The sequence below is a fragment of the Gordonia sp. AC31 genome, assembly GCF_031844505.1.
GTDB lineage: Bacteria > Actinomycetota > Actinomycetes > Mycobacteriales > Mycobacteriaceae > Gordonia > Gordonia hongkongensis.
In genome coordinates this window covers 1-57,671 of sequence record NZ_JAUZVK010000011.1, presented here as the reverse complement: position 1 = coordinate 57,671, position 57,671 = coordinate 1, and the positions used below count along the sequence as shown (strand labels likewise).

The following is a 57,671-nucleotide window of genomic DNA, read 5'->3' as shown; positions in this document are numbered from 1 at the left end:
GGCTCGGTAATCTACTCGCGACGCAGGACGCCCGAACAGCAGGGCGACCGAACAGACCGGGGACGCCATGCCGACGGTGATCGCGACCATCAGTCTCAAGGGCGGGGTCGGGAAAACCACGCTCACGGGAGGCCTCGCCGACTTCCTCGCCGACTTCCTCGCCGGCGTCTTCGGCAAGAAGGTGCTGCTCGTCGACCTGGACGCCCAGACCAACCTGACGACGATGATGATCGGGCAGGAACACTGGCTGACGTGCAACGCCCGGCGGCACACCGTCGCGACACTCTTCACCGACCTGCTCGACGGTACGGAATCGTTCGACCTCGAGGGCAGCGTGCAGCGCGATGTCTCGACCGTGGCCGGGCTCACCGGGATCGACCTGCTGCCGTCGTCCCTGGACCTCATCGAACTGGCCGAGGAGCTCAGTGCTCACCGGGTTGCTGCGGACGACCATCTGGCGGCCGTGGAGGTACTGACGAACGCGTTGGCCCCGATCGCCGGGCAATACGACTACATCCTCGTCGACTGCCCGCCCAACGTCGGACCGTTCAGCCTCAACGGGCTGGCGATGGCCGCCGCATATCTGATCCCGACCATCCCGGATGTCCTGTCCACATATGCGATTCCGCACATCCAGCGTCAGGTCGCCGATTTCGGCACCGAATTGGGGCGGGAAATCGTCGAATTGGGGGTCGTGATCACCAAGTACCGGGCGGCGTCGACCCTCCATCAGGACACGGTGCGACGACTGAGACGGGACACCTCGATCCAGAACGTCCTCCCGACCTACCTGCACGAGGGCAACGCGATCGGTGCCGCCGCCGACTTCGCAACCTGGCCGAGCCTGCATGCGAAGTACGGCTACCACGGCCACTACGAACAGTTCCGCGATCTGACCCGCGCCGTGATGGTCGAGGCCGACGCCAAACTCGCTCGGGCCGAACTCGCTCGGGCCGAACTCTCGGGGGCGGTTCCGAGTTCCCGCGGCCCATTCGATCGACCGACGCCGAACCGCAGCTCAGGCGTCTAAGTTCATCTCAGCCGCCGACCGGTGGCGCCTCGTTCGACTCCTCAGGAGCTCCCATCATGCGCAAAGTGCACATCACCTCGGTTCTCGGCGCCGCAGCACTGGCCGTCGCCCTCACGGCGTGCGGTTCCGATGACTCGGCGTCGGGTGGCACCGACGCGGAGGCCACCGTGACCGTCGACGGTCAGGAACTGGAACTGGCGGACAAGACGGTCGGGTGCACCGACGCCGCGGGCAAGGTGACCATCGGGATCGGATCGGGTGGGGGCTCGGGTATCGGCGTCGTCCTGACGTCGGGTGACTCGCCCGAGGTGGAGTCTGTGGGGCTGGGCTCGCTCGACGGTGTGGTGCTGGCCTATCAGAAGGGTGCCGGCGGCGGCAGCGGCGAGGTCACCAAGGACGGGGACACCTACACGGTCACCGGTGACGCATCCGGGATCGATCCCGCCAATCCGACCGAGCCCGTGACCAAGTCCTACGAGATCAAGGTGACCTGCCCCTGATCCCGTTTCCCCGCTTGGTCTCGGTCCGGTGACCGGTCCGGTCTCGATGTGTACACATTTTCCGCGGACACTGTTTGACGCTCTGTCGGTCTGGGTGCGTTCCGATTCGTAGCGATTCGAGAGGTCTTCGCGATCTCTAACGATTTGCACAACGGATCACGACGACCATAGGAGGCAGACATGCTGGGAATTGGCATCATCGCGTGGATCATCATCGGCGGCCTGGCCGGCTGGATCGCCAGCAAGATCATGAAGACAGATGCGCAGCAGGGCATCATCCTCAACATCGTGGTCGGAGTGATCGGCGGCCTCATCGGTGGCTGGCTGCTCTCGCTGGTCACAAATCCTGAAGGCTTTGGGCTGATCCTCAGCTTCATCACCTGTGTCGCGGGCGCGTGCATCCTGCTGTTCCTCGTGAAGCTGGTGACCGGCCGCGGTCGTACCCGCGTCTGAGGTCCACCGGATTCGTCCGACTCAACTCCGCCCCGGCTCGACGTTCGCATCGAACGTCGGGCCGGGGCGGAGTCGTGTCTCGGCCGTGTCCGGTGCGCGCATGTGCGTACGTTGGATTGGGTACGAGAGTGGCGACCGCACAAGTGAGCAACCGAAAGTGAGCATCCAGTGACTCGAGTGGCGATCATCGGCGGACACGGCAAGATAGCGCTGCGGCTGGCGCGGATTCTGTCGGAACGCGGCGACGAGGTGACCTCGATCATCCGCAATCCCGAACACGCCGAAGACGTCGCGGACACCGGGGCCGTTCCCGTGGTCGCCGACGTCGAGACCCTCGACACCACCGGCATCGCCACCGCGATCTCCGGCCACGACGCGGTGGTGTGGACCGCGGGGGCCGGCGGCGGCGATCCGAAGCGGACGTACGCCGTGGACCGCGATGCCGCGATCCGGTCCATGGACGCCGCCGTGCGGGCCGGAGTCCGCAGGTACGTGATGGTGTCCTACTTCGGCGCCGGACCCGATCACGGTGTGCCCGAGGACAACTCTTTCCACGCCTACGCCGAGGCCAAGGCGGCTGCGGACACGTACCTGAAGTCCACGGAACTCGACTGGACGATCCTCGGACCCAGCAAGCTGACCGACGAGAACGGCACCGGCAGCATCACGCTCGGCGGCGACCGGGTCGAGGGTGACCAGGTCAGCCGGGACAACGTCGCCCAGGTCGCGGCGGCCGTTCTCGACCATCCGGCGTCGGTGCACGAGGTGATCGAGTTCAACGACGGCGACACCCCGATCCTCGATGCCTTCCCACGGTCCTGAGGAGCCGGATTCCCCTCTTGCCGCCGTTATCGCGGCTTGTCGCGCGATCGTCGGCGACGCGCATGTCCTCACCGACCCGGACGCCACGGCAGGGTTCCTGACGGACTGGACCGGGCGGTATCGCGGAGCGGCGGAGGCGGTGGTCCGGCCCCGCACCACCGACGAGGTCTCGCGCGTGCTCACCGAATGCGACCGGTCGGGCATCCGGGTCTGCGCGCAGGGCGGCAACACCGGACTCGTCGGCGGCTCGGTGCCACCGGCCGCCGCCGTCGGCGAGCGCTGGATCGTGCTGTCGACGGTGCGGATGACCGACATCGACGAGGTGGACACCGTCGGTCGTTGTGTCGGCGCCCAGGCCGGCGCGACCGTCGAATCCATCGACCTCCGCGCCGCGGCGCACGGCCTGTCGTTCGGTATCGACCTCGCCTCCCGCCAGAGCGCGACCGCGGGCGGGGTCGTGTCGACCAATGCCGGTGGGACGCGGATGATCCGGCGGGGCAACGCGAGGTCGCAGATCGCGGGGATCGAGGCCGTCCTGGCCGACGGCCGGGTCCTCCGCCGGTGGACATCCCTCGTCAAAGACAATGTGGGATACGACCTTCCAGCTCTCCTGGCCGGCAGCGAGGGAACCCTCGCGGTGATCACCCGGGTCCTGTTCCGGCTCGTCGCGCCGCCCTCGGCCGCCACCGTCGCGGTCGCCTCGATCGAGCGCGTCGAGGACGCCGTCGGGCTGATCGGCGCCGCATCGGCGGCGGGACTGACCGTCGAGGCCGCCGAATTGATGACCGAGGCCGGGGTCGCGCTCGTCGCCGACTACGGGCACCGGCGCCCGACGGCGACGCCGGGACCGTTCTACGTCCTTCTCGAGGTGTCGGGGACCGGGGACATCGAGACCGCGACCGCCGAGCTGCTCGGCGATGCGACCGGGATCATCGACGCCGTGCTCGCACGGGCGCCGGCTCGCGCCCTGTGGTCCGGTCGCGAGGGCCACACCGAGGCCATCGCCCGGTCGAGCGCGACGCCGGTCGTCAAGCTCGACATCTCGGTTCCGATCCGGGCACTGCCCGAGGCATTCGCCGAACTGTCCCGTGTGGGTGTCGAAAACGAATTTTCCTGTCGGCCAATTCTTTTCGGACACGTCGGTGACGGCAACATCCACGTCAACCTGCTCGACGTCCCGCCTGCGCAGGCCGGCGCGGTCACCGACCACGTGTTCGGGATCGTGGCCGCCAACGGCGGGAGCATCAGTGCCGAGCACGGTATCGGCCGCGCGAAGTCGGCGTGGACGCACCTCGGCCGCGACGCCACCGACCTTGCGACCATGCGCGCGATCAAGGACGCGCTGGACCCGCGGGGAACCCTGAACCCGGGGGTGATCTTTCCGTGAGGACCGAACCGGTGGACCGAACCCGGCGGCGCGGGCGGCGGGCGCACGGAAATCCTGCGATCATGCACGGGTGGCTGATGTGAACCTCGATGGGTTGACCGCACTGGCGGATCGCTACGGCGTCGCTTCCAGCTATGTCGGCTGGGGTGACGAGCGGCACGAGGTGGACCAGGACACATTGGTCGCGGTGCTCCGGGCGCTCGACGTCCCCGCAGGTTCGCCCGAGGAGATCGAGAACTCGATTCGCGAGATCGACGAACAACCGTGGCGTGAGTTCGTCCCCGCCGTGACCGTCGTGACCGAGGGCTCGGGAGCCACGTTCGCCGTGCATGTTCCGCACGGGCACCTGGTGAAGGTGTGGGTGGTCAGCGAAACCGGTGACGACGTCGCGGCCCCCCAACTCGATGTCTGGGTCGAGCCGCGCGAGGTCGACGGCGTGCTGATCGGCCGTGCGACGTTCGCCGTGCCCGACGACCTCCCCACCGGATATCACCAGATCAAGGCGATCGATCTCGACGATTCATCGGCCTCGAGCGCGCCCCTGATCGTGACGCCGCGCCGACTGCACACCGCCGACCGGCTGATCGGCCGGAAGCGATGGGGACTCGCCGCGCAGCTGTACTCGATCCGATCGGCTGACTCGTGGGGCGTGGGCGACTTCGCCGATCTCGCCGGGATCTGCGAGGTGGCCGCCAGCGCGTACGGCGCCGACTTCGTCCAGGTCAATCCACTTCACGCCGCCCAGCCGAAGGCGCCGATCGAGGCGTCGCCGTACCTGCCGGTGACGAGACGATTCGTCAATCCGCTCTACATCCGGATCACCGACATCCCCGAGCTGGACGGGCTGTCGAAGTCGCAGCGCAAGTGGGTCAAGGCGTTGAAGCGCAGCTTCCTCGACGAGAACACCGCGACCGACAAGATCCGGCGCAACAAGGCATTCCGAGCCAAGCTGGAAGCGCTCGAACTCATCTACGGCGTCCCGCTCGCCCCGGCTCGTGCGCACGCCTACCGCGCATTCCGGCGCCGGGAGGGGAAGGGCCTCAAGCGTTTCGCGACGTGGTGCGCGCTGGCCGAGCGGTACGACGCCGACGACCCGCGCTGGCAGGGCAAGTTCGCAGACCCCGCGTACATGAAGAAGAAGCGTCGGAAGATGGCCCGACGCATCGACTTCCACATGTGGCTGCAGTGGATCTGCGACGAACAACTGGCCACCGCCGCGCACGCGGCGCGATCGGCCGGCATGGAGATCGGTGTGATGGCCGATCTCGCGGTCGGGGTCGCACGGCACAGCGCCGATGCGTGGGCCCTCGGTGACGTGCTCGCCACAGGCGCGACGGTGGGGGCGCCGCCCGACGGTTTCAACCAGCAGGGTCAGGACTGGGACCAACCGCCGTGGCATCCACGACGCCTCGCCGAGGCCGGTTACGAGCCCTACCGCGACATGATCCGCACCGTCCTCCGACACGCGGGCGGTGTGCGCGTCGATCACATCCTGGGATTGTTCCGGCTCTGGTGGATACCCGACGGCAGCAGCCCGGCCCAGGGCACCTACGTGCACTACGACAGCGAGGCGCTGATCGGCATCCTGGCGCTCGAGGCGCAGCGCGCCGACGCGGTGGTCGTCGGCGAGGATCTCGGGGTGTTCGAACCGTCGGTGCAGGACTCACTCCGCGAACGCGGAATCCTTGGCACGTCGATCCTGTGGTTCGAACAGGGGCCCGACGCCGCGACCCCGCCCGAGGACTACCGCGAGCTGTGTCTGACCTCGGTGACAACCCACGATCTGCCCCCGACCGTGGGATATCTGGCGGGCGACCACATCACGCTGCGATCGCGGCTGGGACTGCTCGCCTCCGGGGAGGACGCGGAGCGGGCGCGCGATGCGCGTGAACGCGACGCCGTCCTCGAACTCGCCTACGAACGCGGCCTGCTGTCCCGGGATACCCCGCTGACCGACCCGAAGGTCGTCGATGCGTTGTATGCGGTGATCGCCCGCAGCCCGTCGGTACTGCTGAGCGTGGCCCTCGTGGATGCGGTGGGGGAGCGGCGAATCCAGAACCAGCCGGGTACCGACAGCAGTCAGTACCCGAACTGGTGTGTCCCGCTGGCCAATTCGGAGGGCGACGTCGTGCTCGTCGAGGACCTCGTCAGCAGCGTGCGCTTCCGCCGCCTCATCTCGGTGCTCAACGAGTCGGGCGTGCCAGGTTCCTGACCGAGACGATGGTCAGTACGAGTGCGATGAGGGCCAGCACGGCGACCCCGATGTTGAAGGCGATCCCGGCGGGCCGGAGACCCCAGTGCTGCGCGGTGATTCCCTGGCCGACGATCGGGATCGAGATCGCGACGTAGGCGACGACGAAGTAGGTCGAGGTGACCTCGGCCTTGCGTCCCGCCGGGGTCGCCGCCACCACCGACGCCAGTCCCTTGCTGAACGACATGCCCTGCCCCACACCGCAGATCACCGCTCCGCCGAGCAACGCCGGGGTCGATGCGGCGACCAGTCCCAGGATCGACAGGCCGGTCCCGAGGATGAGGATGGCGCAGCCGGCGATCAGGGCCGGTTCGGTCGGCATCCGGCGCACGACGATCTGGGTGACCGCCGAGGACGCGAACAGTACGAACACCAGGAAACCGGTGAATGCGTGGTCGTCGATGCCGAGGATGTTCGTGACGAAAGACGGCATCACGCCGGTGAAGGTGCCCATCACCGCGAACCCCGCGAAGGCCGCGATCGACGCCCGGACGAACACGCCGCGGATGTCGGCGGGGACCGACAGTCGCTGGATGCTCAACCGGGCGCCGGGGACGACCTCGACCGTCTCGGGCAGCCGCCAGATGCCGATGAAGACCAGCACCAGTAGCGCCAGATCGAATACGAACGGGGTGTGCAGCGGGGACGGGGCGTACTCCGCGAGAAGCCCGGCGATCAGCGGTCCGAGCCCCAGGCCGCCGATGTTGGCCGCGGTCGCCACGGCCGGAGCGCGTCCCCGCCACGACGCGGGGGCCAGTTCGATGACCGCGGTGGTGGCGGCGCCGGCGTAGATACCCGCGGACAGACCCGACAGCACCCGGCCCAGCAGCAACTGCCAGACCGGGCCCGCCGTGAGGAAGACGACGGCGCTGACCGCCGACAGGATCGCGCCGGCGATGAGCATCTTGCGCCGGCCGATGACGTCGGACCAGCGTCCGAAGCCGATCAGCGCGGCGATGACGCCGGCCGCGTACACGGCGAAGATCACGGTCGTGGTGGTCACGCCGAAACCGAGTTCCTCGCCGTAGATCGCGTAGAGCGGTGTGGGCAGCGTGGTGCCCAGCATGATCACGGCGAAGGCGTAGACCGCCGCGGCGAAGGATGCGCCGGTCGGCGCAGGGGAGGCGGGGGTATGCGAACGGTCAGACATGGCAGCTGACACGCTACCGCCGCGTCCGGGAGGGTTCGGCCCTGGTCTCCCGGCTGTGTGCTGGGTTACGGTAACTGTCGGTAACGGTAATTCAGGGTGAGCGAAGAGGGGGGTGTCGGATGCAACCAGAACTCGACGTCGTGATCGTGGGTGCCGGCTTCGGCGGGATGGGTGCCGCGATCGAACTGAAGCGACAGGGCTTGGACAACATCGCGATCCTCGAGCGGGAGGACGACCTGGGCGGGACGTGGCACGTGAACCACTACCCGGGACTCGCCGTCGACATCGCGTCGGTCACCTACTCCTATTCCTTCGAGCCCAACCCGTACTGGTCCCGGCTGTTCGCCCCCGGAGCAGAGCTGAAGCGTTACGCCCACCACGTCGCCGACAAGTACGACCTCAAGCGGCACATGGAATTCGGAACGGTCGTCGAGTCCGCGACCTGGGACCCCGACGAGCAGCTGTGGCGCGTCCGCACCGCGTCCGGCACCGAACGCACGGCGCGTTATCTGGTGACCGCGACCGGGTTCCTGTCCCAGCCGCACGTCCCGGAGTTCCCGGGCATCAAGAACTTCGCGGGCACGATCCTGCACACCGCGGACTGGCAGGACGGGTTCGACTTCACCGGTAAGAAGGTCGCCGTGATCGGTACCGGTGCGACCGCGGTGCAGCTCATCCCCGAGATCGCCGCCCGCGCCGAGGCCCTGACCGTCTTCCAGCGCACCGCGATCTGGGTGGTGCCCAAGATCGACTTCGCGATCCCGCCGCTCGTCCAGCAACTGTTCGGCCGGTTCCCGCTCACCCAGCGTGCTGCGCGACTGGTGAACTCGTCGCTTCTCGAACTGCTGATGGTGTTCGGCGTCCTGCACTACAAGCAGGTGAAGCCCGGCAACAAACTCGCCGCCCGACTGGCCCAGGCGCACCTGCGGCGCCAGATCGCCGACCCGGAACTACGGCGGAAGCTCACCCCGGACTACGACTTCGGCTGCAAACGCCCCACCTTCTCCAACACCTACTTCGCCAGCTTCGCCCAGCCGAACGTGACCCTGCAGACCAGTGGCATCGCCCGCCTCGAAGCCGGTGCGATCCTCGCCGCGGACGGCACCCGGACCGAGATCGACACCCTCGTTCTCGCCACCGGGTTCAACCTCTGGGACACCAACTTCCCGGCCTTCGACATCGTCGGCCGGGACGGGCGCAACCTCGGCGAGTTCTGGCGCGAGAACCGCTTCCAGGCCTACGAGGGCGTCACCGTCCCGAAGTTCCCGAACCTGTTGTCCCTCAACAGTCCTTACTCCTACAGCGGCCTGTCGTACTTCACGACCATCGAAGGGCAGATGAAGCACATCGCCCGCCTCTTCGGAGAACTGCGCCGCCGCGGGCAACGGACGTTCGAGGTGACCGAGGAGGCCAACGACGCCTTCCTCGACGAGGTGACCGATCGTCTGCAGTCCTCGGTGTTCTACAACGGGGACTGCGCGACGTCACGCAGTTACTACTTCAACCAGCACGGCGAGGCGACGCTGCTCCGCCCGGCCTCGACGCTGCGAACTCTCCGCGAGATGGACTCGTTCCCGTTGCGCGACTACGAGTTCAGCTGAGTGGCCGCCCTCGCCGATCGCTGATCTGAAAGCCCGACACAACACTGCTCCCTGAGGTGCGAGGAGCGATAGCGACGAGCCTCGAAGGGTCCCGGCGACCGAGGTTGCGAAGACCCTTCGTGACGCTCGCAAGCTCGCTCCTCAGGGAGCAGGGTGCGAGCGTTGCCTCTCTGCTCCCTGAGGAGCGCCCGGAGCTTGCGGAAGGCGCGCCCTCACCCCTTGCTCCCTGAGGAGCGCCCGGAGCTTGCGGAAGGCGCGTCACGAAGGGTTCAGCAACTCCGGCCCGTTGTTGGCGACGCGGTTGACCAGCGGGGCGACCTCGCGGATCGCGATCGCATCGACCAGCGACTCGGCGGGTGGGGCGAACAGCTCATCGGGTGCCCGGCCGTCCGGGTCGAGCCAGGCATCCCAGTGCTCGTACGGCATGATCAGCGGCATCCGGTCGTGGACGTCGCGCAGCTCCCCGACCGCGTCGGTGGTGAGGATGGAACAACTGAGCAGCGGCTGGGCGGCCTTCTCGGACGACTCGGGGTCGGTCTTGGGGTGCCAGACCGACCACAACCCGGCCATGAAGAGCCGGGTCCCGTCCTGCGGCGACATGAAGAACGGGATCTTGGTGGGTTTGCCCTTGCTGTCGGCCGGACCCTTCTTCCACTCGTACCAGCCGTCCATCGGCACGAGGCAACGCCGCGACTTGACCGACGAACGGAACGAACTCTTCTCCGCGGCGCTCTCGGCGCGCGCGTTGAACAGCAGCGGCCCCTTCCCGACCTCCTTGGCCCACGGCGGCACCAGCCCCCAGCGCATCGCGCGGACGCGGAGCAGCGGATCGTCGTCGGGATCGTCGGGCGAGTGTCGCTTCACGACGGTCATCACGGTCGTGGTGGGCGCGACGTTGTAGTTCACGCCCGGTGACCGGGGCGCCGCGTCGAGATCGGTGGAGTCCGCACCCGCCGGCTGGGGTACCTCGTTGACCGCATCGATCTCGGCTGCCAGCTTCGCCGGGTCGGTGGTCACCGCATAGCGTCCGCACATGGTGTCCATGCTGCCCTAGTGGGTGCCCCGCCACCGGGATGAGTGGCCGTTCCGACAGCCGACGATCAGCCGACGGCGATGTCGGCGACGACGGCCTCGGTGACGGACACCAGATCGGCCGGGGCCAGCTCGATCTCGAGCCCGCGCTTGCCGGCGCTGCACAGCACCCGGTCGAAATGCGTGGCCGAGGAGTCGACGACGGTCGGCAACAGGGTCCGCTGGCCGACCGGGGACACGCCGCCGAGAACGTAGCCGGTGGTCCGGGTGACCGCCTTGGCGTCGGCCATCTTCGCCTTCGACGCGCCGAGTGCGGCGGCCGCCGATTTGAGCGACAGCTTGGCCGGCACCGGGACCACCGCCACCGCCAGGCCGGGCCGGTCCCCGCCAAAGAGTTCGATGACCAGCGTCTTGAAGATCTGCTCGGCACGGACACCGAGGGTTTCGGCGAGGGCGGCGACCGCCTCCGCGCCGTAGGCCTCCGATCGGGGGTCGTGCGCGTACCGGTGCACCGAGTGGTCGATCCGGGCGCGTTCGAGCGCGGCGATCGCCGGGGTGGACGCCATGGTCGGTTACCTCCTGGTCGTGAGCGGGGTAGCGGCTGCGCGCGTGCGCACGAGGCCGCGGTGATCCGGGCCGAGACGATCGCGGGGGCGGGCCGGGAACAAACCGCGCGGTGCGCTCTGTTGGGACTGATCGGACAACGGACGTATGAAGACGGACACGAAGGAGGTCAGAGGCATATGAGCACAGCGGCCGTGATGGAGCTCCCGCAGCGCGTCGAACCGAGGCCTCTCTCGGTGGGGGACGGGTCGGTAAGCTTGATCGACAACATCTCCGTGATGCCTCCCATCGAAGGGATCGTAGTGTCCGACACAGAAGCATCCGACACAGAGTCACCCGATGCCGGCCGTACCGGGACCGCCAAGGCGCCTCGCCGGGCCGATCCGAACGAGTCGCCGGAACAGCTGACCGAGCGGTTCGAGCGCGACGCGCTGCCGCTGCTCGACCAGATGTACGGTGCCGCGCTGCGGATGACCCGCAATCCCGCCGACGCCGAGGACCTGGTCCAGGAGACCTACATCAAGGCGTTCACCGCGTTCGCGTCGTTCCGGGAGGGCACCAACCTCAAGGCCTGGCTCTACCGGATTCTCACCAACACCTACATCAACGGCTACCGCAAGAAGCAGCGTCAGCCCGCGCAGTACCCGACCGACGAGATCACCGACTGGCAGATCGCGGCGACCGCCGAGCACACCTCGCAGGGGCTGCGGTCGGCGGAGATCGAGGCGCTCGACGCCCTCCCCGACGACGAGATCAAGGCCGCGCTGCAGGAATTGCCGGAAGACTTCCGGATGGCCGTCTACTACGCCGATGTGGAAGGCCTGCCGTACAAGGAGATCGCCGAGATCATGGACACCCCGATCGGTACCGTCATGTCCCGACTGCACCGCGGTCGCCGTCAGCTGCGCGAGCTGCTGGCCGACGTCGCGCGTGAGCGCGGGTTCAATCGTTCCGCACGTGCGGCGGCGGATGCGGAGGTGGCGCGATGAGCGACGTCGATCCGGAGCTGACCCAGCTCGACTGCTCGGCCGTCATCGCCGATGTCTGGCTCCTGCTGGACAACGAGTGCGACCAGAACGCCCGGGAACGACTCCAGGGCCATCTCGACTCCTGCCCGTCGTGCCTGGCGCACTACGGCATCGAACAGCAGCTCAAGGCGCTCGTCAACCGGAAGTGCGGCGGCGACCAGGCGCCGCAGAGCCTGCGCGACCGTCTGCGCATCGAGATCCGCAAGACCGTGATCGTGCACGAGGTCTCCGAATCCGATCGCTGATCGCGTCGAGACCACACGAAAAAGCCCGGGCGGCCTGTGAAGGCCGTACCCGGGCTTTTTGGCTTGCTCGCTCGCCGAGACCGCGTGGTGCGGTGATCAGGCGTTGGGGCGCTTGCCGTGGTTGGCAGCGTTCTTCTTACGAGCACGCTTCTTGCGTCCGCGCTTTCCCATGACGCATCTCCTTCATTGCGGGGCGGGCGCCGTGGGACCGGGCCCGCCGTGTACTGGTTCAGCTGTGCTGAGACAACCCTGGCATCGGCCGGGGAGGACATCCCTGGTGTCATCCGGGGAAGACATCCCTGGTGATCGGGACATCACAGTGTCTCAGGGATTCTCCCACGTACCAAAAACACCTCTGCTGACGCCCCCGGCACCGGGACCTCCGGGTACGACGCCGTGGGCTAATTTGGGTGCATGGCAGAAGACGTTGTGGCAGAGATCGTCGCGAGTGTCCTCGAGGTGCGCGTCGCCGCGGGGGAGCAGATCGAGGTCGGCGACACCCTGGTCCTGCTGGAGTCGATGAAGATGGAGATCCCCGTGCTGGCCGAGGAGCCGGGCACGCTCGCCGAGGTCAAGGTCGAGGTCGGCGACGTCATCCAGGCCGGCGATGTGATCGCCGTCTTCGAGTAGTGAACCGGCCCCGGCCCGTCGTCGCCCCCGTGTCCTGAGATGTCCACCCTCTCCGACCTGCTCGCCGAACACACCACGCTGTCCGACTCGGCAGCCGCGCATCTGCAGCGCCTCGTCGCCGAATGGCAACTGCTCGCCGACCTCTCGTTCGCCGACCTCCTGTTGTCGGTGCGCACGGAGGCGGGCGCGGTCGTCACGGTCGCGCAATGCCGTCCCAACACGGCCTCGACGGTCTTCCCGACCGACGAGGTCGGCCGCGTCATCGACACCGAAGCCCATCCACAGGTGTTGCGCGCCTTCACCTCCGCCCGCATCCTGCGCGACGAGGACCCCACCTGGTTCGGCGCGACGGCCATGCGGCAGGAAGCGGTTCCGGTCGGCTTCGACGGCGAGGTGATCGCCGTGGCGACCCGAGCTGTCGACCTCACCCACCCGCGCCTGCCGTCGCCGCTCGAACTCGCCTATCAGGACTCGGCCGACGACCTGTGCCAGATGGTCGCCGACGGCACGTTTCCGCACGAGGAGGGGAATCCGCGCGGGCTGTCGACGCCCCGCGCCGGCGACGGTTTCGTCCGTCTCGACGGACAGGGACTCGTCACCTACACCAGCCCGAACGCGCTGTCGGCCTTCCACCGGATGGGGTGGACCGCCGAACTCAATCACACCCGCTTGTCCGACGTCGTCAAGCAACTCATCACCGAACCGTTCGAGGCCGACGACGTCGCACTGATGCTCGACATCGCGGCCGGCGTGGCCGAGATCCCGACCGGCCCCTACCGCGACATCGGGATGCGGGTGGAGGCAGACGCCCGCCGGGCGACGGCCCTGATCCGCGCCGTGCCGCTCCGTCCGCGCGGCGAGACCACCGGGACCGTCGTCCTGATCCGGGACGTCACCGAGGTCAAGCGACGCGACCGCGCACTCATCAGCAAAGACGCCACCATCCGCGAGATCCACCACCGGGTGAAGAACAACCTGCAGTCGGTCTCGGCGCTGTTGCGACTACAGGCGCGGCGCACGTCGAACTCCGATGCCCGCGAGGCGCTCAACGAGGCGGTGCGCCGAGTGGCCTCCATCGCGCTCGTCCACGAGTTGTTGTCGGGCAGCGTGGACGAGGAGGTCGACCTCGACGAGGTCGTCGATCGTCTGGTCCCGATCCTGGTCGATGTCGCGTCGGGGGAGGCGAGGGTGGCTGTGCGCCATCGCGATCGGCTCGGCGTGCTGACCGCCGAACTCGCGATGCCGCTGGTGATGGTCCTCACCGAACTCATCCAGAACGCGATCGAACACGGCTTCGACGGCGCGCCGCACGATGACGCCGAGATCGCGGTCGTCGCCGAACGGGATGTGCGCGGCCTTCGAATAGCGGTCCGCGACAACGGTTCCGGTCTTCCGGAGCATTTCGATCTGGCCACGTCCGACCATCTCGGCCTGCAGATCGTCAAGACCTTGGTGTCCATCGAACTGGGCGGTGAGCTCGATGTCCGGTCCAATCCGGGTGGCCCGGGAACCGAAGTGGGTGTCTACATTCCGCTGCGCTCGTGAGCCGTGATCGCCTACCGCATTGTCTGACAGCGGTTTCCGCCGGACAGTGGGGACGAGAGCACGAAAAAACCCGGCCGTGGCCGGGTTTCTTCGAGTCCGGGACGTCGCCGGCCGTCGAGGCCTAGACGCTGCTCCGGGTACGCGTACGTGCGGTACGGCGCTTGAGTGCGCGTCGCTCGTCCTCGCTCATGCCGCCCCACACTCCGGCATCCTGGCCGGACTCGAGGGCCCACGACAGGCAGTCGGCGGTGACGGGGCACCGCGCGCAGACGAGCTTCGCGTCGGCGACCTGTGCGATGGCCGGGCCGCTGGTCCCCACGGGGAAGAACAGTTCCGGATCCTCGTCGCGACAGATGGCCTTGTGACGCCAGTCCATTCCACTACTCCTTCGGGCGCGTTCGCACCACTCGATCGTCTTGCTGGTGATTGTCGGCTGTAACTGTCAGTTCACGCGGCGCACCAAATGTTTCCGCGTTGTTGCTTGTGAATACTTTCACGAATCGGGCCGAAGTCAATGGGTTTGCTTCACACGTGGGCAACATCACGTCGCCCGCCTAGCACTCCGGTCGCGGACTCCCGAAGGGGGGTCCGGGCACTTTGTCTCACGGCCTTGTTGTAGCCTACGCGTCTCGCGGCGGTGCTGTCGACGACTTTCTGCAGGTCGGGACCCCGTCGCCGGTGAAAAACGCTCGTGACGTGGCCGGACGCCGAGGGTAGTGTTCACCACATGCGCCGACGATGTTGATCCACACCGCCCCGGCGGCCCCACCGCAGGCTGACCGCCGCGGCGGTGGGCTCCGCCCTCCTCGAAGACCTCATCCCGCTCTATCCGCTGTACGCCGTCCTCTTCGCCGACCCCGGGATTCCGGGCGCCGGGCTCGGACCCGCCGAGTCTCGGCGCTGTTCGTCATCTGGTCGGTGTCGTCGGTGATCGTCGAGGTCCCCACCGGTGTGCTGGCCGACCGCGTGTCCCGACGGAAGCTGCTGGTCGCCGGTCCGCTGATCACCGCGTCGGGTTTCGCGCTGTGGACGGTGGCGCCGTCGTTCGTCGCCTTCGCCGCCGGATTCGTCCTGTGGGCTCTCGGTGGCGCGTTGCGGTCCGGCACGACACAGGCGCTGGTCTACGACGAGCTGAACCGGCTGGGGCGCTCGCAGGACTACGCCCGACTGACCGGGCTCATGCGGGCGGCCGGGGCCGTCGGAGTGATCGGCGGCACCGCGGCGGCCGCACCGTTGTTCGCGTGGGGCGGTTACGACGCCGCGGGCGCCGCCAGCGTCGTCGCCTGCGTGTTGTGTTCGGTGATGTCGGCGATGCTGCCCGAGGGTCGAGAGGCCGCCGCCGATCCACCGGAACCCGAGGACGCGGACCCCGACCTCGGTTGGCGGGAGATCGTCCGCCACGGCTGGGGCTCGGTGCGGACGCAGCCGGTCGCACGGCGCATGTTGCTGCTGGGTGTGGCGCTGACCTGGGTCGCGGCGCTCGACGAGTATCTCCCGTTGTTGATCGCGTCGTTCGTGGTCGACGCCGCCGCCGCGCCCGATCCGGCAGCAGTTGCGCTGCTGATGATCGTGGTGTCGGCCGGTGACATCGGCGGCGCGCTCGCGGCGGGGCGGTTCCGGTCGGTCGACGCGATCGGGCCGGCGGTGGGGGTGGGTGCGGTCGTGCTCATCGGGTCGGCGCTGTGGGGGCATCCGGTGGGCGCCGCGGGCGTCGCGACGGCGTTCGGCATCCTGGGGTGGGCGCGCGTCGTGGCCGACGCCGAGCTGCAGGACCATCTGAGTTCGGCATCGCGGGCCACCGTCACCTCGCTGGCCGGGATGGGCGAGGAGGTGGTCGCGATCCTGGCCTTCGCCGGCTGGGCGTTGGGGTCGACATGGCTGGGTCCGGCCGGGCTCTTCGCGGCGGCGGCGCTGCCCTACGTCGTGATGTCGGCGGTGCTGATCGGCGGTGCGATGACCGTGAGTGCGTCGCGGCGATGACGAAAACGTATGTCGCGGAACGCCCCGATGTAATCGCCGTCCATCTGGACGTCGATAGGGGCCTCCGCGCGGAAGCACACCTCGTCGACGTCGTCATCCCGGAAGAGGTGGCGTGCCTTGGGATCTGCCTGTGACAGGAGTCGCGTCGCCAGTGGGAGGTTACGGAACACGCCGGTGGAGGTCGCCACGAACACCCCCAGGCCGGTGTGGAAACCGGTGCCGGGGTTGGTGCGGATCTCACGCGGTCCCAGATAGGTCCACGGGCTGGTGTTGGACACGAAACCGTAACGCGCGCCGACGATCCGGTCCCGGCCGGGGATCTCGACGTCGAACGTGGCCGACGAACCGGACTGCTTCAGGAAGCTGGTGATCGTGGTCCACAGGTATCGGGCCGGCGTCGCGGTCTTGCCCGCGTGCCGCTTGTCCTCCATCGCGTGGATGACGACCGCGTCCATGCCCATGCCCGTGTTGAACAGGAACCAGCGGTCATCGGTGTGGCCGAGTCCGATCCGGCGACTCTGTCCCGCGTCGAGGAGGGTGATGATCTGCTGTGTCGCGAGCAGCGGGTCGGGATCGATCCCAAGCGTGCGGGCGAAGACGTTGGCGCTACCGCCGGGGATCACGGCCAGGGCGGGCCGCCGCCGGTCGGGATCGCTGCTCGACGGCGGGTCGAGCAGTCCGTTGGCGGCCTCGTTCACCGATCCGTCGCCGCCGTGCACGATGACGGTGTCGAAGTCCTCGGCCGCGGCGCGCGCGGCGAGCTCGAACGCATGCCCGCGGTGCGTGGTGAGTTCGACGTCGAGGTGGAAATGCGCGCTCAGGGTGTGCGCCAGCGCGTCGCGGCCGGCCGGACTGGTCGCGGTGGCGAACGGGTTGACGATGAGCATGACACGCACGACACCCGAGGATATGGGGTCGTCGCCGCCCGCGCGTAATCGCGCGGATGTGTACGGCGCCATCGCTCCGGTGCGCACACCCGCGGAGGTCCGCGCGAGAGGACCAAATATCCTGGGACGGTGAGCACCGAGAACGGCCGTCCGGAGTCCGACACCGATCCGTCGGTGACCCCGCGCCAGATCAAGATCGCGGGTGCGGTGACCACGCTGCAGGGTCTGGCCGGTGTTGCGGTCGCGGTGATCCTGGTCGTGCGCGGCCTGGCCGGGCACGAGGAGACCACCATCAGCGGCTACGGCACCGCGGCCTGGTTCGGCATCATCGGCGGGGGAGTACTGGTCGGCGGTCTGGCGCTGCTCTCGGGGCGGCGGTGGGGACGCTCGATCGCCATGGTGGCGCAGATCCTGCTGCTGCCGGTGGCGTATTACCTGTTCACGAGCGGATGGCCGGTGTTCGGCGTGCCGCTGGCGCTCGCGGCGCTCGCGGTCCTGGTGATGCTGTTCAGTCCGGCGTCCATGAGGTGGCTCGCCGACGAGCTCGAACCCGAGCGCTGACATCCTCCTCCGGCCGGTTCTCCTCCGTCCGGGTACGCCGCGCAGCCGAGGTGGACTCTCATCCGACGATCCACGCCCGGGCGGTCGTACAGTAGGGCGCATGACGCGCATCCTCGCGATTGCCAATCAGAAGGGTGGGGTCGCCAAGACCACCACGGTGGAGTCCCTCGGTGCCGCCCTCGCCGATCTCGACGTCTCGGTCCTCGTCGTCGATCTCGACCCGCAAGGGTGTCTCACCTTCTCGCTCGGGCACGATCCCGATCAGCTCACCTCCTCGGTCCACGACGTGTTGCTCGGTGACGAGGAGATCGCCGATGTCCTGCTCGACACCGAGGACAAGGTCACCTTGCTGCCGGCGACCATCGACCTGGCCGGCGCCGAGGCGCTGCTGTTGATGCGCCCGGGGCGGGAGTATGCCCTCAAGCGTGCACTCGCGGAGGTGAGCGAGGACTTCGACGTCGTGATCGTCGACTGCCCGCCGTCGCTCGGCGTCCTCACGCTGAACGGTCTCACCGCGGCCGACGAGGTGATCGTGCCGCTGCAGTGCGAGACGCTCGCCCATCGCGGCGTCGGACAGTTGTTGCGCACAGTCCGGGAGGTCCAGCAGATCACCAACCCGAACCTCACGATGCTGGGTGCGGTGGCCACCCTCTTCGACGCCCGGACCACGCACAGCCGCGACGTTCTCGCCGACGTCGCCGATCGGTACGACCTGCCGGTGCTCGACCCGCCCATCCCGCGCACAGTGCGTTTCGCCGAGGCCTCCGCCTCCGGGACGTCGGTCATGCGGGGCCGAAAGAACAAGGGCGCGACGGCATATCGCGCGCTCGCCGAGAATCTGTGGAAGCACTGGGAGGCGGGCGCCGAGGTCGGCACCTTCGAGGTCTGACAGTCGGGTCTGCGGTCGGGGGCCGTGGGGGTCAGCCCGGGCCGAAGGCCTCGATCCGGGGTCCGTGCTGTTCGACGACGATGTCGCCGAGGACACGCAGACTCACCACGGGCGCGGCCGGTTCGCTCCGGGCGAGCGGGATGGACCGGACCTCCCGGCCGGTCGCGACGTCGCGGACGCTGATCCCGGTGGTGCTCGGCAGCAGGAGTTGTCCCGCCATCATCTGGCCGGGTCCCAATGTGCCGGGGACCTGGTAGATCGGATTCAGTGTCTGGGCATTCAGGACGACGGTCGCCTTCCCGGTCCAGTAGGTGACGATCCCGTCGGAGGAGATCGGGGCGCTGCCGGCGGGTGGCGTCGAGTCGCCGGCGACGGTGTTGGTCCCCGCCGCGTTCGCGTCGGTGTCGAACCGGCGGATCGCCGGCCCGCTCTCGGCGTCGAACGTGGGCGGTTCGGCCGGTGCGGCGCCACCGTCGTACACGGCGATCCCCGACGACGACATCGCGATGACCACGGGCGGCGGTCCGCTCACGTCGCCGGTGATGAGGGTCGACCCGTACTGTTCGACCTTCTCGTCGTCGCCGAGTACCGCGCCGAGGACCGTGAGCCGATACCCGGGGTCGTCGGCGCAGCGTTCGACGACGGCTACGCGGTCTCCCGACACCACCGACGAGAACAGCTCGCAGTCGACGCGATCGGGCGCGTCCTCCGGTCGGACCGGCGCCTCGACCCGGCCGTATTCGATTCCGCGAACGAGATTGGAACCCCAGGTCTCCATCCGGCGGGGGCCCTGCGCGACGACGTACCCCGAGTCGGTCGCGAGCCGGACCTCCGGGTCGGCGTCGCTGGTGCGGGCGCCCTTCCGGCTGCCGGTGCCCGCATCGAGCGCGGTCACCTCCGAGCAGCCGCGGCTGTTGCGGTACACGGCCAGCGCCAGATCGGCGCTCCCGGTCCAGGCGGTGCCGACCGCACACAGGTCGAGATCGCGGCTGTACGACCAGAGTTCGCGACCGGTGGCCGGGTCGTGCCCGACCACCCGTCCGCCGTTCCCGGTGACGACGGCGGAGGTGCCGATCGCGGGGGCGCGGGTGGCGTCGGAGTCGGCCCGCCAGCGCGCGACGAAACTCGCGGGCACGGACTGTGCCGGCTGCACCGCGGCGGGTTCGGCCGCGGCCGGCACGCTCGCGGTGTGGCGAACCGGGCTGAGGGCCCAGGCGGTGACGCACAGGGCCGCGACGACGACCACGATGGCCGCGGTGACCGCGAGATCGATCGGGCGGCGCCGTTCGGGCCTGACTCGTGCCACGCGGGTCAGCCGGTGGTCAGTCGGCGACAGCTGCCGTGGACTCCGACGCGCCGGCGTCGGACGCGGCGGTCTGCTCGCCGGCGGGCTTGCGGTTGGCGCCACCTCGACGGCGACGACGGCGGCGCGGCTTCGCGGTGCCGTCAGCGGCAGGCGTTCCGGCGTCGGCGCCGGACTCGGTCGTCGTGGTCTCGGTTGTCGTGGTCTCGGCGGCCGATTCGGTGGACGTCCCATTGGCGTCCGTCTGCCCGCCCCGGGTGCGACGGCGAGTGCGGGTCGAGCGCTTGCGCGGCTCGCGGTCCGCGCGCGTCTCCCGCGTCTCGTCGGGGTCGCGCGGCGGCTTGGCGGCGGCGATCCGCCCCGTCTTCGACTCGTCGATCGACAGGTCCGACCGGAGGTGTTCCGACGTCGAGTAGGTCTCCGGCGGATCGGGGATACCTAGATTCAGCGCCTTGTCGATGAGCTCCCAGCGGTGCAGCTCATCCCAGTCGACGAGGGTCACCGCGATGCCCGTGCGCCCGGCGCGACCGGTACGGCCGATGCGGTGCACGTAGGTCTTGTCGTCTTCGGGGCACTGGTAGTTGATGACATGGGTGACGTCGTCGATGTCGATGCCGCGGGCGGCCACGTCGGTGGCGACCAGCACGTCGATGGTGCCGTCGCGGAACCGCTTGAGCGCCTTCTCGCGGGCGACCTGGCCGAGATCGCCGTGGACCGCGCCGACCTTGAAGCCGCGCTCGGCGAGATCGTCGGCGACCTTCTGCGCGGTGCGCTTGGTGCGGGTGAAGATCATCGTGGCGCCGCGACCCTCGGCCTGCAGGATGCGGGCGACGAGCTCGGCCTTGTCCAGCGCGTGCGCCCGGTAGGCGTACTGCTTGGTGCGGTCGTGGACCGCGGAGTCGTTGGCGTTCTCGGCCCGGATGTGGGTCGGCCGGTTCAGGAACGTGCGGGCCAGGGTGACGATCGGACCGGGCATGGTCGCCGAGAACAGCATCGTCTGACGAGGCGTCGGTAGTGCGGACATGATGCGCTCGATGTCGGGCAGGAAGCCGAGGTCGAGCATCTCGTCGGCCTCGTCGAGAACCAGGATCGACACCTTGCCGAGGACGAGGTGGCCCTGCTGGGCGAGGTCGAGGAGCCGGCCCGGGGTGCCGACCACGACATCGACGCCGGACTGCAGCTCGGCGATCTGCGACTCGTACGGACGGCCACCGTAGATCGAGGTGACCTTCAGGGGACGCTTCGTGCCATCGGCCAGGGTGACCTCGAGCGACGGCGCCGCCACCTGGAGATCGCCGGTCACCTGCACGCACAGCTCGCGCGTGGGCACGATGATCAGCGCGCGGGGCGTGTTGTCCAGCGGACGGACCCCGGACTCCTCGGCATGGGCGAGCCGGTGCAGCAGCGGGATGCCGAAGCCGAAGGTCTTGCCCATGCCGGTGCGGGCCTGGCCGATGAGGTCGTGGCCTTCGAGCGCCAGCGGCAGGGTCAGTTCCTGGATCGCGAAGGTGTGGGTCTTGCCGTCTGCGGCGAGGGCCGAGACGATACGGTCGTCGACGCCGAGCTCGGCGAAGGTGGGGGCGGTGTGGGTGTCGTCGACGATGGTCGTCTGCACGGCGGAATCGCTCATGTGCGGTTGTGTGCCTTTCTGGGCCGGTCTGCGCGCGATGTGTTTCGGTGCGCGCACGGAGAAGGCTCGAAAGTGCACGCGCATATGTCGTAGTGGCACCGGGGATGTGACCGGGTATCGCGAGGAACTCGCAGTTCGGCGAGCAACGCCGTCGTCACATCCACACGCTCGCGCCGGCGAGCACGCGCTCCACGCGCAGCTCAGCGGGCAAGCGACGGGGGGTCCCGTCGGAGTGCACCGCCGTCGAGTGTACTTGGTGCCCCGCGGCGGCCCGCTACCATCACCTCATGGCGCCTGCATCCGACCCGTCCGAGTCGACCCCGTCACCTGCGACGTCCACCTCGGTGGCGTCGGCCGAGATGCGGGATTCGGCGATCGGGAAGCTGTTCGCCGTGCTGCTCGCCGGCGAATTCGCCGCGTTCCACCGGCTCATCGAGGAGTCGGCGATGGCGCCGGATGTGCCCAGCCGCATCGCGATCGCCCGGATGGCGGCCTCCGAGGTCGGCCACTTCGACCGGCTCGCCGAGCGGGTGGAGGCGATGACCGGCCTCGGCGCCGCGGAAGCCGTCGAGCGCTACCGTTCGGTGTTCGATCAGTATCACCGCGCGACGACGCCGAAGACCTGGTACGAGGCGCTGGTCAAGGCGTATGTCGGCGACGGACTCGCGGCCGACTTCTACGCCGAGCTCTCCGACATGCTGCCGCCGGACTCGCAGGCCGTGATGGCCGAGGTGATGTCGGAAACCGCCAACTCCCAGTTCGCCCGTGAACAGGTCCGGGCGGCCGTCGAGGCCGACCCGTCGATCAAATCGGCCCTGGTGTTGTGGGGCCGCCGGCTGCTCGGCGAGGCCATCACCCATGCGCAGTGGGTTCTCGCCGCCGAGGAAGAGGTCACCGATCTGCTCTTCGCCGGGGCCAGTTCGCTGACCGGCGTCGCCGGGTTCTTCGACGTCGTCGCCGGCAAACACGCCGAGCGGATGGCCGACCTCGGCCTAGCCTGAGCCGGACCTGACCACGGCGGAGTCGGCCGACGGTGTTTCGCTCTGAGCGGAGTGGCTGTCCCGCCGCACCCCGGCTGCACTAGCCTTGTGCGGCAAGCGTTGACAGACACCGAGGAGGGCGGCACATGGCCGTGGAAGTGAAGATCGGCATCACCGACAGCCCGCGGGAGCTGACCATCGCGTCGACCCTGACCAGCGACAAGGCCTTCGCCGAGGTCGAGGCGGCACTGGGTGGCAAGCAGCAGCTGTTGTCCCTCGTGGACGACAAGGGCGCCCGCTACCTGATCCCGGTCACCAAGATCGCCTATGTCGAGGTGGGCGCGTCGGAGAACCGCCGCGTCGGATTCGGTTCCTGACCGGCCGCGCAACCAGATCGACGAGAAGGGGCCTGTACGCCGGATGGCGTGCAGGCCTCCCTCGTGTCGCAAGTGGTTCAGGCAGTGCCGTTGACAGTCGGCCCGCTCGCTTCGCTCCCGGCGCCGGTCGCATCCGGCTGCGCGTCGGCCACACTCGGCTCGACAACCGGCTGCGCGTCAGCCGACGCCGTCTGTCGCGGGAAGTGCGACAACCCGCCCCAGAGGAGGGCGACCGTGGTGTCCACGGCGGTCTGCTTGTCGACCGGGCGCTTGGCCTCGAGCCAGTAGCGGGCGTTGACCTGGCTGGCACCGACGAGCCCCGACGCGAGCATCCGCGAACGGTACGGATCGAGACCGGAATCGTGCATGACCAGGCCGTACACGGCGTCGACGCACGCCTCGGTCGCGCCCTCCACCCGGCGGATGACGGCGGGATCGGAGGCGTCGGAGGAGAAGATCAACCGGTAGCCCGAGTTGTCCTGATCGATGAAGTCGAAGAAGGCCTGGACCGCGGCACGGACGCGCTTGCGGTTGTCGGTGGTCGTCCGCAGGGCGGTGTTGACGTCGCTGACCAGCTTCTCGGCGTGGCTGTCCACGACCGCGATGTAGAGGTCGAGCTTCGACGGGAAGTGTTGATACAGAACGGGTTTGCTCACTCCCGCGTGCACCGCGATCTCATCCATGCCGGCCGCGTGGTAGCCGCGTTCGACGAAGATCTCACTGGCCGCGTCGAGCAACTGCATACGTCGTGCGCTGCGCGGCAGGCGAGTGCTGCGGCCGGGCACGGCGGACGCGTTGGTTGCGGTCGACATGCCCAAGAGAGTACTCGGCGGAGCTTCCTGCGCAGTATCGGTGGTCTGCTGTGAGAAAGTTGACCGGTGAGCCGCACAGAGGACGGTGGCCCCGGGTCCGAGCGTGGCCGGGTGCGTGCCAAGGATGTCGGCCCGAGATCGTCGGGACGCCCCAGACCGGACCAGCCGCTACGAGCGCGCTGGGACCCGACCGACGACAGCGGACGTCCCCGCGTCGACCGCGATGCCCAGCCGGAATACAAGAAGCAGTCGGCGCTCGGGCGGTTCGTCTCGACCTATGGGTGGCGTGCCTATGCGATTCCGGTGCTCACGATCCTGACGATCGCGCTGATCGTCGTCACCATCCGGGACGGCCGGACCGATGCGCTCGAGCCGGCGGCGGCCGCCAGCCCCGACTCCGCGGCGCGCAACACCGACATCAGCAAGGAGACCCGCCCGATCGGTGCCCCCACCGGCGACATCCAGGCGGCCGCGCTGCCCGCCGGGACGCTGCCCCAGGGCGGCCCGTTCACCGACCGGGCCCGCAAGACGTTCCGGGTCCTGCGCGGCGGCGGTCCGCCCGTCGGCACCGGCGGGCAGGTGTACACCTACACGGTGGAGGTGGAGAACGGCCTCAACCCGCAGGACTACGGCGGTGACCCGACCTTCGCGAAGATGGTGGACACGACGCTCGCCAACCCGCGCAGCTGGATCGGCGACGGCCGCGTGTCCTTCCGCCGTGTCGACCGCGGCGAACCCGACCTCCGCATCTCGCTCACCTCGACCGGCACCACCCGCGAGTTGTGCGGCTACCAGATCCGCCTGGAGACCTCGTGCTATTACCCGCCGCAGGCGCGGGTAACGCTGAACGAAGCCCGATGGGTGCGCGGTGCGCTGTCCTATCAGGGTGACGACGTCGCCTACCGGCAGTACCTCATCAACCACGAGGTCGGTCACGGCATCGGCTACGAGGCGCACGAGGCGTGCCGCGAGGACGGCGCGCTCGCGCCGATCATGATGCAGCAGTCCTTCGGCGTCGCGAACTCCGAGATCATGGCTCTGGACCCACAGATGAAGGCCAACCGGACCTTTGTGTGCCGTCCCAATCCCTGGCCGTTCCCCACCCGCTGACCGGGAATGCCGCCGCGGACTCATCCGTTGTGCCGGGGGTACGTAGTCAGCCCGAACAATGGAGGCGTTCGTGTCATCGCAAGGGTCGCCCACAGGGTCGCTGCCGCCGCTGGTGGGACCGGCCGCGGAACTGAGCAACGAAGAGGTGGCCCGCTACAGCCGTCACCTGATCATCCCGGACGTGGGGATGGACGGTCAGAAGCGTCTGAAGAACGCCAAGGTGCTGGTGATCGGCGCCGGCGGACTGGGTTCGCCGACACTGCTGTACCTCGCTGCGGCGGGCGTCGGGACGATCGGCATCGTCGAGTTCGACATCGTCGACGAATCCAACCTGCAGCGCCAGGTCATCCACGGCCAGTCCGACATCGGCCGGCCCAAGGCCGAGAGCGCGCGGGACTCCATCCTGGAGATCAACCCCTTCGTCACCGTCAACCTGCATGACCAGCGGCTCGAGCCCGAGGGTGCGATCGAACTGTTCTCGCAGTACGACCTCATCCTCGACGGCACCGACAACTTCGCGACCCGGTACCTGGTCAACGACGCCGCGGTCCTCGCGCACAAGCCCTACGTGTGGGGGTCGATCTACCGCTTCGAGGGTCAGGCCTCGGTCTTCTGGGAGGACGCCCCCGACGGCCGCGGGCTCAACTACCGCGACCTCTACCCGCAGGCACCGCCGCCCGGGATGGTGCCGTCCTGCGCCGAAGGCGGTGTACTCGGCATCCTCTGCGCCTCGATCGGATCGATCATGGGCACCGAGGCCATCAAGCTGATCTGTGGGATCGGCGAGCCCCTCCTCGGTCGTCTCATGGTGTACGACGCCCTCGACATGACCTACCGGACCATCAAGATCCGCAAGGATCCGGAGGGTGAGCGGATCGCCGGTCTCATTGACTACGACGACTTCTGCGGTGTCGTCTCCTCGGAGGCGTCCGACGCCGCCGCGGGGTCGACGCTGACCGCCGTCGAACTCAAGCACAAGATCGACGCGGGCGAGAAGCTGGCGATCATCGACGTCCGGGAGCCCGTCGAATGGGACATCGTCCGCATCGACGGCGCGACCCTCATCCCGAAGGGCGACATCCTCTCCGGCGAGGGTCTCGCCAAGGTGCCGCAGGACCGGCCCACCGTGCTCTACTGCAAGACCGGCATCCGGTCCGCCGAGGCGCTCGCTGCGCTGAAGCGAGCCGGTTTCGCCGACGCCACGCACCTGCAGGGCGGCGTGACCGCGTGGGCGAACCAGGTCGACAAGACGTTGCCGGTCTACTGAGCCCGGTCATCGATCCGCACGTCGGTGCGGGTGGTTGCCGCGTGCCTTCCGGAAACGGACTACCGCGCTCGGTAATCTGGCCGACGTGAACACCGTCGAGCCGCCCGGACACGTGTTGAACACGTTCGGGCTCACCGCCCACCCGCCCATCGCGATGGGGGAATCGTGGGTCGGCGGGTGGCGTGTCGGCGAAGTCGTGCTCTCACTGGTTCCCGACCACGCGCGCGCCGCGTGGTCGGCGTCGGTGCGCGAATCCCTGTTCGTGGAGGGGATGCGCATCGCGCGTCCGTTCCGCGCCACCGACGGCCGGTACGTGGTGTCGGGCTGGCGGGCCGACACCTACATCGCCGGGACGCCCGAACCACGGCACGACGAGGTCGTCCTGGTCGCCGACCGGCTGCACGAGGCGACCGCCTCGCTCGAACGGCCCCGGTTCCTGCTGCAGCCGCCTGCTCCGCCGCACACCGACGTCGACGTGTTCACCGCGGCCGATCGTGCCGCCTGGGAGGACGTCCCGCTGCGCTCGGCCCGGGCCGCCGGTATGGCCGAGCCGACCGCACCCGACGGTGTGCAGAGCGTCGACATGCTGAAAACCCTTGCGAAGCTTCGTAAGCCGGTGGACCTGCCGTCTCAGGTCGTGCACGGTGACCTCTTCGGCACGGTGCTGTTCGCCGGTGCCGCGGCCCCGGGGATCACCGACATCGTCCCGTATTGGCGGCCCGCCCCGTGGGCGGCGGCGGTCGCGGTGGTCGACGCCCTGGCGTGGGGTGGTGCCGACACCGAACTCATCCAGCGATGGTCGGATCAGCCCGAGTGGCCGCAGATGATGCTGCGGGCGACGATGTTCCGGTTGGCCGTCCACGCGCTGCACCCGCGGTCGACCTCGGGCGCACTGCCCGGGTTGCAGCGAGTCGTCGAACATGTACGTTTACTCGTATAACCGCAGCTCACAGCCCTGACTGACCGCTGACAGGGTTCTCACAACGCCCGTGTGACGGAGTGAGGACAACGTGACGATGCGGTCACCTCGCGGAAAATCCGCGCAACACGCCCCCTCCACACTTGGTCTCGAGTCGCACGACACCGGTGTCGGCGTCTTCCACGACAGCCACCACTGCACGCAGCCCTGTGCACGGCAGTGACACCACGTAGACCAGCAACCATCGGAGGCGGAGCCTTGGCATTCGCAGATCTCAGAGCACAACTGACACGGGACCACACGATCACCGACTGGGACCCGGAGGACCGGGTCGCCTGGGACAACGGCAATGCCGCGATCGCCAAGCGCAATCTGATCTGGTCGGTCATCTGTGAGCATGTCGGATTCTCGATCTGGTCCCTGTTCTCGGTGATGGCCCTGTTCATGGGCCCTGAGTACGGCATCAGCATGGACCAGAAGTTCGTCATCGCCGCCACCGCGACGCTGGTCGGTTCTTGCCTGCGTATCCCGTACACGCAGGCCACCGCCAAGTTCGGCGGCCGCAACTGGGCGATCTTCTCCGCCGTCGTGCTGCTCATCCCGACCGGGCTGACGATGATGCTGATGATGAACCCGGGCGAGTTCGGGTTCGGCTGGTTCCTCGCCGTCGCGGCCATCACCGGTTTCGGTGGCGGCAACTTCGCGTCGTCGATGACCAACATCAACGCGTTCTACCCGCAACGGCTGAAGGGCTGGGCGCTCGGACTCAACGCCGGCGGCGGCAACATCGGCGTGCCGGTCGTGCAGGTCATCGGTCTGCTGGTCATCTGGCTCGCCGCCGACCAACCCGAGATCGTGTGCGCCATCTACCTGGTCGCCCTGGCCGTCGCCGGTATCGGTGCCGCCCTCTACATGGACAACCTGGACCACCAGACGGCCAGCGGCCGGGCGATGCTCGACTGCCTCAAGTACCGCGACACGTGGCTGATCTGCCTGCTCTACATCGGTACGTTCGGTTCCTTCATCGGCTTCGGGTTCGCGTTCGGCCAGGTCCTCAACATCAGTTTCACCGAGGCCGGAGTCGCGAAGCCGGCGCTGGCAGCAGCGCAGATCGTCTGGATCGGTCCGCTGCTGGGGTCGGTCATCCGTCCCTACGGCGGAAAACTGGCCGATCGCGTCGGCGGTGGCAAGGTGACGCTGTACACCTTCATCGCAATGGTCTTCTCCGCGGCGATCCTCGTGGTCGCCGGCACGATCGCCGACAACAACGGCAAGACGATCACCGGCGCCACGTTGACGGCCTTCATCATCGGCTTCATCCTGCTGTTCCTGCTCTCGGGCCTGGCCAACGGGTCGGTCTACAAGATCATCCCGACCATCTGGGAGCACAAGGCGCAGGCGCGGAGCGGACTGAATTCGCTCGGGAAGACGAAGTGGTCGCGGAGCATGTCCGGCGCGCTCATCGGGATCGCCGGTGCCGCAGGCGGTCTCGGCGGTGTGGGCATCAACCTGGTGCTGCGCGCCAGCTACCAGTCCAACAAGTCGGCGACGATGGCCTTCTGGGTGTTCATGCTCTTCTACGTCCTGGCAGCGGTCGTGACCTGGTGGTTCTACGCCCGGCGCCCGATCGTCATCGCGGAGACCACCGATCTCGCGATCACCGGTGCCCATGACGAACCGGCATCGACTGTCGACGGGACCGCATCGACCGGTGCTGCCGCCGAGGGCACCGACAAGCAGGCAACCAAGGAAGCGCTGGCCTGATCCTCACGGGACCGGCGAGGCAAGGGAGCAAAGAGCAGTGAACAGCGAAACCGCAACGCGCACAACCAAGACAGTGGTGGTGGTGGGCCATGGCATGGTCGGTCACCGCTTCGTCCAGGCGCTCCGCGAGCGTGACGCGACCGACCTGTGGCGTATCGAGATCGTCAGCGAGGAGATCGACCCGGCCTACGACCGGGTGGGGCTGTCCTCGTATGTCGGTGCCTGGCTTCGGGATTCTCTCGCACTCGAGGGGAACACGTACGCCGGGGACGATCGGGTCGTCACGCATCTGGGCGAGACCGTCACCGGCATCGATCGAGACGCCCGCCGGGTCGTCACCTCGAGCGGTCGCGAGATAGACTACGACGCAGTCGTTCTGGCCACCGGTTCCTACGCTTTCGTCCCGCCGGTTCCCGGTCACGACAACGACCGGTGCTTCGTCTACCGCACCCTCGACGACCTCGACGACATCCGGGCCGCGGCCGAGGCAGCCGGTCCGGGTGCGACGGGTGTGGTCGTCGGCGGCGGCCTGCTCGGACTCGAGGCCGCCAACGCACTCAAGCTCATGGGGATGACCCCGCACGTGGTGGAGTTCGCCCCGCGTCTGATGCCGATGCAGGTCGACGAGGGTGGCGGCGCGATCCTGAAGAACCTGGTGACCGAGCTCGGACTCGAGGTCCACACCGGGGTCGGGACGTCGGAGATCGCCGACGCCGAGGACGGCGGCCTGCGGGTCACGCTGTCCGACGAGTCGACGATCGACGCCTCGCTCGTGGTGTTCTCCGCCGGCGTCCGACCGCGCGATCAGCTCGCTCGGGACGCGGGACTGGCCGTCGGCGAGCGCGGCGGCGTGCTCGTCGACGCCGGTTGTGGAACCGACGACGAGAACGTCTACGCCATCGGCGAGGTCGCCGCCGTCGAAGGCCGCTGCTACGGCCTCGTCGCCCCCGGTTACTCGACCGCCGAGGTGGTCGCCGACCGTCTGCTCGGCGGGACGTCGGAGTTCCCCGGTGCCGACCTGTCCACGAAGTTGAAGCTCCTCGGCGTCGACGTGGCCAGCTTCGGCGACGCGTTCGGCACCACCGAGAACGCGCTGGAGATCACCTACCACGACGCGGTCGCCGGCCGGTACGCGAAGATCGTCGTCAGCGACGACGCGAAGACGCTGCTCGGCGGAATCCTGGTCGGCGACGCATCGGCCTACGCGATGCTCAAGCCGATGGTCGGCCGGGAGATCCCGGGCGACCCCGCTGCCCTCATCGCACCCGAGGGCGGTGCTGCGGTGGGTATGGACGCACTGCCCGACGACGCGGAGATCTGCTCGTGCAACGGCGTCTCGAAGGGTGCCATCTGCTCGGCGATCGCCGACGGTGCGTGCGACATCGCCGCGGTCAAGGGCTGCACCTCGGCCGGCACCACCTGCGGTGGCTGCCTGCCCAGCATCAAGCAGCTGCTCGCCGCGTCCGGGGTCGAACTGAGCAAGTCGCTGTGCGACCACTTCACCCAGTCGCGCGCCGAGCTGTTCGAGATCGTCGCGGTGACCGGTATTCGGACGTTCTCCGAACTCGTCGACCGGTACGGCACCGGGCAGGGTTGCGAGATCTGCAAGCCGACTGTCGCGTCGATCCTCGCGTCGACCTCCAGCGACCACATCCTCGAGGGCGAGCAGGCCGCGCTGCAGGACACCAACGACCACTTCCTGGCGAACATGCAGAAGAACGGCTCGTACTCGGTCGTGCCGCGGATGCCCGGTGGCGAGGTCACGCCCGAGCAGCTGATCGTGATCGGTGAGATCGCGCGCGACTTCGGGTTGTACACCAAGGTGACCGGCGGCCAGCGGATCGACCTGTTCGGTGCGCGCGTCGACCAGTTGCCCGAGATCTGGCGGCGCCTCGTCGACGCCGGGATGGAGTCGGGGCAGGCGTACGGCAAGAGCCTGCGGACGGTGAAGAGTTGCGTCGGTTCGACGTGGTGCCGGTACGGCGTGCAGGACTCGGTCGGCATGGCCGTGCTCCTGGAGAAGCGGTACCGCGGACTGCGCTCACCCCACAAGATCAAGTTCGGGGTCTCGGGATGTGCCCGCGAGTGCGCTGAGGCGAGGGGCAAGGACGTCGGTGTCATCGCCACCGAGCACGGCTGGAACCTCTACGTCGGCGGCAACGGCGGCCAGAGCCCGAAGCATGCGGTGCTGCTCGCCAGCGGAGTGGATGACGAGACCCTCGTCGCCTACATTGATCGGTACCTCATGTTCTACATCCGAACAGCCGATCGACTGCAGCGCACGGCGCCGTGGCTGGAGTCGCTCGAAGGTGGTCTCGACCATCTGAAGGACGTGGTGTGTGAGGACAGCCTGGGGCTCGCCGCCGAACTCGAGGAGGCGATGGCCCGCCACGTCGGCGGTTACCAGGACGAGTGGGCCGCGGTGCTCGCGGACGAGGACAAGCTGAAGCGGTTCGTCTCGTTCGTGAATGCGCCCGATGTCGTCGACCCGACGATCCGGTTCTCCGAGTACGAGCGCAAGGCGCCGGTGCTGCTCGACATGCCGGCGGTCCGTCCGGGTGCGACCGCTCCGTCGGGCCCCGATGGAGTGAGCGAGCGACCGGTGAGAGAAGGAGTGCCCACATGACCATCGCGCCAGGGGAGGCCGACACCATGTCCGCAGAGACGACGCCCACCGGCGCCGCCACGGTGTGTGAGGGGAGCTGGGTGCGCGCGTGTTCGATCGACGATCTGATCGTCGGTCGCGGCGTCGCCGTGCTGGGTCCCGAGGGTGTGCAGGCCGCGCTGTTCCGTCTGCCCGCCGCCGAGTCCGATCGCGAGGCGGCGCCCGGGCGCTCCCGCCTGTACGCGATCGGCAACATCGATCCGTTCGGTCGCGCCGCGGTCCTCTCCCGGGGACTCACCGGCGACCGCGGGGGCGAACCCACCGTCGCCTCGCCGCTGGGCAAACAGGTCTTCGCGCTGCGCACCGGGATCTGCCTGGACGACGAGACGGTGTCGGTCCCCAGCTACGGTGTGCGGGTGGTCAACCGCATCGTCGAGGTGTTCTTCCCGGCGTGAACACCATGACCCCCGCCGGTGCAGACCCTGCCGGCGCAACCTCACCGGACCCCGACCCGTTGCCGCTCGCCGGTTTCACGATCGGGATCACCGCCGCGCGTCGCGCCGAGGAGTTCGCGGTACTGCTGGAACGACGAGGTGCCGAGGTGATGCAGGCGCCGACCATCCGCATCCTGCCGCTGGTCGACGACACCGAACTCGAGCGGGTGACCGAGGAACTCATCGCCCACCCGCCCGAGGTGATGGTCGCCACGACCGGTATCGGCTTCCGCGGGTGGGTCGAGGCCGCCGACGGGTGGGGCAACGCCGAGGCCGTCCTACGGGCGCTGTCCGAGAGCCGGCTGATCGCACGCGGCCCGAAGGCCAAGGGCGCGATCCGGGCGGCGGGGCTGCGCGAGGAGTGGTCGCCGGAGAGCGAGTCCTCCTCGGAGGTCCTCGACCGGCTGCTGGAAGAGGGCGTCGACGGCGTCCGGATCGCGGTGCAGTTGCACGGTGCCACCAGCGAGTGGGAACCGCTGCCGGACTTCTGCACGGTGCTGCGCGCCGCCGGTGCCGAGGTGGTGCCGATCCCGGTGTACCGCTGGCACATGCACCCCGACGTGGCGCGCATCGACAAGATGATCGGCGCGGTGCTCCGCGGCGATCTCGACGCGATCACGTTCACCAGCGCCCCGGCGGCGGCGTCGATCCTGACCCGTGCCAAAGAACTCGGCAAGCTGCAGCAGTTCATCCACGCACTGCGGACCGCGGTACCGGTCATGTGCGTGGGTTCGGTGACCGCCAGTCCGCTGGAGGCGCTGCAGATCCCGACGATCTACCCGCGCCGGTTCCGTCTCGGCGCGCTCGCGCGCCTGATCACCGACGAACTGCCGCGGCGGAGCCACCTGCTGCGGGTCGCCGGGCACGACACCGCCATCCGCGGCCAGGCGGTCGTGGTCGACGGTGAGCTGCGGGAGATGTCGGCGACGAGTCTGCTCCTGCTCAAACTGTTGGCCCGCAACCCCGGTCGCGTGGTCTCGCGGCGGGAGTTGCTCGCCGGTCTGCCCGGCGACAGCTCCGACACCCATGCGGTCGAGGTCGCCGTCGCGCGACTCCGTGCCGCACTGGGGGATTCGAAGATGGTACAAACCGTCGTCAAGCGTGGTTACCGGCTCGCGGTCGACCTCGAGTACGACGCCGAAGACGAGTGAGAAGGAAGCGAGAACACATGCACGACAACCATGTACGGCTTCCGCATGGTGACCGGTTGCAGGGGTACAGCCCTGTCCTGGTCGCGCACGGGACCCGCAACCCGCACGGGGTCAACGTGATCGCAGAGATCGCCGAAGCCGTCAGCGACCGCATCGGGCTCACCCGCACCGCATTCGTCGACGTCCTCGGGCCGACGCCGAGCGAGGTCATCGCCGACCTGGAGCGTCCGGCGGTGCTGGTGCCCGCGTTCCTCGCCTCGGGCTACCACGTCCGCAAGGACCTGCCCGAGCACGTCGCGGCCGCCGGCCGGGCGGACACCGTCGTCACCCGGGCGCTGGGTCCCGATCCGGCCATCGCCTCGGTCGCCCGACTCCGTCTGGCCGAAGCGGGCTGGGAACCGGGCGATGCGGTCGTGCTCGCCGCCGCCGGGTCGTCGGACGAGAGTGCCTGCGGGCAGGTTCATCTGGCCGCCCGGCAGCTGGAATCGCTGATCGGCGGACGGGTCGAGGTCGGGTTCATCACGACCGCGACCCCCACGGTGCCCGAGGCGGTCGAGCGGGCCCGGCGCACGGGACGGCGGGTCGTGATCGCCAGCCACCTCCTCGCCCCGGGCCTGTTCCATCAGCGCCTGAGCACCTACGGCGCGGACGCGGTCGCCGCACCCCTGGGGCCGGACCCCAGGATCGTCGACCTGATCGTCACGCGGATGCGCGCGGCCATCAGTCCGTACCGACGTGTGCCGGTCCCGCGCCACGTCTGAGCTGCCCTGCAAACCCACCCTTTTTCGGCATATCCAGCACCCTCCAAGGGGGTGGGTATGCCGAGAACAGGTGGGTTTGCGGGTCGGTCACGTGGCGGGGTCCCACCGGCACTCGCGCAGTCGGATTCGCCCGTCGGTGATCGGAACACCCTCCGCCCGTAGCCGTTCCAGCTGACGAGTCGCGAGATGCGGCGCCGGCCGGCCGCCGGCGGGCACCACACGGTGCCAGGGCAGGTCGGCCGAATCGGTCCGCATGATCCAGGCGACGATCCGCGGGCTCGACAACCCGGCTGCGGCGGCCAGGTCGCCGTAGGTGCTCACCTGGCCGGCCGGAATGGCCGACACGAGTGCACGGACCCGTTCGACCTGCTCCTCGGTGATGGCTGCCATCGTCGCCTCGACAGATGTCGTCGCTACAGCAGCGATCGGACCAGCGCGGCCGCGAGCCCGGGCTCGAGGAACGGCACCATGTGGCCGCAGTCGGCGTGGTGGACGGTGACCTCGTCGCCGCGCTCGCTCGCGCACGCATCGAGGAAGGCCGGCCGCACGAACGGGGGCTGGACCTGGTCGGCGACCACCACGTGGGTGGGCACACCTGGCGGCGGAAGCACTGCGGGCCTTGCCATCTCGCTCCACGACGCCGCTGCGGCGGGTGCGCTCACCCGCCAACCGACCCGGCCGCGCGGCCGGGGGACGAGGTGTTCGGCGAGTTCGGCCTCCATGAGCTCGTCGGGAACGGCGGCCCAGCCCTCCGCACGTTTCGCGGCGCGGGCGGTGTCGGCATCCGCGTAGTCCCAGTTGTCGAGGCTGTCGGTGGCCACGTCGAGCGCGAATTCGGGGTCGAGGCCCTGCGCGGGGTCGAGCAGCACCAGCCCCTTCACCGCATCCGGGCGGCGGTTGGCCAGGTGCAACGCCAGCGCGCCACCGAACGAGTGACCCACGACGACCACCGGCTGCTCATCGGCGGGGATGTGTTCGTCGATCACCGCGGACAACGCCCGCACCTGGTGCTCGATGCTCCACGGCGGTCGCCACGGGGACCGGCCGTGACCGATCAGATCCGGCGCGACGAGGCGCACGCCGGGGAGGTGATCGGTCAGCGCTGCCCAGCGGCGGCCGTGCCCGGTGAGTCCGTGGATCGCGAGAACCGCAGGACCGCTGCCGAAGACATGCGTGTTGAGAGCTGTCACCCGTCCATCCTGCCGTACGCCGCGCGGCGGACTCTGACACAGGTCGCGGGGACACAGGTCGCGGGCACGGCCGACGTGGTCGTCGGTGGGCCGTGATTCGATGGGTGCATGAGTCGGAAACCGGGTGCCCAGACCCCGCGGAGCGCGCTGCGTGCGCGACTCGTCGCGGCCCCCGACCCGACGGACCGGTCCCGGTACTGGCCACCGTCGGTGGCGCAGGTGATCGACCCGCCCACGAGTCGGCCGGCGGACGAGGAGCAGGCGTGGCGCCCGGTGCGGGTGCACGGCGGCCCCGGGAGCGGAAAGACCGCGCTGATCGTCGACGCCGCGGTCGCCCGCCTGCTCGACCCCGCCACCGATCCGGAGTCGGTCCTCGTCCTGGCGTCGAGCCGACGCGCCGCCGTCGCGCTCCGGGAGGAGATCACCCGGCGCGTCCTGTCCGCGGGCTCGAGCGGTCGCCGGGTGCTCGGCGGTGCGCTGCGCGAGCCACTGGTGCGGACCGTGCACTCCTACGCCTTCGCGATCCTCCGCTTACAGGCGCAGGCCCACAACAATCCGCCGCCGCGCCTCATCACGGGGTCCGAACAGGATGTCGTCCTGCGTGAACTGCTCGCCGGTGACATCGAGGACGGCGGCGGGTACTGGCCTGCCCACCTACGGCCCGCGCTGGGCACCGACGGGTTCGCCCAGGCGTTGCGCGACCTGATGATGCGCGCCGCCGAACGCGGGGTGGGTCCGGAAGAGCTTGCCGCGCTGGGGCGTACGCACAAACGACCGGAGTGGGCCGCGGCCGCCCGTGCCTACGCGCAGTACGAGCAGAACATGCTGCTGCGCGGGGCGGTCGGGCTCGAGACCCCGGGGGCCTCGGCGCCCGCGGTCGACGCGGCCGAGTTGATCGGGTCGGCCCTGTCGGCCTTCGCCACCGATCCCGACCTGCTGAGCGGCGAGCGCCGTCGTATCCGACATCTGCTGGTCGATGACGCGCAGCATCTCGACCCGCAGGCGGCGCAGCTCATCACGCTGGTCGGCACCGGAACCCTCTCGACGATCATCGCCGCCGACACCGACCAGTCCGTGTTCGGATTCCGGGGTGCGAGTCCGCGATTCGCGGACGGGCTGGCCGAACCGGGCAGCCCGTTCGACATCCTGCTGGAACACGATCACCGCGCCCGGCCCGAGCTGTCCCGCCTCGGGCGCGCGATCGCCGCCCGGCTGCCCGGCGCTCGCCCGCACCCGTATCCCGACCCGGTGACGGATTCGGCCGACGCCGACCCGGGCGCTGCCGATGGGGGAGGCGCGGCCGCGGTGCGCGTGTACGGGTCCGCCGCGAAAGAGGCCACCGCCATCGCCGACCTCCTGCGGCGTGCGCATCTGTTCGACGGGGTCCCGTGGTCGCAGATGGCGGTCGTCGTCCGGTCGGTGTCCCTGGCCCTGCCGCCGCTCCGACGCGCCTTCCGGTCCGCGGGCGTACCCCTGACGACGCCCGCGAGCGACCTCCCCCTGCATCGGCAACGAGCCGTGATCGGACTGATGCTGGTGCTGCGCGCCGTCGCCGCGCGGGCGGCCGCGGGAGCAGATGCCGACCTGCCCGACACCACCGACTCCACCACCACCGACCCGTTCACCAGCGAGCTCTTCACCACCGAGGACACGCTCATGTTGCTGTCCGGTCCGATCGGGGCCGCCGACCCGGGCTCGATGCGCCGTCTCCGACGCGGTGTGCGGCGTCTCGATGATGCCGATGACCCAGCAGGACAACCGGATTCGCTCACGTCGCTGACCCGCGCCGTCCTCGACCCCGAGGTCGGCGCGCGCTATCGCCGACGGCTCACCGAGACCGAGGCGGCGCCGCTGGCCCGCGTGCTGGACGTCGTCGGTGCGGCCCAGCGGGTCCATGACGCGCGCCGCGGGATCGAGGAGACCCTGTGGGCGGCGTGGCAGGCCACGGGACTCGAGCGGCGGTGGGCGGCATCGGCGGTCCGCGGCGGCCCGGCCGGTGAACAGGCCGACCGCGACCTGGACGCGGTCATGGCGATGTTCGAATCCGCCGCGGATTTCACCGACACGCTGCCCGCGGCCGGGCCCGCCGGATTCGTGCACTACCTGTCCCAGTTGCAGATCCCGCGCGACAGCCGAACAGCCACCGCCGCAACCGAGTCGGTGACCGTGCTCTCCGCGCACGCCGCGGTGGGGCGGGAATGGGAGGTCGTCGCCGTCGCCGGGGTCCAGGACGGACTGTGGCCGTCGCTGCGCAGCCGGGGCGGTGTCCTCGCCACCGGGCAACTCGTCGACCTCCTCGACGGCATGGCCGCCGACGCCGTGGACACCGTCGCCCGTGGGGCGACGGCACTCGCCGACGAGCGTCGGCTCTTCCTCGTCGCCTGCACCAGGGCGCGAAGCCGGCTGCTCGTGACCGCGGTCGAGGACGGCAGCGGGGACGCCTCGCCGTCGCGGTTCATCACCGAGCTCGCAGATCTGGTGGGGGACACCGACGATCCGGCCGAGTCGGCCCGCGCCGAGGTACGGCTCGATCCAGGCGTCGACCGGGTGCTCTCGTTGCCGTCCCTCGTCGCGACACTGCGGTCGGCGGTGATCGCCGGCGTCGATGAACCCGATGCACCCCGGACGAAGGCCGCGGCGCGTCTGCTGGCCGAGCTCGCCGACTCCGACATCCCGGGTGCGCACCCGCGCGACTGGTTCGGGCTCGCCGCACCCAGCACCGACGATCCGCTGTGGACGCCGGAGTCGGGGGCGCTGACGCTCTCGCCGTCGAATATCGATGCACTGACCCGCTGTTCGCTGCGGTGGGTGCTCGAACGCAACGGCGGACGCGACGGCGACGGCACTCCCGCGCTGACCGGCAGTCTCGTGCACACGCTCGTCCAGGCGGTCGCCGGCCAGCTCGACCCGGCCGAGGTGACGGCGGCGCTGCGCGGCATCTGGGAACGCGTCGACACCGGGGCGGGCTGGTACTCGGCTCGCGAACTCGAACGCGCCGAGGGCATGCTCGGGCACTTCCGGGAGTGGCTGCGCATCTCGCGTGCCGATCTCGAGGAGGTGGGCGTCGAATTGCCGATCGACGCAACCATTCCCGCGGCTTCGGGGCCGGATTCCGATGAGCCCGCGGTCCGTCTGCGCGGGCGTGTCGACCGCCTCGAGACCGATGGCGCCGGCCGGCCGGTCGTCGTCGACGTGAAGACCTCGAAGAACCCCATCACCAAGGCCGACGCCGACGAGCACGCGCAGATGGCGGCCTATCAGGTGGCGCTGGCGCACGGCGGCGTGCCCCAGTTCGGCGACGCCGCGCCGGGCGGCGCCCGACTGGTCTACGTGTCGACCGCGAACCGCAATTCCGGTGCGGCCGAGCGTGTTCAGTCGCCGCTCACGCCGGAGTTGCTCGACGAGTGGATCGGGGTGGTGCGTCGCGCGGCCCGCGCGAGTATCGGTCCGACGTACAGCGCGACGCCCAACCCGGGCTGTGTGCACTGCAACCTCACCACCAGCTGTCCGGCCCAGATCCCGGGGAAGGCGGTGACCGATGACTGACCTGCAGGATCGGACCGAACGGCCGATGGTCGGGGCGAAGTCACTGGCCGCGGCGCTGGGTCTGCCCGACCCCACGCCCGAGCAGGTGGCGGTGATCGAGGCACCCATGGAGCCGATGCTCGTCGTCGCCGGGGCCGGAGCCGGCAAGACCGAGACGATGGCCTCGCGCGTGGTGTGGCTGGTGGCCAACCAGCTCGTGGCCCCCGACGAGATCCTCGGGCTCACGTTCACGCGCAAGGCCGCGAGCGAACTCGGCGCCCGCATCCGGCGTCGGCTCTCGATGCTCGCCGGGTCGCCGGCGTTGCGGAACTGGGATCCCGACGGCGCGTTGGCCGCCCGCCTGCGCGGCGCCGACCCCGAGGTGAGCACCTATCACGCCTACGCCGGCCGGTTGATCGCCGACTACGGGCTGCTGCTGCCGGTGGAACCGTCGTCGACGCTGCTCACCGAGACCGAGCTCTGGCAGCTCGCGTTCTCCCTCGTCTCCGCGTGGCCGGGCGAACTGAACACCAAGAAGGTGCCGGCGAGTGTCACCGAGGCGGTGCTCAAGCTGTACGGCGAGATGTCCGAGCACCTCGTCGACATCGCCGACCTAGCGCAGGCGGGTTCGACGCTGTACGAACTCGTCGACACCCTCCCGAAGGGCCCCAAGCAGCGTGACAAACCGACCCAGGCGCTGCTGAAGGTCCAGGAGGTCATCGACGAACGTCGCGAGCTGATCCCGATGGTCATCGCGCTGGGCGAGACGATGCGCGCCCAGTCCGCGCTCGACTTCGGCAGCCAGATGTCGCTGGCGGCACGGCTGGTGGTGTCCAATCCCGAGGTCGTGACCGCCGAGCGCACCGCCTTCCGCGCGGTTCTCCTCGACGAGTACCAGGACACCGGCCACTCGCAACGGGTGTTGCTGTCGACCCTGTTCGGCGGGCACGGCCGTGCGCCGGTCGCGGTCACCTCGGTCGGCGACCCCATCCAGTCCATCTACGGGTGGCGTGGCGCCTCGGCGGCCAACCTGCCGCGGTTCGCGCGCGACTTCCCACGACCCGACGGGACCCCGGCCCGGCGCCTCGAACTGCTCACCAGCTGGCGCAACTCGGCCCAGGGGTTGCGGCTGGCGAATCAGATCTCCGAAGAGCTCCGACGCCGCGGTATCCCGGTCAGTGTGCTCCGGCCGCGTCCCGATGCCCCGCACGGAACGGCGTCGATCGCTCTGACCGAAACGGTTCTGGACGAACGCAACTGGATCGCCGACGCCATCGAGGAACGCTACCGGGCGGCCGAGGCCGCGGACGTCGCGCCGTCGACCACCGCGATCCTGGTGCGCCGCAACGAGGATTCGGCGCCGCTGGCCGCCGAGCTCGAGAGTCGGGGCATCCCCACCGAGGTGGTCGGCATCGGCGGGCTGCTGCACGTCCCGGAGATCGAGGACATCGTCGCGACCCTGCGCGTGATGGCCGACCCGATGGCCGGGACCGCGGTCATGCGTCTGCTCACCGGGGCCCGCTGGCGGCTGGGCGCCAAGGATCTCGCCGCGCTGTGGCGTCGGGCCACCAACCTGGCGGCGGAGAGTTTCGCCGAGGCGGGCGGGGTGGTCACCAGCAGGGAAGCGCTCGACGCCGCACTCGACGCGGTGCTGCCCACCGAGATCGTCGACCGGGCGGGCATCGCCGACGCCGTCGTCGACCCGGGCGAACCCACCGACTACAGCCCCGAGGGTTACGCCCGCATCCGGGCGTTCGGTGCGCAGTTGGAGTCACTGCGCCGTCGCATCGGACAACCGCTGCCCGAACTCGTCGCCGACGTGGAGAACACGATCGGGGTCGGCGTCGAGGCGCAGATCCGGGCGCGCCGCATGCGGGGTGCGATCACCGGACGCGAACACCTCGACGCCTTCGCCGACTACGTCAGTCATTACGCCGATCGTCCGGGAGCGAATCTGCCTGGACTGCTCGCTTTCCTGGACGCTGCCGAGACCATCGAGAAGGGTCTCGAACCGGGCCGCATCGAGGTGGCCGAACAGCGGGTGCAGATCCTCACCGTGCATGCGGCCAAGGGCCTGGAATGGGATGTCGTCGCGATCCCGCACCTGGCGAAGGGGATCTTCCCCAGCGCCAAGGCCGACACCACATGGTTGGGCAGTGCGCGCGAACTCCCGGCGGACCTGCGCGGCGATCTGGCGATCCCGGCCGAGGCGGCCGACGGTGCGCCGGAGGGGTTCCCGATCCTGAAGATCGACACCGTGGCCGACCGCAAGCAGCTCGAGGACGCCCTGACCGACCACAAGGCCGCGATCGGCGAACGGCGACTCGAGGAGGATCGCCGGTTGCTCTATGTGGCGCTCACCCGCGCCCGGCACGACCTGCTGATCTCGGCGCACCACTGGTCGGAGACCGGCGACAAGCCGCGCGGCGGTTCGGATTTCTTCGACGAGTTGATGACCGGCATCGATGAGGCGATCGCCGACCCGAGCGTCGACTCGACCGGTCTGTCGATCGCGGTGCGTACGCCACCGCCCGAGCCGGACAGCCCGAATCCGTTGGCCGAACGCGCGATCGCGGCGCCGTGGCCGCGCGATCCGCTCGCCGGCCGCCGCGACTCGGTACAGCGGGCGGCCGATCTGGTCGCCGACGCCATCGCCGGCCGCGCGGCACCCGCGCTGTTCGACACACCTGCTGCCCAGTCCGGCCCCGCCGACGCCGAGACCCCCGCAACGCCACCGGCCGACCCCGCAGACGAGATCGGGGCGTGGGAGGCCGAGGTGTCGGCCCTGCTCGCCGAGCACCATCAGGCCAACCAGGCGCTCGTCGAGGTGTCGTTGCCGACCCATCTGTCCGTCAGCCAGCTGGTCGAACTCGACGCCGACGAGGCCGAGTTCGCTCGCCGGCTCCGCCGGCCCACCCCGTTCCGGCCCAACCCGATGGCCCGGCGCGGCACCGCGTTCCACGCCTGGGTGGAACGCTGGTTCGGGGCGACACGGCTCCTCGACATCGACGAACTGCCCGGCGCCGCCGACGCGACCGCGAGCCCGGACGCCGATCTCGAGGAACTGCGGGCCGCGTTCCTCTCCTCGCCCTGGGCGAATCGCAGCCCGACCGAGGTGGAGGTGCCCTTCGAGACCGTCATCGGCGGGATCGTCGTGCGCGGACGGATCGACGCGGTCTTCGCCGAGAAGGACGGTTCGTGGACGGTCGTGGACTGGAAGACCGGTGTGATCCCCGAACCCGCCCGCCGGGAATCACTCTTCATCCAGCTGGCCGCGTACCGCCTGGCGTGGGCGCAGCTGGCCGGGGTGGAGCCGACCAAGGTCCGCGCCGCGTTCCACTATGTGCGCGACGGGCACACCCTGGAGGCCGACGACCTGCCCGACGAGGCGACCCTCGCCGCGAAGCTGGCCCGCTGAGCGCGCCGGTGCCCCGGGACAGCTCCCGCCACATGCCTTGTGATGCCCCGAGGTGGGCTACATTGCAGCGTGTGAGCGAACTCGACGTGCGCGTGCGTGCCGGTGGCTAACCGTCTGCGCCGACGCTTCGGCGGTACCGAGCTGGCCAACCGGCCCGACCACGCACTGGTCGGCGTCGTCCGCATCCCCGAACTCCAGCAGAGCCCGAGCCGGGCGATCGGTCGGCGCGTCTTCTGGGCGACCCTGGCGCTGCTGTTCACCTCGGTCGTGGTCTGGCTGGATCGCGCCGGCTATCGCGATGCCCAGGACAACGAGTTGTCATACCTGGACGCGCTCTACTACTCCGCGGTGACCCTCTCCACGACCGGCTACGGCGACATCACACCGATCACCCCGTTCGCCCGTTTCATCAACCTCGTCATCATCACGCCGTTGCGCGTGCTGTTCCTGATCGTGCTGATCGGTACCACCCTCGAGGTGCTCACCGAACGGTCGCGCCAGGCGCTCAAGATCCAGCGTTGGAGGAATACCGTGCGCAATCACACCGTGGTCATCGGCTACGGCACCAAGGGCCGCACCGCGGTGGACGCCATGCGGGGGGACGGCATCAAGCCCTCCGAGATCGTCGTCGTCGACGCGGACGCCACCGTGCTCGAGGCGGCCGCCTCCGACGGGCTGGTCACCGTGCGCGGCGACGCCACCAAGTCGGATGTGCTCCGCCTCGCCGGTGTCGCGCACGCCGCCAGCATCGTCGTCGCCACCAGCCGCGACGACACCGCGGTCCTCGCCACGCTCACCGCCCGCGAACTCAATCCACGGGCGAAGATCGTCGCGTCGATCCGGGAGTCGGAGAACACCCACCTGATGCGCCAGTCCGGCGCCAACTCGGTGGTGGTGTCGTCGGAGACCGCCGGCCGCCTCCTCGGGATCGCGACGATGACCCCGTCGGTGGTCGAGGTGATCGAGGACCTCCTCACCCCGGATGCCGGCTACGCCATCGCCGAGCGCGAGGTCGACCCGACCGAGACCGGCGGATCGCCCGCCCACACCCGCGACATCGTCCTGGGTGTTGTGCGGAACGGTGTGCTGCACCGCGTCGACGACAGCGAGGTCGAACAGATCGAAGTCGGTGACCGGCTGCTGTACGTCCGCACCAACCCCAACGACGACTGATCGTTCCGTCATCGAGAAAGGCCGTGCCACCGTGCATTTCGACATGCCCCAGCCGCCGCTGCTGTCGCGGGCGGTGTTCGACCGGGCGGACGCGATCCGCGACGACGCCGAGCGGATGGCCGCCGGCTGGCCGACGGCCAAGGTGCTGTTGATCGACGCGGCCGGCCGCTACCCGGTCACCGATTCCGGTGCGCTGCACTGGGTTGCGGCTCCGACCGTGGCCGAGGCGCCGCCGGGGGATGCGGTGATCCTCGGCTTCGACGGGTCGGGCGGCGCCGGTGGAGCCGACCTGTGGACGCGCCGGGTGGACCACATCGACGGGCCGACCGATGACGCCCGGCGCGGTGCGACGCGACTGTCCGCCGACGAGGCGGGGCTCCTCGCGACCGCCCTGGGAATCCTGAACTGGCATGCGACCGCGAGTCATTCACCGGTCGACGGTTCCGTCACCCGGCCGGCCCGCGGTGGTTGGGTCCGGCGCAGTGTGGATTCCGGCCGCGACGAGTTCCCGCGGACCGACCCGGCGATCATCACCGTCGTCCACGACGGCGCCGATCGCATCCTGCTCGGCCGCCAGTCGGTGTGGCCGCAGGGTTGGTATTCGACGCTGGCCGGCTTCGTCGAGCCGGGGGAGTCGCTCGAACAGTGCGTCCTGCGCGAGGTGTACGAAGAGGTCGGGATCGTGGTGCGGGAACCGCGCTACCTCGGCAGTCAGCCGTGGCCGTTCCCGCGGTCGCTGATGCTGGGATTCGCCGCACTCGGCGACCCGGCCGACGAGTTGGCGTTCCTCGACGGCGAGATCGGCGATGCGCAGTGGTTCCATCGCGACGAGGTCCGGGCGGCGCTGGCCCGGGGCGACGGCTGGTCCCGCGCCGAGGCGCCGGGTTCCGACGACGCCGACCGTCTGCGCCTCCCCGGATCGATCTCCATCGCTCGTTCGATGATCGAGGCCTGGGCGGCCGGATAGACCGGCCGCCGTCTCGCTGGACTCATCGCCGGCCGACCGGACTCAGACGCCCAGCTTCGCCTTCACGTCGGCGATCGACGGGTTGGTGGCGGTGGTGCCGTCGGCGTAGAGGACTGTCGGGACGACATGGTTGCCGCCGTTCACGCTGCCCACGAATTCGGCAGCGTCCGGGTTCAGCTCGATGTCGATCTCCTGCCAGCTGATACCGCTGCTCTTGAGGCCGCGCTTGAGGCGCGCGCAGAAGCCGCACCACGACGTGGTGTACATGGTCAGCTCACCGGAGTCGGAGGTGCGGGCGCCGGCCTCGTCGTCGATCACGTTGCTCATGGGTCCCATAACACCATGTCCGGGCCTGCTGTTCCCGTCCGCGTTGTTCGCCTGCCGGCGGCGTCGGTGGTTGGTGACATAGTGGACGCCGTGCCTCATCCGACTTCTGCCGCGAAACCCGAGTCCCCGCGTCGTGCTGCGGTGTCGGCGAGTGGTGGCGCGGTCGAGGGACTCGACCCCGAGCAGAGCGCCGCAGTCCTGGCGCCGCGCGGACCGGTGTGCGTGCTGGCCGGGGCGGGCACGGGCAAGACCCGGACCATCACCAGGCGCATCGCCCACCTCGTCGACACCGGCCAGGTCAATCCCGGCCAGGTCCTGGCGGTCACCTTCACCGCCCGCGCCGCCGGCGAGATGCGCACCCGCCTGCGCAGTCTCGGTGTCGGCGGTACGGGGGGCAGCGTCGCGGCCCAGACCTTCCACGCGGCCGCCATGCGTCAGCTGCGGTACTTCTGGCCGCGTGCCTTCGGTGACGCCCGGTGGGAGCTCCTGGACAACAAGTTCCCGCTCATCTCGCGGGCGGCTCGCCGCTCCGGCCTCGACACCTCGACCGACACGCTGCGAGACCTGTCGTCGGAGATCGAGTGGGCCAAGGCCTCGCTGATCTCACCGGAGAACTACGTCGAGGCGGTCGGCCGGCTCGGCCGCGAGTCCCCGGCACCGCCGCCGAAGGTCGCGGCCGTGTACGGGCACTACGAGGACGCCAAGGTCTCGCCCGACGGGGACCGGTTGCTCGATTTCGACGACATGCTCATCTACATGACCCAGATCCTCACCGTCGAACCGGGCGCCGCGGACGAATTCCGTTCGCGGTACCGGTGTTTCGTCGTCGACGAGTACCAGGACGTGACGCCGGTGCAGCAGGGTCTGCTGGACGCCTGGCTCGGGGAACGCGACGACCTGACGGTCGTCGGTGACGCCAACCAGACGATCTACACGTTCACCGGTGCCTCGCCGAACCATCTCTTGGATTTCAGTCGCCGGTTCCCGGAGGCCACGGTCGTCCGTCTCGAGCGCGACTACCGGTCCACCCCGCAGGTCGTCGATCTGGCGAACCGCGTCATCGGCGCCGCCCGGGGGCGCATCGCGGGAACCCGCCTGCAGCTCATCGGACAGCGCCCGCCCGGGCCGGCGCCGCAGTTCGCCGAGTACGACGACGAGCCCGCCGCCGCGACGGCGATCGCCATCGAGATCAAACACCTCATCAGATCGGGGGTCGCGCCCGCCGAGATCGCGATCCTGTACCGCGTCAACGCACAGTCCGAGAACTACGAGCAGGCCCTGACCGAGGTGGGCATCCCGTACCAGGTGCGCGGCGGCGAGGCGTTCTTCGCGCGCACCGAGGTCCGGCAGGCCATGCGGCAGCTCGCGACGGTCGCTGGCCGCGAGGTCAGACCCGACGTGGAGCTCCTCGACGTCGTACGCGCGGTGCTGGGCGAGCTGGGTCTCAGCGAGGAGCAGCCGTCCGGTGCGCAGGCGCGTAGCCGGTGGGAATCACTGAAAGCGCTGGTTCAGCTGACCGAGGACATGGTCGCCGAGAACCCGGAACTGACGCTGCCGCAGCTGTCGGCAGAACTCGCCGCCCGCGCCGAGGCGCGCCATCCCCCGACGGTGCAGGGCGTGACGCTGTCGTCGCTGCACGCGGCCAAGGGACTCGAGTGGGATGCGGTGTTCCTCGTCGGACTCACCGACGGGTCGCTGCCCATCAGCCAGGCGATCAAGGGGTCCTGGGAAGAGGTCGAGGAAGAGCGGCGACTGTTCTATGTCGGAGTGACGCGTGCCCGCGAGCACCTGCAACTGTCGTGGGCCCTGGCCCGCAACGAGGGCGGCCGTGCCCGGCGTCGCTCGCGGTTCCTCGCCGACCTCGTGCCCGACGACTCACCCGCGTCGCCGATCGCGAAGGAGCGCGCGCCCCGCCGCGGACCGACCTGCCGGGTCTGCGGTTCCCGGTTGATGGATTCGACCGCGACGCTGCTCGGTCGCTGCGCCGGGTGCCCGTCGGATCTGGACGAAGGACTGCTGGTCTCGCTCAAGGAGTGGCGTCGCGAGCGGGCCCAGGAGAAAAAGGTGCCGGCCTTCGTCGTCTTCTCCGACAAGACGCTCACCGCGATCGCCGAGCAACGACCGACCGATACCGCTGCGCTGGTGGCGATCTCGGGAATCGGGGCGAAGAAGGTCGACGAGTACGGCGCCGACATCATCGAACTCGTCAAAACCGCAGGTCAAAAATAGGTTGTGCGGGTTTCGGCCCAGCGTCTACTCTGAGTCCCGTCAGTACGGGGATGGGTTGTGTGCGTCCGTCACACCGGCCCGCCACAGTCACCGACGACCGACACGAACGCGGAAAGCCACGAGACCAGAAGGGAGTGGATCAGTGAACGGAATCACCGTGAGCCAGGCCGGCATCTGCCAGTCTGCGGCGAACCTGAGAGCAGCCGACACGTATGCGCCGAAATTGCATGCGCTGAAGCCGAATCAGCCCGCCATCGCGCGTACCGGTCGCACCCGCTCCTGGATGCCGGTCGCCCGAGCGTGCACGAGCTTTGCACGCCCGGTCGCCGTTCCGCCGGCGGCTCTGCACCTGGCAGCCGAAGCGCGCGTCGCGCGAATCGCACCGCCCGCAGCAGCAGTAGCACCCGCGCCGCGTCGGTTCCCCGTTCTGTTCCGAAGTTCCCGGAGTTAGATCTCCGAGACATTCCGGGCCACGGGCGAATCGCAGAGGCGACACCCGTGGCCCTCTTTTTCTGTCACCGAATCTCCACCCCGATCCAGGGGTCTCGGACACAGAGCCACATCGAGGACTCGGGTTCAACACCCCAAACGAGCAGATGTGGAGAAACCAATGACTGTCGAATGCGTCCTCGAGTCCTGTATGTCGGCGGACCGCGCAGCGACCGCCCGGCTCGACCTGCCCTGCCAGGTCGCCGACGCAGATCTGTGGTTCGCCGAAGACCCCCGTGACCTCGAGCGTGCCAAGGCCATGTGCGCCGAATGCCCGTTGCGGGCCCAGTGCCTGCAGGCCGCACTCGATCGATCCGAGCCCTGGGGGGTCTGGGGAGGCGAGATCTTCGAGCGCGGAGCCGTCATCGCACGCAAGCGTCCCCGCGGTCGCCCGCGTAAGAACGTTGCATGACAACAACACCGACGCCGCGAGCAGAAATGCTCGCGGCGTCGGTGTCGTGTCTGCGGGGTGGGGTCAGTCGCCCAGGCCGGGGACCCACTCCTCCATGATGGCCCGGTACGGGGCATGCGCCTCGAGCTGCGAGGCGATGCCGACGCAGCCCCCGAGCACGCGGAAGACCATCACGAAACGCTTGGGCACGTTCAGGTTTCGTGACGTCTTGTACACCTCGCCGCGAACATCGGTGGCCTTGCCCGCGGCCCGCTGCATCCACTTCCGGGTGAAGTGGAACGACTCGCTGTAGAGCGGATCGACGTAGGGACGCAGGTAGGCCTCGAGGTCGGCACTCGTCACCTTGTTCGCGTGGGACGGGCGGATGAACTCGGCGGAGATCATGAGTTCTTTGAGTTCGTCGTACTTCTTGTCCCGCGCCAGACGGAGAATCGGTCCGGTCTCGGGCGGGAGGCCTTCCGGATAGTGGCCGACCGCACCGAAGTCGAGTACGCCGAACCGCCCGTCGGTGGCCCGGAAGAAGTTGCCCGGATGCGGATCGCCGTGGAGGAGTCCGACCCGGTACGGCGAGCTGACCTCGAATTCGGCCATCTTCGCGGCGGCGTCGTCGCGGGTCTGCTGGTCCCCGGTGGTGATGATCTTCGACAGCGGGACGCCGTCGACCCACTCCGAGACGACGACCTTGGGTGCACTCGCGACGACCTTGGGGATGAGGAAGTCGGGATGGCCGTCGTAGGCCTTGGCGAAGGCGCGCTGATTGTCGGCCTCGCCGAGGTAATCGAGCTCGGCCTCGGTCCGGTCGATGAGTTCGTCCATCATCGCCTTGACGTCGGTGCCGGGGGACAGGCGCTGCAGGAGTCCGGACATGCGGGACAGGGTCTTCAGATCGGCCTTCAGTGCGTGGTCGGCCCCGGGGTACTGGACCTTGACCGCGACCTCACGGCCGTCCGACCAGATTCCTTTGTGTACTTGTCCGATCGACGCCGATGCCGCGGGCTCGTCGGAGAATTCCCGGAAACGCTCGCGCCACCGGGTGCCGAGCTGCTGGTCGAGCACCTTGTGGACCTTCGCGGCCGGCATGGGCGGGGCGTCGGCCTGCAACTTGGTGAGCGCTTCGCGGAACGGCTCGCCGAACTCGTCGGGGATCGCGGCTTCCATGATCGAGAGCGCCTGCCCGACCTTCATGGCGCCGCCCTTGAGTTCACCGAGAACGGCGAACAGTTGTTCGGCGGACTTCTCCAGGAGCTCCTGGTTGACCTCGTCCTTGTCCCTTCCGACCATGCGCTTGCCGAAACCGGCAGCAGCCCGCCCGGCCATACCGATCGGAAGAGAGGCCAGTTTCGCGTTGCGGCGACCCTGTCCTTTGGTGATGTCGGTCATAGCATCCTTTCCGCGTCACACAATAGACGACCTGGCTTGCTGATCCGGTGCGGGACGACAATCGCAGGCCGGGTGCGGCGACCATTGTCTGATGTCCAGCCGCGTCGGGTCATCTCGGAATTCCAACACATGGTCGAGCAGCTGCGGATCGGGTCGTGGCTCCACATGCGGCCGGTCGCGTACGGCCTCCACCAATTGCTCGATCTGCGAGTGGGCCATCGCGGCGGTCATCGCCACCACGGCCGGGCTCGCCTGACCCGACGTCCGGATCAGCTGGACGGCCAGGGCCGGCCAGTCCGGGTCCGCGTCGGACCGGTGACGGTCCGCGCACATGAGGCAACTCGACAGTCCGGGGAGCACCAGCGGGCCGACGATGCCCACCCCGTCGCGGACCCGGACCAGCAGATGGGGGATCCGGGCCCGGGTCAGTGCGAACACCACCCGCGGATCGTGGACGACGAAGTCGGTCAGGATCACCAGGTCGGTGTCGACGGCATCGAGCGTCCCGTCGGGTAGCCGCCGCATCGTCCGTCGAGCTGACAAACCCATGCTGCGCAACGAGTTCGACAGCTGTTCGCTGATCGGCCCCTGGCCATGGATCAGGATGTGGAACTCCGCGGCCGTGGGCGGGCGGTCGACAACCGCTCGGCCGGCCGACACCAGACTGCTCAGGACCAGATCGAGGTCGTCGTCGTGGAGGCCGGCCCGTCGGGCGCGGCGAGCGAAGGTGTCCGCCGTGCACGGATCCTCCAACGATCGAAGCAGCCCGGCGACGGAATACGCCGACACCGAGGCGTCGAAGTCGAGGAGCAGGCTGTCGGCCGGATCGATGCCCACGCGGACCGAGTTGCCCGGCTGGACGATGACGGGCGTCCCCGGGAGCAGCCGCGGGACCGCGGGCGGAACAGCGCAGGGGGACACCGAGATGGCGCTGGAACTCGTCCGGGCTGGCGACATGCGGCAACTCTGCCAGCCGAACGCCGTCGCGGGCGCTCGGCGAGCAGGTTATCCACAGCATGGCGTGTTCCACCGGTGGTGTGGATTCCTACGATCCGCCTCGTGCCGATTCGCCGCCGTCATCGTTACGGGACTCGTCGGTGGCGTCGCGCGCCTTCTCCTCGGCGATGGTCTTCTCGAGCTGTGCGATCGGGTCGTCGAGGTCGTCGCCGCCCAGGAGCCGGTCGATGAAACCCGCAGGGTTGTCGAGGTCGTCGGCATCCGGCAGCAGATCAGGGTGTGCCCACACGCCGTCCCTGGTCGCGACGTCGGTGGCCTCCAGCGCGCGGCGCCACAGCTCCGACGCCTCGCGGACCTTGCGGGGCCGAAGCTCGAGACCGACGAGGGTTGCGAATGTCTGCTCGGCCGGCCCGCCCGACGCGCGCCGACGCCGCATGGTCTCGGTGAGTGCCCCGGTACTCGGGATCCGGTCGCCGAGCGCTCGGGTCACGACCTGCTCCACCCAGCCCTCGATCAGGGCGAGGAGGGTCTCGAGACGGCCGAGGGCCGCTTTCTGCTCAGGTGTCGTGGTCGGCTCGAACGACGTCGATGAACTGATGATCTCCTCGAGTTTCGAAGGGTCGGAGAGCAATTGGGTCGGGTCGATCCCGGCGGTGGCGTCGGTGATACCGCTGAAATCGATACTGATGCCGCGGGCGTATTCCTCGACGGTGGTCAGCAACCGCTGACGCAGCCAGCCGACGTGGGTGAACAGGCGCACATGGGCGGCCTCGCGCGCGGCGAGGAAGACGATGATCTCCTGCGCCGGCTGCTCCAGACCCTCGGCGAACTTGGCGATCGCCTCGGGGAGCAGGACGGCGATCCCCTCGGGCGCCAGCGGCAGCCCGACGTCGGTCGACGTCAGCACCTCCTTGGCGAGCTGACCGAGCCCCTGTCCGAGCTGGGTGCCGAACGCCATGCCGCTCATCTGGGTCAGCATCCCGATCATCGGGCCGGCGAACTGGGCCGCCTCGGCGGGGAGGTTGTCCTGCCAGGTTCGGGCCAGCTGCTCGGCGACCGGGTCGCACAAACCCTTCCACGTGTCCATCGACTCCTCGAGCCATTGGACCGGTGTCCACGCCACCGTCTGGGTGACGCCGCTGGGGAAATTCGTCGCGTCGTCGAGCCAGACGTCGGCGAGCCGGACCGCGTCGGCCGAGGCCGAGATCTCCTTCTCGAGGATCGGGGTGAACGAACCGATCTGCTGCCGGGCGAGATTGGTCGCGACCGAGTAGTTCACCGGACCGTTTCCGCCGCCCGCCATGCCCGCGCCCATACCGCTGAACATGTTGCCCAGTTGCGAGAACATCTGGCCGATCATGTTGGGATCGAACTTCGAGGGGTCGAAGTCGCCGCCGGGACCGCCGCCGAACCCCTGCCCGCCCCCGAATCCGAACGGGTTGGCCCCGCCGAACGGGTTGCCACCGGGATTGTCGCCCGGCTTGTTCTTGTCACCGCTGTTCTTGTCGCGGTCGTCATCGCCGTCACCGGACGACGAGAAGCCGAAGGGCAGATCACTCATGGGTTCCACCGTACCGCCCGGTGAGGCCCGCAAACGGCGACGACTGTTCGCCCTGCGCGTAGCCGGCTCATGGTCGCCGGCGCAGCCGACTCGTGGTCGCTGCGGGGCACTATGGTGTGCGGAATGAGTTCGAGCCCCCGATTCCGGAGAATCGCCGCGGCCGCGGTCTCCACCGTGGTCCTGCTGGCGTTGCTGGTGCTCGGCACGCAGGTGCAGGTGCCCTACGCCGCGCTCGGGCCCGGACCCACGCTCAACACCCTCGGTACGACGAAGGTGGAGGACGACGGGGCGGTGGTGGAGCGCAAGGTCGTGCAGATCGACGGTGCGCCGACCGATCCGACGACCGGCCACCTCAACCTCACCACCGTCTCGGTGCGGGACGGGATCTCGCTGTTCGACGCCCTGGGCATGTGGGTGTCGGGCACCTACTCGCTGACGCCGCGCGACCAGGTCTATCCGCCCGACCGCACCACCGAGCAGGTTCAGGAGGAGAACGCGCAGCAGATGACGGGGTCAGAGGAGAACGCGACGGTCGCCGCGCTCCGTTACCTCGATCGTCCCACCGCGTTGCGCATCGCGAGCGTCGCACCCGACGGGCCCGCGGTCGACGTGCTGCGCGCCGGCGACGAGGTCGTGGCGGCCGGCGGCGTGCCGGTGGAAACGGGTGAACAGCTGCGGAAGGTCGTCGGCGACAATCCGCCGGGGACCGTCCTGCCCATCGAGATCGTCCGCGCCGGTGCCCGGCAGACCGTGTCGGTGACCCTCGGCACGCATCCGGCCGACTCCGAGGCCGGGTATCTGGGCGTCGTTCCGGAGGTGGTCGATGCCGATCCGCGCCTCGAGGTCACCTACAACGTGGGGGACATCGGGGGACCGTCGGCGGGGATGATGCTGGCACTCGCGGTCATCGACCAGCTGAGTCCCGGCGAGCTGACCTCCGGCAAGTTCATCGCGGGCACCGGCACGATCACCGATGAGGGGGTTGTCGGTCCCATCGGCGGGATCACGCACAAGACCCGGGCCGCCCGCGACGCCGGCGCGACGGTCTTCCTGGTCCCGGCCCGCAACTGTGCCGAGGCGGTCTCGGAGCGACCGGACGGATTGGAGCTGGTGAAGGTCGACACTCTCGAGGGCGCTGTCGACGCGCTGAACGCGGTCGGCGCGGGCCGTTCGGCGCCGAGCTGCTGAGGCTTGCCAGGACTGCCGCGTCAGCCCCGGTCGGACGACTCCGGTAGATCGGGAGCGAAGGTGTCGCGCAGCGCGGCCCGCAGTTCGAGTGCCAGTTGCGGGTGGGTCAGCAGTTCGGGTTCCCCGTCGGGTTCGGGTCGAAGACGCATCAGCGCGAGATCGGCGCCGGTGCGCAGCACCCCGACCACCAGCCGCGCAACCTCCTCGCCCGGATGGTGATCGCCGGTGTCGGTGACCTCGAAGCGGGGCGTCCGGTCGTCGTCGTCTTCGGGATCGGCGATGACGATCTCCATACTCACCGCCGCCCCGGCGACCTCCTCTGGCCAGACCGCCGAGGCGAGGAACTCGTCGAGGTCGTCGACGTCTTCCTCCACCGGGGTGAACACCGAACCGTCGTCGGCGATCACCTCGGGAAGCTGTGCGTGGAGGAGGGCGGTCGGCGCCAGCGCGAACACGGACGGTGACTGACCCCAGCCACGGGAGTCGAGGTGTTCCATGATCTCGTTCAACGCGCTGCCGAGATCGTCGGTGGAGAAGGCGCGTGGGGTCGTCGGGAGGTCGGGCACGTGCTCATCCTGCCCCGGATCGCGGTGCGACCGCGAGTCTGCGACGCCGCCAGGGAACCGCTGAGGTGTGGCGATCGTTGAGCGGGCGCCCCGAGTGAGTTGGTCACCCGGGTGGTGCCAGTACAGTGGGCACCACGCCCAGCAGGCACGTGTGCGCGGGTGGTGTCCGGATTGAGAGCTTTGGAGAGTGGGTCTGGTGGGCGTCCGAGGGCCGGCGGGAATGCCGACACTGTCACGCAGGAGCAAGATCATCATCGGGCTCGGCGTGGCCGTCCTGGTGCTGTTGCTCGTCGGGCCACGCCTGATCGGTCTCGCGACCGACTGGCTCTGGTTCTCCGACGTCGGGTATTCGAGCGTCTTCACCAAGGTGATCTGGACGCGCGTGATCCTCTTCCTGATCACGACGATCGTCGTCGGACTCATCATCTTCGGGGCGGTCTCCCTGGCGTACCGCAGTCGCCCGGTGTTCGTACCGACCGCGGGCCCGAACGATCCGCTCGCCCGGTACCGCACGGCCATCATGGGCAAGGTCCGCTGGTTCGCCATCGTCCCGGCGGTGATCATCGGCGCCCTGGCCGGCCTGGTCGCGCAAGGGTCCTGGGCGACCGTCCAGATGTTCCTGCATGGTCAGTCGTTCGGTCGGACAGACCCTCAGTTCAATCTCGACATCGGGTTCTATGCCTTCGACCTGCCGTTCTTCCGCTTCGTGCTCAACCTGCTGTTCGTCGTGGTCGTGGTGGCGTTCCTGGCGAACCTGGTCACGCACTACCTGTTCGGAGGTATCCGCCTGGGGCAAGGCGGTGGTTCGGTCACGACCGCGGCACGCATTCAGCTCGCGGTGCTGGCGGGCACCTTCCTACTGCTGAAAGCGGCCGCCTACTGGCTCGACCGGTACACCCTGCTGTCCAGTCAGCGGAAGGCCGAGATCTTCCCGGGGGCGAGTTACACGGACATCAACGCGGTGCTGCCGTCGAAGCTCATCCTGATGGCGATCGCGATCATCTGTGCGGTGGCGTTCTTCGCCGGGATCGTGCTCCGCGACCTGCGGGTGCCGGCACTGGCCACCGTCTTGATGTTGTTCTCCGCGTTGCTCATCGGGGTCGGCTGGCCGCTGACGATGGAGCAGTTCTCGGTCAAGCCGAATGCCGCGCAGAAGGAAGCCGAGTACATAGAACGCGCGATCACCTCGACCCGCGAGGCGTACGGGATCGGGCCGGACAAGGTCATCACCCAGCCGGGCTGGACCGCCGGGCCGGCAAACCCGGCGCTGGTGAACAGCGATGAACCGACGCTGTCGAACGTCCGGATCCTGGACCCGAATGTGGTGTCCCCGACGTTCATCCAGCAGCAGCAGCGGCAGAACTTCTACGGATTCCCGACGCAGCTGGCGGTTGACCGCTATCGCATCGACGGCGAGCTCCGTGACTTCGTGGTGTCGGTGCGCGAGCTCGATCCGAGCCGCTATCTCGAAAACCAGCAGAACTGGCTGAACAAGCACCTGGTGTACACCCACGGCGACGGGTTCGTCGCCGCCCCGGCCAACCGGGTGAAGGAGTCGACGGACGTCAACAACGTCGACGGTGGCGGCGATCCGTTCTACTACGTCAGCGACACCTCGAACTACCAGACCGAGGAGTACAAGCGAGACGCCCCGATCAAGGTGTCACAGCCGCGGATCTACTTCGGCGAACTGCTCGCGAAGATCGACCCGGACTACGCGATCGTCGGTTCCGACGACGGGCAGGCTCGGGAACACGACATCGGGGACGACAAGTACACCTACCAGGGGCCGGCGGGAGTCTCGCTCGGCAACTGGTTCTCCCGAGTCCTCTATGCCGGCAAGTACGCCGAGCGGAACTTCCTGCTGTCGGGCGAGATCAACTCGGCATCGAAGATCATCTACAACCGCGATCCCCGGGACCGCGTCGAACAGGTCGCACCGTGGCTGACGGTCGATTCGAAGACGTACCCCGCGGTGATGGAGGACGGCTCGATCAAGTGGATCGTCGACGGTTACACCACCCTCGACGACTACCCGTACTCGCAGCCCACGTCGTTGCAGAGCGCGACCGCCGACGCCCAGGACCTCAACCCGGGGCAGACCGGCCGGACGCAGATCAACAAGACCGTGTCCTACGTGCGCAACTCGGTGAAGGCGACCGTCGATGCCTACACCGGCGAGGTCGAGCTGTATCAGTTCGACACCGATGACCCGGTGCTGAAGACGTGGATGGAGGTCTTCCCCGACACGGTCAAGTCCCGCGCCGACTTCGACGCGCAGACCTCCCTGCGGGATCACGTCCGCTACCCCGAGGACATCTTCAAGATCCAGCGGTCGCTGCTGACCCGCTACCACGTCGATTCGCCCCAGACGTTCTTCCAGGCGAGCGACTTCTGGTCGGTGCCCTCCGATCCGACGGACCCGGACGCCGAGCAGCGCGGCCTGGACCAGCCCCCGTACTACTTCGTGGCCTCGGACCCGGAGAGCGGTGAGCCGACGTTCCAGCTGACCTCGGTGCTGACGCGACTCAACCGACCGATCCTGGGCGCCTATGTGACCGTGTCGTCGAATCCCGAGAACTACGGTCAGATGACGGTCAAGCAGTTGCCCAGCAACTCCCAACGGTCCGGTCCGCAGCAGGCGTTCAACCCGATGCGCACCGACCGAACGGTGGCGGAATCACTGAAGTCGCTCGAGAACACGGCGACGGTGACCTTCGGTAATCTCCTCACGCTTCCGGTGGGTGACAACGGCATCCTGTACGTCGTCCCGTTGTACGCACAGGCCCAGGGCGAAGAGGCCTTCCCCCGTCTGTTCCGTGTGATCACGAGGTTCGAATCGGCAGACCGGGTATCCGGGATCGGTTATGCACCCACGACCCGCGAGGCTCTGCGGCAGGTCGGCATCACGCCCGCTGCCGGAGTGGTCCCCGGCGATCAGCAGGCACCGCCCGCGCCGGACCAGGCCGGAACGCCGGCACCGGCCACGCCGGCACCGAATCAACCTCCGCAGCAAGGTGATTCGCCGGAGCGGGACGACGCGGCAAACGCCATCAGTGACGCGATCACGGCGCTACGCCAGGCTCAGCAGAGTGGCGACTTCGCAGCGTACGGCGAGGCACTCGACCAGCTGAGTCAGGCGGTTGCCCGCTACGAGTCGCTGGCGGCTCCCAACTAGTCGAACGACGACCCAGGCCGGGCGCTATCTGCGAGTCATACCGCTATCCGCGGTATTTCCGCAGGTAGCGCTCGGTTTCGTTGGGGGTGTTGTCGGGGAGCACCGGGCTGTGGTGGTGCCGGTGGCCCAGCGAGAAGAAGATCGACACCGCCGTCGTGAAAGCCGCGACCATCAGCAGGCCGCAGATGATCGCGGGGCCGACATTCCCGACCGCCATGTGGACCAGCCAGAGCGCGGCCATGGCGAATCCGGTCAGTGCCAAGACGAACCCGACGAAACTCATCGGATGGTTCCCGTGGCTCTCGTGGTGGAAGCGGTGGGTGTTCATGGTTCCTCCTCGGCGGGGCGTCTCGTGAGCCGAGTGTACGCCTGATGTGACTGGCATCACATTTCACAGCGGCGACGGGCGGGCTGTCCGGGTCGTCACGTCACCTGCGGTTATCGAGGTGCGAGTGACCGCCGTCACTGACGTTTTCCCAGGTCGGATGGGGTTGAAGTACCGATTTGCATCGCTGACAAACCGGTGTGTAACGTTGTGTTCACCAACGCGGGGTGGAGCAGCTCGGTAGCTCGCTGGGCTCATAACCCAGAGGTCGCAGGTTCAAATCCTGTCCCCGCTACCAACACCAAGAACCCCCGCCCGGGACGCCCGGGCGGGGGTTCTTGCTATGTGCGGTCCTGTCGAAGGCGGGACAAGCCCGACGATTCGGGAACCCAACCGGGCAGGCCCGGATGCGGCCGCATCGGCGGGCGGATCATCCGCTCTGGTCGGTCCCCGTGGCACCGTCGCGGCCGGCTTGCCGACCGAACAGTCTGCGAAGTCTGCACTCCCAGGTCGTCGCATCGAGCGTTGTACCCACTCTGACCAGGCGATTTGACGGCGGGTACGGCGGTGCGTAACTTATGTCGAGTCAGCGAGCCACGGCGCCGCCCCGGAAGGGCCTGGAAGGGTCTGATGGTGGGGAGTGGAGACCGGGTTTCGTGGCTGGCCGCCCCTGAATGTTTTGTCTTGAGTTGTTGTGGCTTGGGTAGAGTGTTTGGGGTTGCTGGGTCTCTCAGTGGTTCGGAATTCTTCGGGGTTGCGGGCTGCGGGTGGGGTCTGGTAGGCTGGAAGAGTTGCCCCGGGGACGGGGTGGCTGGCAAGGTTGAATGCGAAGTCTGCTGGTGGGAGCCCTGATGTGGGGTGGGTAGCTGGTGGGTGTGTGTTCTTTGAGAACTCGATAGTGTGATGATGAATTGTCTGATGCCAATTTTTGGCATCGTGCATCTTTTGTGGATGTAGATGTTTGTTTTTTTGTGTGGCGTTCGGGCCCCGTCCTGGGTGTCACATTTTGCTAGGTTTATTTTGGTCAGGTTGTGCTTTCCTGATTGTGTTGAAACGCT

48 protein-coding genes, 1 tRNA gene and 1 pseudogene are annotated in these 57,671 nt (G+C 68.8%); 33 read left to right on the top strand and 17 right to left on the bottom strand.

What is annotated here, in order from left to right; translation table 11 throughout:
- Positions 1 to 67 precede the first annotated feature (67 nt).
- The 6 genes from Q9R39_RS14525 to malQ all read left to right on the top strand — a co-directional run bounded on the left by Q9R39_RS14525 (position 68) and on the right by malQ (position 6,404).
- Positions 68 to 1,030, top strand: coding sequence for a ParA family protein (locus Q9R39_RS14525; RefSeq protein ID WP_277243190.1), 963 nt, complete (start codon positions 68 to 70; stop codon positions 1,028 to 1,030).
- Positions 1,031 to 1,086: 56 nt separating this feature from the next.
- Positions 1,087 to 1,530, top strand: coding sequence for a lipoprotein LpqH (locus Q9R39_RS14520; protein WP_058251911.1), 444 nt, complete (start codon positions 1,087 to 1,089; stop codon positions 1,528 to 1,530).
- 180 nt (positions 1,531 to 1,710) lie between these two features.
- The gene (locus Q9R39_RS14515) at positions 1,711 to 1,983 is read left to right on the top strand and encodes a GlsB/YeaQ/YmgE family stress response membrane protein (RefSeq protein WP_247449863.1); all 273 of its coding nucleotides are present in this window, start codon (positions 1,711 to 1,713) and stop codon (positions 1,981 to 1,983) included.
- Between the two features lie 168 nt (positions 1,984 to 2,151).
- On the top strand, positions 2,152 to 2,805 hold the full coding sequence (locus tag Q9R39_RS14510; RefSeq protein WP_247449861.1) for an SDR family oxidoreductase: 654 nt from the start codon (positions 2,152 to 2,154) through the stop codon (positions 2,803 to 2,805).
- Positions 2,786 to 4,192 (top strand): FAD-binding oxidoreductase, encoded by a 1,407-nt coding sequence (locus tag Q9R39_RS14505; protein ID WP_247449859.1) that lies wholly within the window; start codon positions 2,786 to 2,788, stop codon positions 4,190 to 4,192. The genes Q9R39_RS14510 and Q9R39_RS14505 overlap by 20 nt, the downstream gene beginning before the upstream one ends.
- 79 nt (positions 4,193 to 4,271) lie before the next feature.
- The gene (gene malQ / locus Q9R39_RS14500) at positions 4,272 to 6,404 is read left to right on the top strand and encodes a 4-alpha-glucanotransferase (RefSeq protein ID WP_247452130.1); all 2,133 of its coding nucleotides are present in this window, start codon (positions 4,272 to 4,274) and stop codon (positions 6,402 to 6,404) included.
- Here the strand turns inward: malQ and Q9R39_RS14495 are convergent.
- Entirely contained in the window at positions 6,376 to 7,593 is a 1,218-nt protein-coding gene (locus Q9R39_RS14495; protein ID WP_247449857.1) for an MFS transporter, read from the bottom strand. The genes malQ and Q9R39_RS14495 overlap by 29 nt on opposite strands.
- Before the next feature lie 119 nt (positions 7,594 to 7,712).
- On the opposite strand from Q9R39_RS14495, the gene Q9R39_RS14490 reads away from it, so the two are divergent.
- Positions 7,713 to 9,194: an NAD(P)/FAD-dependent oxidoreductase gene (locus tag Q9R39_RS14490; RefSeq protein WP_078113360.1), complete on the top strand. Its 1,482-nt coding sequence runs from the start codon at positions 7,713 to 7,715 to the stop codon at positions 9,192 to 9,194.
- Positions 9,195 to 9,452: 258 nt separating this feature from the next.
- On the opposite strand, the gene Q9R39_RS14485 is transcribed toward Q9R39_RS14490, so the two are convergent.
- Together Q9R39_RS14485 and ybaK are read right to left on the bottom strand one after the other, a co-directional pair.
- Positions 9,453 to 10,229: an SOS response-associated peptidase gene (locus Q9R39_RS14485; protein WP_078113387.1), complete on the bottom strand. Its 777-nt coding sequence runs from the start codon at positions 10,227 to 10,229 to the stop codon at positions 9,453 to 9,455.
- A gap of 65 nt (positions 10,230 to 10,294) precedes the next feature.
- Complete coding sequence (gene ybaK / locus Q9R39_RS14480) at positions 10,295 to 10,792, bottom strand: Cys-tRNA(Pro) deacylase (protein ID WP_078113361.1); 498 nt, start codon at positions 10,790 to 10,792, stop codon at positions 10,295 to 10,297.
- A gap of 177 nt (positions 10,793 to 10,969) precedes the next feature.
- On the opposite strand from ybaK, the gene Q9R39_RS14475 reads away from it, so the two are divergent.
- Both Q9R39_RS14475 and rsrA read left to right on the top strand, forming a co-directional pair.
- Complete coding sequence (locus Q9R39_RS14475; protein WP_078113362.1) at positions 10,970 to 11,779, top strand: sigma-70 family RNA polymerase sigma factor; 810 nt, start codon at positions 10,970 to 10,972, stop codon at positions 11,777 to 11,779.
- Positions 11,776 to 12,063, top strand: coding sequence for a mycothiol system anti-sigma-R factor (gene rsrA / locus Q9R39_RS14470; protein ID WP_055475556.1), 288 nt, complete (start codon positions 11,776 to 11,778; stop codon positions 12,061 to 12,063). The genes Q9R39_RS14475 and rsrA overlap by 4 nt, the downstream gene beginning before the upstream one ends.
- Before the next feature lie 96 nt (positions 12,064 to 12,159).
- On the opposite strand, the gene Q9R39_RS24750 is transcribed toward rsrA, so the two are convergent.
- Entirely contained in the window at positions 12,160 to 12,234 is a 75-nt protein-coding gene (locus tag Q9R39_RS24750) for a 50S ribosomal protein bL37 (RefSeq protein WP_369758845.1), read from the bottom strand.
- A gap of 243 nt (positions 12,235 to 12,477) precedes the next feature.
- On the opposite strand from Q9R39_RS24750, the gene Q9R39_RS14465 reads away from it, so the two are divergent.
- Positions 12,478 to 12,693: a biotin/lipoyl-binding carrier protein gene (locus Q9R39_RS14465; protein WP_033206071.1), complete on the top strand. Its 216-nt coding sequence runs from the start codon at positions 12,478 to 12,480 to the stop codon at positions 12,691 to 12,693.
- Between the two features lie 39 nt (positions 12,694 to 12,732).
- Positions 12,733 to 14,238, top strand: a complete 1,506-nt coding sequence (locus tag Q9R39_RS14460; RefSeq protein WP_065631872.1) for a sensor histidine kinase — start codon at positions 12,733 to 12,735, stop codon at positions 14,236 to 14,238.
- Between the two features lie 121 nt (positions 14,239 to 14,359).
- Here Q9R39_RS14460 and Q9R39_RS14455 read toward each other — a convergent pair whose 3' ends face one another.
- Complete coding sequence (locus Q9R39_RS14455) at positions 14,360 to 14,614, bottom strand: WhiB family transcriptional regulator (RefSeq protein ID WP_004023450.1); 255 nt, start codon at positions 14,612 to 14,614, stop codon at positions 14,360 to 14,362.
- Between the two features lie 414 nt (positions 14,615 to 15,028).
- Here Q9R39_RS14455 and Q9R39_RS14450 point away from each other — a divergent pair.
- A pseudogene (locus Q9R39_RS14450) lies at positions 15,029 to 16,218 on the top strand (MFS transporter).
- Here the strand turns inward: Q9R39_RS14450 and Q9R39_RS14445 are convergent.
- Entirely contained in the window at positions 16,155 to 17,105 is a 951-nt protein-coding gene (locus Q9R39_RS14445; protein ID WP_176455944.1) for a diacylglycerol kinase family protein, read from the bottom strand. The pseudogene Q9R39_RS14450 and the gene Q9R39_RS14445 overlap by 64 nt on opposite strands.
- Positions 17,106 to 17,234: 129 nt before the next feature.
- Here Q9R39_RS14445 and Q9R39_RS14440 point away from each other — a divergent pair, with 129 nt between their 5' ends.
- Entirely contained in the window at positions 17,235 to 17,666 is a 432-nt protein-coding gene (locus tag Q9R39_RS14440; protein ID WP_055475551.1) for a hypothetical protein, read from the top strand.
- 100 nt (positions 17,667 to 17,766) lie between these two features.
- Positions 17,767 to 18,555 carry a ParA family protein gene (locus Q9R39_RS14435; RefSeq protein WP_055475550.1) on the top strand — a complete coding sequence of 263 codons (789 nt, stop codon included), beginning with the start codon at positions 17,767 to 17,769 and terminating at the stop codon, positions 18,553 to 18,555.
- Between the two features lie 31 nt (positions 18,556 to 18,586).
- Here the strand turns inward: Q9R39_RS14435 and Q9R39_RS14430 are convergent, their stop codons facing one another.
- Both Q9R39_RS14430 and Q9R39_RS14425 read right to left on the bottom strand, forming a co-directional pair.
- The gene (locus Q9R39_RS14430) at positions 18,587 to 19,861 is read right to left on the bottom strand and encodes a hypothetical protein (protein WP_265968051.1); all 1,275 of its coding nucleotides are present in this window, start codon (positions 19,859 to 19,861) and stop codon (positions 18,587 to 18,589) included.
- A gap of 16 nt (positions 19,862 to 19,877) precedes the next feature.
- Positions 19,878 to 21,488 carry a DEAD/DEAH box helicase gene (locus tag Q9R39_RS14425; RefSeq protein WP_311277671.1) on the bottom strand — a complete coding sequence of 537 codons (1,611 nt, stop codon included), beginning with the start codon at positions 21,486 to 21,488 and terminating at the stop codon, positions 19,878 to 19,880.
- Positions 21,489 to 21,775: 287 nt separating this feature from the next.
- Between Q9R39_RS14425 and Q9R39_RS14420 the strand changes: the two genes are divergently transcribed.
- Together Q9R39_RS14420 and Q9R39_RS14415 are read left to right on the top strand one after the other, a co-directional pair.
- Positions 21,776 to 22,489 (top strand): ferritin-like fold-containing protein, encoded by a 714-nt coding sequence (locus tag Q9R39_RS14420; RefSeq protein WP_078113366.1) that lies wholly within the window; start codon positions 21,776 to 21,778, stop codon positions 22,487 to 22,489.
- Positions 22,490 to 22,614: 125 nt separating this feature from the next.
- Positions 22,615 to 22,845: a DUF3107 domain-containing protein gene (locus Q9R39_RS14415; protein ID WP_004023442.1), complete on the top strand. Its 231-nt coding sequence runs from the start codon at positions 22,615 to 22,617 to the stop codon at positions 22,843 to 22,845.
- Positions 22,846 to 22,922: 77 nt separating this feature from the next.
- Here the strand turns inward: Q9R39_RS14415 and Q9R39_RS14410 are convergent, their stop codons facing one another.
- Complete coding sequence (locus Q9R39_RS14410) at positions 22,923 to 23,657, bottom strand: TetR/AcrR family transcriptional regulator (protein ID WP_058251898.1); 735 nt, start codon at positions 23,655 to 23,657, stop codon at positions 22,923 to 22,925.
- A 66-nt stretch (positions 23,658 to 23,723) separates the two neighbouring features.
- On the opposite strand from Q9R39_RS14410, the gene Q9R39_RS14405 reads away from it, so the two are divergent.
- From Q9R39_RS14405 to Q9R39_RS14370, 8 genes are all read left to right on the top strand, one after another.
- Positions 23,724 to 24,767: a DUF3152 domain-containing protein gene (locus tag Q9R39_RS14405; RefSeq protein WP_055475547.1), complete on the top strand. Its 1,044-nt coding sequence runs from the start codon at positions 23,724 to 23,726 to the stop codon at positions 24,765 to 24,767.
- A gap of 58 nt (positions 24,768 to 24,825) precedes the next feature.
- Positions 24,826 to 26,034 carry an adenylyltransferase/sulfurtransferase MoeZ gene (gene moeZ, locus Q9R39_RS14400; protein ID WP_211540537.1) on the top strand — a complete coding sequence of 403 codons (1,209 nt, stop codon included), beginning with the start codon at positions 24,826 to 24,828 and terminating at the stop codon, positions 26,032 to 26,034.
- An 85-nt stretch (positions 26,035 to 26,119) separates the two neighbouring features.
- Positions 26,120 to 26,974 carry a TIGR02569 family protein gene (locus Q9R39_RS14395; RefSeq protein WP_055475607.1) on the top strand — a complete coding sequence of 285 codons (855 nt, stop codon included), beginning with the start codon at positions 26,120 to 26,122 and terminating at the stop codon, positions 26,972 to 26,974.
- A gap of 237 nt (positions 26,975 to 27,211) precedes the next feature.
- Complete coding sequence (locus Q9R39_RS14390; RefSeq protein WP_078113367.1) at positions 27,212 to 28,717, top strand: NarK/NasA family nitrate transporter; 1,506 nt, start codon at positions 27,212 to 27,214, stop codon at positions 28,715 to 28,717.
- 37 nt (positions 28,718 to 28,754) lie between these two features.
- Complete coding sequence (nirB, locus tag Q9R39_RS14385) at positions 28,755 to 31,343, top strand: nitrite reductase large subunit NirB (protein WP_078113368.1); 2,589 nt, start codon at positions 28,755 to 28,757, stop codon at positions 31,341 to 31,343.
- Positions 31,340 to 31,777: a nitrite reductase (NAD(P)H) small subunit family protein gene (locus tag Q9R39_RS14380; RefSeq protein WP_058251896.1), complete on the top strand. Its 438-nt coding sequence runs from the start codon at positions 31,340 to 31,342 to the stop codon at positions 31,775 to 31,777. Before nirB ends, Q9R39_RS14380 begins: the two co-directional genes overlap by 4 nt.
- A 5-nt stretch (positions 31,778 to 31,782) precedes the next feature.
- The gene (locus Q9R39_RS14375; RefSeq protein ID WP_211540555.1) at positions 31,783 to 32,967 is read left to right on the top strand and encodes a uroporphyrinogen-III synthase; all 1,185 of its coding nucleotides are present in this window, start codon (positions 31,783 to 31,785) and stop codon (positions 32,965 to 32,967) included.
- Positions 32,968 to 32,984: 17 nt separating this feature from the next.
- The gene (locus tag Q9R39_RS14370; RefSeq protein ID WP_311277670.1) at positions 32,985 to 33,728 is read left to right on the top strand and encodes a sirohydrochlorin chelatase; all 744 of its coding nucleotides are present in this window, start codon (positions 32,985 to 32,987) and stop codon (positions 33,726 to 33,728) included.
- A gap of 87 nt (positions 33,729 to 33,815) precedes the next feature.
- Here the strand turns inward: Q9R39_RS14370 and Q9R39_RS14365 are convergent, their stop codons facing one another.
- Both Q9R39_RS14365 and Q9R39_RS14360 read right to left on the bottom strand, forming a co-directional pair.
- Complete coding sequence (locus tag Q9R39_RS14365; protein WP_311277669.1) at positions 33,816 to 34,118, bottom strand: MGMT family protein; 303 nt, start codon at positions 34,116 to 34,118, stop codon at positions 33,816 to 33,818.
- Between the two features lie 23 nt (positions 34,119 to 34,141).
- Complete coding sequence (locus tag Q9R39_RS14360) at positions 34,142 to 34,918, bottom strand: alpha/beta fold hydrolase (protein ID WP_078113370.1); 777 nt, start codon at positions 34,916 to 34,918, stop codon at positions 34,142 to 34,144.
- A gap of 108 nt (positions 34,919 to 35,026) precedes the next feature.
- On the opposite strand from Q9R39_RS14360, the gene Q9R39_RS14355 reads away from it, so the two are divergent.
- From Q9R39_RS14355 to nudC, 4 genes are all read left to right on the top strand, one after another.
- A complete protein-coding gene (locus tag Q9R39_RS14355; RefSeq protein WP_311277668.1) occupies positions 35,027 to 38,464 on the top strand; it encodes an ATP-dependent DNA helicase in 3,438 nt (1,145 codons plus the stop codon).
- The gene (locus Q9R39_RS14350; protein WP_311277667.1) at positions 38,457 to 41,861 is read left to right on the top strand and encodes a UvrD-helicase domain-containing protein; all 3,405 of its coding nucleotides are present in this window, start codon (positions 38,457 to 38,459) and stop codon (positions 41,859 to 41,861) included. The genes Q9R39_RS14355 and Q9R39_RS14350 overlap by 8 nt, the downstream gene beginning before the upstream one ends.
- Before the next feature lie 102 nt (positions 41,862 to 41,963).
- Positions 41,964 to 43,034, top strand: coding sequence for a TrkA family potassium uptake protein (locus tag Q9R39_RS14345; protein ID WP_058252009.1), 1,071 nt, complete (start codon positions 41,964 to 41,966; stop codon positions 43,032 to 43,034).
- 43 nt (positions 43,035 to 43,077) lie between these two features.
- Positions 43,078 to 44,001 carry an NAD(+) diphosphatase gene (gene nudC, locus Q9R39_RS14340; protein ID WP_249146333.1) on the top strand — a complete coding sequence of 308 codons (924 nt, stop codon included), beginning with the start codon at positions 43,078 to 43,080 and terminating at the stop codon, positions 43,999 to 44,001.
- Between the two features lie 42 nt (positions 44,002 to 44,043).
- Here nudC and Q9R39_RS14335 read toward each other — a convergent pair whose 3' ends face one another.
- On the bottom strand, positions 44,044 to 44,328 hold the full coding sequence (locus Q9R39_RS14335) for a mycoredoxin (RefSeq protein WP_058251890.1): 285 nt from the start codon (positions 44,326 to 44,328) through the stop codon (positions 44,044 to 44,046).
- A gap of 81 nt (positions 44,329 to 44,409) precedes the next feature.
- Here Q9R39_RS14335 and Q9R39_RS14330 point away from each other — a divergent pair, with 81 nt between their 5' ends.
- Entirely contained in the window at positions 44,410 to 46,557 is a 2,148-nt protein-coding gene (locus tag Q9R39_RS14330; protein WP_311277666.1) for an ATP-dependent DNA helicase UvrD2, read from the top strand.
- A 610-nt stretch (positions 46,558 to 47,167) separates the two neighbouring features.
- Positions 47,168 to 47,458: a WhiB family transcriptional regulator gene (locus Q9R39_RS14325; RefSeq protein WP_058251888.1), complete on the top strand. Its 291-nt coding sequence runs from the start codon at positions 47,168 to 47,170 to the stop codon at positions 47,456 to 47,458.
- A gap of 63 nt (positions 47,459 to 47,521) precedes the next feature.
- On the opposite strand, the gene Q9R39_RS14320 is transcribed toward Q9R39_RS14325, so the two are convergent.
- The 3 genes from Q9R39_RS14320 to Q9R39_RS14310 form a co-directional block, all read right to left on the bottom strand.
- A complete protein-coding gene (locus tag Q9R39_RS14320; RefSeq protein WP_058251887.1) occupies positions 47,522 to 48,838 on the bottom strand; it encodes an AarF/ABC1/UbiB kinase family protein in 1,317 nt (438 codons plus the stop codon).
- A gap of 15 nt (positions 48,839 to 48,853) precedes the next feature.
- Positions 48,854 to 49,795 carry a hypothetical protein gene (locus tag Q9R39_RS14315; protein WP_091344360.1) on the bottom strand — a complete coding sequence of 314 codons (942 nt, stop codon included), beginning with the start codon at positions 49,793 to 49,795 and terminating at the stop codon, positions 48,854 to 48,856.
- A gap of 88 nt (positions 49,796 to 49,883) precedes the next feature.
- Entirely contained in the window at positions 49,884 to 51,356 is a 1,473-nt protein-coding gene (locus Q9R39_RS14310; protein WP_058251886.1) for a zinc-dependent metalloprotease, read from the bottom strand.
- Between the two features lie 123 nt (positions 51,357 to 51,479).
- On the opposite strand from Q9R39_RS14310, the gene Q9R39_RS14305 reads away from it, so the two are divergent.
- On the top strand, positions 51,480 to 52,544 hold the full coding sequence (locus Q9R39_RS14305) for a PDZ domain-containing protein (RefSeq protein ID WP_311277665.1): 1,065 nt from the start codon (positions 51,480 to 51,482) through the stop codon (positions 52,542 to 52,544).
- A gap of 20 nt (positions 52,545 to 52,564) precedes the next feature.
- On the opposite strand, the gene Q9R39_RS14300 is transcribed toward Q9R39_RS14305, so the two are convergent.
- Positions 52,565 to 53,110 carry a PPA1309 family protein gene (locus tag Q9R39_RS14300; RefSeq protein WP_065631883.1) on the bottom strand — a complete coding sequence of 182 codons (546 nt, stop codon included), beginning with the start codon at positions 53,108 to 53,110 and terminating at the stop codon, positions 52,565 to 52,567.
- 220 nt (positions 53,111 to 53,330) lie between these two features.
- Here Q9R39_RS14300 and Q9R39_RS14295 point away from each other — a divergent pair, with 220 nt between their 5' ends.
- Positions 53,331 to 56,288, top strand: coding sequence for a UPF0182 family protein (locus Q9R39_RS14295; RefSeq protein ID WP_238994920.1), 2,958 nt, complete (start codon positions 53,331 to 53,333; stop codon positions 56,286 to 56,288).
- Positions 56,289 to 56,331: 43 nt separating this feature from the next.
- Here the strand turns inward: Q9R39_RS14295 and Q9R39_RS14290 are convergent, their stop codons facing one another.
- On the bottom strand, positions 56,332 to 56,616 hold the full coding sequence (locus Q9R39_RS14290; protein ID WP_058251883.1) for a hypothetical protein: 285 nt from the start codon (positions 56,614 to 56,616) through the stop codon (positions 56,332 to 56,334).
- Between the two features lie 218 nt (positions 56,617 to 56,834).
- On the opposite strand from Q9R39_RS14290, the gene Q9R39_RS14285 reads away from it, so the two are divergent.
- Positions 56,835 to 56,911: transfer RNA gene (locus Q9R39_RS14285), tRNA-Met, on the top strand.
- The last annotated feature ends 760 nt before the right edge of the window (positions 56,912 to 57,671 follow it).

Coding starts and splice junctions, on each gene's coding strand:
- Q9R39_RS14495 (WP_247449857.1), bottom strand. CDS start 7,593: ATGTCTGACCGTTCGCATACCCCCGCCTCCCCTGCGCCGACCGGCGCA.
- Q9R39_RS14525 (WP_277243190.1), top strand. CDS start 68: ATGCCGACGGTGATCGCGACCATCAGTCTCAAGGGCGGGGTCGGGAAA.
- Q9R39_RS14295 (WP_238994920.1), top strand. CDS start 53,331: ATGCCGACACTGTCACGCAGGAGCAAGATCATCATCGGGCTCGGCGTG.
- Q9R39_RS14365 (WP_311277669.1), bottom strand. CDS start 34,118: ATGGCAGCCATCACCGAGGAGCAGGTCGAACGGGTCCGTGCACTCGTG.
- Q9R39_RS14505 (WP_247449859.1), top strand. CDS start 2,786: ATGCCTTCCCACGGTCCTGAGGAGCCGGATTCCCCTCTTGCCGCCGTT.
- Q9R39_RS14355 (WP_311277668.1), top strand. CDS start 35,027: ATGAGTCGGAAACCGGGTGCCCAGACCCCGCGGAGCGCGCTGCGTGCG.
- Q9R39_RS14380 (WP_058251896.1), top strand. CDS start 31,340: ATGACCATCGCGCCAGGGGAGGCCGACACCATGTCCGCAGAGACGACG.
- Q9R39_RS14350 (WP_311277667.1), top strand. CDS start 38,457: ATGACTGACCTGCAGGATCGGACCGAACGGCCGATGGTCGGGGCGAAG.
- Q9R39_RS14455 (WP_004023450.1), bottom strand. CDS start 14,614: ATGGACTGGCGTCACAAGGCCATCTGTCGCGACGAGGATCCGGAACTG.
- Q9R39_RS14445 (WP_176455944.1), bottom strand. CDS start 17,105: ATGCTCATCGTCAACCCGTTCGCCACCGCGACCAGTCCGGCCGGCCGC.
- Q9R39_RS14515 (WP_247449863.1), top strand. CDS start 1,711: ATGCTGGGAATTGGCATCATCGCGTGGATCATCATCGGCGGCCTGGCC.
- Q9R39_RS14325 (WP_058251888.1), top strand. CDS start 47,168: ATGACTGTCGAATGCGTCCTCGAGTCCTGTATGTCGGCGGACCGCGCA.
- Q9R39_RS14465 (WP_033206071.1), top strand. CDS start 12,478: ATGGCAGAAGACGTTGTGGCAGAGATCGTCGCGAGTGTCCTCGAGGTG.
- Q9R39_RS14520 (WP_058251911.1), top strand. CDS start 1,087: ATGCGCAAAGTGCACATCACCTCGGTTCTCGGCGCCGCAGCACTGGCC.
- rsrA (WP_055475556.1), top strand. CDS start 11,776: ATGAGCGACGTCGATCCGGAGCTGACCCAGCTCGACTGCTCGGCCGTC.
- Q9R39_RS14305 (WP_311277665.1), top strand. CDS start 51,480: ATGAGTTCGAGCCCCCGATTCCGGAGAATCGCCGCGGCCGCGGTCTCC.
- Q9R39_RS14420 (WP_078113366.1), top strand. CDS start 21,776: ATGGCGCCTGCATCCGACCCGTCCGAGTCGACCCCGTCACCTGCGACG.
- Q9R39_RS14490 (WP_078113360.1), top strand. CDS start 7,713: ATGCAACCAGAACTCGACGTCGTGATCGTGGGTGCCGGCTTCGGCGGG.
- moeZ (WP_211540537.1), top strand. CDS start 24,826: ATGGAGGCGTTCGTGTCATCGCAAGGGTCGCCCACAGGGTCGCTGCCG.
- ybaK (WP_078113361.1), bottom strand. CDS start 10,792: ATGGCGTCCACCCCGGCGATCGCCGCGCTCGAACGCGCCCGGATCGAC.
- Q9R39_RS14485 (WP_078113387.1), bottom strand. CDS start 10,229: ATGTGCGGACGCTATGCGGTGACCACCGACCCGGCGAAGCTGGCAGCC.
- Q9R39_RS14370 (WP_311277670.1), top strand. CDS start 32,985: ATGCACGACAACCATGTACGGCTTCCGCATGGTGACCGGTTGCAGGGG.
- Q9R39_RS14415 (WP_004023442.1), top strand. CDS start 22,615: ATGGCCGTGGAAGTGAAGATCGGCATCACCGACAGCCCGCGGGAGCTG.
- Q9R39_RS14320 (WP_058251887.1), bottom strand. CDS start 48,838: ATGACCGACATCACCAAAGGACAGGGTCGCCGCAACGCGAAACTGGCC.
- nudC (WP_249146333.1), top strand. CDS start 43,078: ATGCCCCAGCCGCCGCTGCTGTCGCGGGCGGTGTTCGACCGGGCGGAC.
- Q9R39_RS14335 (WP_058251890.1), bottom strand. CDS start 44,328: ATGAGCAACGTGATCGACGACGAGGCCGGCGCCCGCACCTCCGACTCC.
- Q9R39_RS14435 (WP_055475550.1), top strand. CDS start 17,767: ATGACGCGCATCCTCGCGATTGCCAATCAGAAGGGTGGGGTCGCCAAG.
- Q9R39_RS14425 (WP_311277671.1), bottom strand. CDS start 21,488: ATGAGCGATTCCGCCGTGCAGACGACCATCGTCGACGACACCCACACC.
- Q9R39_RS14475 (WP_078113362.1), top strand. CDS start 10,970: ATGAGCACAGCGGCCGTGATGGAGCTCCCGCAGCGCGTCGAACCGAGG.
- Q9R39_RS14315 (WP_091344360.1), bottom strand. CDS start 49,795: ATGTCGCCAGCCCGGACGAGTTCCAGCGCCATCTCGGTGTCCCCCTGC.
- Q9R39_RS14290 (WP_058251883.1), bottom strand. CDS start 56,616: ATGAACACCCACCGCTTCCACCACGAGAGCCACGGGAACCATCCGATG.
- Q9R39_RS14375 (WP_211540555.1), top strand. CDS start 31,783: ATGACCCCCGCCGGTGCAGACCCTGCCGGCGCAACCTCACCGGACCCC.
- Q9R39_RS14310 (WP_058251886.1), bottom strand. CDS start 51,356: ATGAGTGATCTGCCCTTCGGCTTCTCGTCGTCCGGTGACGGCGATGAC.
- Q9R39_RS14460 (WP_065631872.1), top strand. CDS start 12,733: ATGTCCACCCTCTCCGACCTGCTCGCCGAACACACCACGCTGTCCGAC.
- Q9R39_RS14410 (WP_058251898.1), bottom strand. CDS start 23,657: ATGTCGACCGCAACCAACGCGTCCGCCGTGCCCGGCCGCAGCACTCGC.